General features: G+C 63.3%; 50 protein-coding genes and 1 pseudogene (2 of these 51 running past the window's edge). 25 read left to right on the top strand and 26 right to left on the bottom strand.

The window, feature by feature from the left end:
- On the bottom strand, positions 1-836 hold the start of the coding sequence (locus tag FJ546_RS25010; protein ID WP_140891753.1) for an acetoacetate--CoA ligase. The gene continues 1,123 nt to the left of window position 1, outside the view; 836 of the gene's 1,959 nt are visible here — the first part of the coding sequence; its start codon is at positions 834-836; the stop codon falls past the left edge of the window.
- 196 nt (positions 837-1,032) lie between these two features.
- On the opposite strand from FJ546_RS25010, the gene FJ546_RS25015 reads away from it, so the two are divergent.
- Positions 1,033-2,886, top strand: a complete 1,854-nt coding sequence (locus tag FJ546_RS25015; RefSeq protein WP_140891754.1) for an AsmA family protein — start codon at positions 1,033-1,035, stop codon at positions 2,884-2,886.
- A gap of 199 nt (positions 2,887-3,085) precedes the next feature.
- Here FJ546_RS25015 and FJ546_RS25020 read toward each other — a convergent pair whose 3' ends face one another.
- The 5 genes from FJ546_RS25020 to FJ546_RS25040 all read right to left on the bottom strand — a co-directional run bounded on the left by FJ546_RS25020 (position 3,086) and on the right by FJ546_RS25040 (position 8,480).
- Positions 3,086-3,904 (bottom strand): ABC transporter permease subunit, encoded by an 819-nt coding sequence (locus tag FJ546_RS25020; protein WP_032928764.1) that lies wholly within the window; start codon positions 3,902-3,904, stop codon positions 3,086-3,088.
- A complete protein-coding gene (locus tag FJ546_RS25025) occupies positions 3,901-4,869 on the bottom strand; it encodes an ABC transporter permease subunit (RefSeq protein WP_140891755.1) in 969 nt (322 codons plus the stop codon). The genes FJ546_RS25020 and FJ546_RS25025 overlap by 4 nt, the downstream gene beginning before the upstream one ends.
- A gap of 9 nt (positions 4,870-4,878) precedes the next feature.
- A complete protein-coding gene (locus FJ546_RS25030) occupies positions 4,879-6,021 on the bottom strand; it encodes an ABC transporter ATP-binding protein (RefSeq protein ID WP_140891756.1) in 1,143 nt (380 codons plus the stop codon).
- Between the two features lie 82 nt (positions 6,022-6,103).
- Complete coding sequence (locus FJ546_RS25035) at positions 6,104-7,201, bottom strand: polyamine ABC transporter substrate-binding protein (protein WP_140891757.1); 1,098 nt, start codon at positions 7,199-7,201, stop codon at positions 6,104-6,106.
- Positions 7,202-7,526: 325 nt separating this feature from the next.
- A complete protein-coding gene (locus tag FJ546_RS25040) occupies positions 7,527-8,480 on the bottom strand; it encodes a DMT family transporter (RefSeq protein WP_140891758.1) in 954 nt (317 codons plus the stop codon).
- Between FJ546_RS25040 and FJ546_RS31345 the strand changes: the two genes are divergently transcribed.
- Complete coding sequence (locus tag FJ546_RS31345) at positions 8,444-8,845, top strand: hypothetical protein (protein WP_181168081.1); 402 nt, start codon at positions 8,444-8,446, stop codon at positions 8,843-8,845. The two genes, FJ546_RS25040 and FJ546_RS31345, sit on opposite strands and share 37 nt — an antisense overlap.
- A 19-nt stretch (positions 8,846-8,864) precedes the next feature.
- Here the strand turns inward: FJ546_RS31345 and FJ546_RS25045 are convergent, their stop codons facing one another.
- The gene (locus FJ546_RS25045; RefSeq protein WP_140891759.1) at positions 8,865-10,313 is read right to left on the bottom strand and encodes an XRE family transcriptional regulator; all 1,449 of its coding nucleotides are present in this window, start codon (positions 10,311-10,313) and stop codon (positions 8,865-8,867) included.
- Between the two features lie 239 nt (positions 10,314-10,552).
- Here FJ546_RS25045 and aceA point away from each other — a divergent pair, with 239 nt between their 5' ends.
- The 3 genes from aceA (at position 10,553) to FJ546_RS25060 (ending at position 12,826) form a co-directional block, all read left to right on the top strand.
- The gene (aceA, locus tag FJ546_RS25050) at positions 10,553-11,842 is read left to right on the top strand and encodes an isocitrate lyase (RefSeq protein WP_140891760.1); all 1,290 of its coding nucleotides are present in this window, start codon (positions 10,553-10,555) and stop codon (positions 11,840-11,842) included.
- Positions 11,843-11,898: 56 nt separating this feature from the next.
- Positions 11,899-12,141 carry a hypothetical protein gene (locus FJ546_RS25055; RefSeq protein WP_006202762.1) on the top strand — a complete coding sequence of 81 codons (243 nt, stop codon included), beginning with the start codon at positions 11,899-11,901 and terminating at the stop codon, positions 12,139-12,141.
- Positions 12,142-12,382: 241 nt separating this feature from the next.
- Complete coding sequence (locus FJ546_RS25060; RefSeq protein WP_140891761.1) at positions 12,383-12,826, top strand: response regulator; 444 nt, start codon at positions 12,383-12,385, stop codon at positions 12,824-12,826.
- A gap of 89 nt (positions 12,827-12,915) precedes the next feature.
- Here the strand turns inward: FJ546_RS25060 and FJ546_RS25065 are convergent, their stop codons facing one another.
- On the bottom strand, positions 12,916-13,632 hold the full coding sequence (locus FJ546_RS25065) for an HAD family hydrolase (RefSeq protein ID WP_140891762.1): 717 nt from the start codon (positions 13,630-13,632) through the stop codon (positions 12,916-12,918).
- Positions 13,633-13,775: 143 nt separating this feature from the next.
- Here FJ546_RS25065 and FJ546_RS25070 point away from each other — a divergent pair, with 143 nt between their 5' ends.
- From FJ546_RS25070 to FJ546_RS25080, 3 genes are all read left to right on the top strand, one after another.
- Positions 13,776-15,212: a glutamine synthetase family protein gene (locus FJ546_RS25070; RefSeq protein WP_181168077.1), complete on the top strand. Its 1,437-nt coding sequence runs from the start codon at positions 13,776-13,778 to the stop codon at positions 15,210-15,212.
- 116 nt (positions 15,213-15,328) lie between these two features.
- Positions 15,329-16,615, top strand: a complete 1,287-nt coding sequence (locus tag FJ546_RS25075) for an FAD-binding oxidoreductase (RefSeq protein ID WP_140891764.1) — start codon at positions 15,329-15,331, stop codon at positions 16,613-16,615.
- 406 nt (positions 16,616-17,021) lie between these two features.
- Complete coding sequence (locus FJ546_RS25080; RefSeq protein WP_246686948.1) at positions 17,022-17,843, top strand: SH3 domain-containing protein; 822 nt, start codon at positions 17,022-17,024, stop codon at positions 17,841-17,843.
- A gap of 102 nt (positions 17,844-17,945) precedes the next feature.
- On the opposite strand, the gene FJ546_RS25085 is transcribed toward FJ546_RS25080, so the two are convergent.
- The gene (locus FJ546_RS25085) at positions 17,946-18,692 is read right to left on the bottom strand and encodes an SDR family oxidoreductase (RefSeq protein WP_140891818.1); all 747 of its coding nucleotides are present in this window, start codon (positions 18,690-18,692) and stop codon (positions 17,946-17,948) included.
- Positions 18,693-19,001: 309 nt separating this feature from the next.
- Here FJ546_RS25085 and zwf point away from each other — a divergent pair, with 309 nt between their 5' ends.
- The 3 genes from zwf (at position 19,002) to edd (ending at position 23,063) form a co-directional block, all read left to right on the top strand.
- Positions 19,002-20,471: a glucose-6-phosphate dehydrogenase gene (gene zwf / locus FJ546_RS25090; protein ID WP_095198205.1), complete on the top strand. Its 1,470-nt coding sequence runs from the start codon at positions 19,002-19,004 to the stop codon at positions 20,469-20,471.
- Positions 20,453-21,169 (top strand): 6-phosphogluconolactonase, encoded by a 717-nt coding sequence (gene pgl, locus FJ546_RS25095; protein ID WP_140891766.1) that lies wholly within the window; start codon positions 20,453-20,455, stop codon positions 21,167-21,169. The genes zwf and pgl overlap by 19 nt, the downstream gene beginning before the upstream one ends.
- 70 nt (positions 21,170-21,239) lie before the next feature.
- Positions 21,240-23,063 (top strand): phosphogluconate dehydratase, encoded by a 1,824-nt coding sequence (edd, locus tag FJ546_RS25100; protein ID WP_140891767.1) that lies wholly within the window; start codon positions 21,240-21,242, stop codon positions 23,061-23,063.
- 66 nt (positions 23,064-23,129) lie between these two features.
- On the opposite strand, the gene FJ546_RS25105 is transcribed toward edd, so the two are convergent.
- The 4 genes from FJ546_RS25105 to FJ546_RS25120 all read right to left on the bottom strand — a co-directional run bounded on the left by FJ546_RS25105 (position 23,130) and on the right by FJ546_RS25120 (position 29,611).
- A complete protein-coding gene (locus tag FJ546_RS25105) occupies positions 23,130-24,794 on the bottom strand; it encodes a VWA domain-containing protein (protein WP_140891768.1) in 1,665 nt (554 codons plus the stop codon).
- 168 nt (positions 24,795-24,962) lie between these two features.
- Positions 24,963-25,961: a GlxA family transcriptional regulator gene (locus tag FJ546_RS25110; protein WP_140891769.1), complete on the bottom strand. Its 999-nt coding sequence runs from the start codon at positions 25,959-25,961 to the stop codon at positions 24,963-24,965.
- 28 nt (positions 25,962-25,989) lie between these two features.
- On the bottom strand, positions 25,990-26,889 hold the full coding sequence (gene folD, locus FJ546_RS25115; RefSeq protein ID WP_140891770.1) for a bifunctional methylenetetrahydrofolate dehydrogenase/methenyltetrahydrofolate cyclohydrolase FolD: 900 nt from the start codon (positions 26,887-26,889) through the stop codon (positions 25,990-25,992).
- 181 nt (positions 26,890-27,070) lie between these two features.
- Entirely contained in the window at positions 27,071-29,611 is a 2,541-nt protein-coding gene (locus FJ546_RS25120; RefSeq protein WP_140891771.1) for a GumC family protein, read from the bottom strand.
- 199 nt (positions 29,612-29,810) lie between these two features.
- Between FJ546_RS25120 and FJ546_RS25125 the strand changes: the two genes are divergently transcribed.
- Positions 29,811-31,106 (top strand): lipopolysaccharide biosynthesis protein, encoded by a 1,296-nt coding sequence (locus FJ546_RS25125; RefSeq protein WP_140891772.1) that lies wholly within the window; start codon positions 29,811-29,813, stop codon positions 31,104-31,106.
- 12 nt (positions 31,107-31,118) lie between these two features.
- Here FJ546_RS25125 and FJ546_RS25130 read toward each other — a convergent pair whose 3' ends face one another.
- From FJ546_RS25130 to FJ546_RS25140, 3 genes are read right to left on the bottom strand one after another with little or no spacing between them, the layout of a single operon-like run.
- On the bottom strand, positions 31,119-32,042 hold the full coding sequence (locus tag FJ546_RS25130; protein ID WP_140891773.1) for a DUF6492 family protein: 924 nt from the start codon (positions 32,040-32,042) through the stop codon (positions 31,119-31,121).
- Positions 32,039-32,833: a WecB/TagA/CpsF family glycosyltransferase gene (locus tag FJ546_RS25135; RefSeq protein ID WP_140891774.1), complete on the bottom strand. Its 795-nt coding sequence runs from the start codon at positions 32,831-32,833 to the stop codon at positions 32,039-32,041. Before FJ546_RS25135 ends, FJ546_RS25130 begins: the two co-directional genes overlap by 4 nt.
- Positions 32,830-34,002, bottom strand: a complete 1,173-nt coding sequence (locus FJ546_RS25140; RefSeq protein WP_140891775.1) for a glycosyltransferase family 4 protein — start codon at positions 34,000-34,002, stop codon at positions 32,830-32,832. Before FJ546_RS25140 ends, FJ546_RS25135 begins: the two co-directional genes overlap by 4 nt.
- Positions 34,003-34,173: 171 nt before the next feature.
- Between FJ546_RS25140 and FJ546_RS25145 the strand changes: the two genes are divergently transcribed.
- From FJ546_RS25145 to proC, 3 genes are all read left to right on the top strand, one after another.
- On the top strand, positions 34,174-35,172 hold the full coding sequence (locus tag FJ546_RS25145) for a glycosyltransferase (RefSeq protein ID WP_140891776.1): 999 nt from the start codon (positions 34,174-34,176) through the stop codon (positions 35,170-35,172).
- The gene (locus FJ546_RS25150; RefSeq protein WP_140891777.1) at positions 35,141-36,466 is read left to right on the top strand and encodes an O-antigen ligase; all 1,326 of its coding nucleotides are present in this window, start codon (positions 35,141-35,143) and stop codon (positions 36,464-36,466) included. Before FJ546_RS25145 ends, FJ546_RS25150 begins: the two co-directional genes overlap by 32 nt.
- Positions 36,467-36,527: 61 nt before the next feature.
- Positions 36,528-37,343: a pyrroline-5-carboxylate reductase gene (gene proC / locus FJ546_RS25155; RefSeq protein WP_140891778.1), complete on the top strand. Its 816-nt coding sequence runs from the start codon at positions 36,528-36,530 to the stop codon at positions 37,341-37,343.
- 90 nt (positions 37,344-37,433) lie between these two features.
- Here proC and FJ546_RS25160 read toward each other — a convergent pair whose 3' ends face one another.
- Positions 37,434-38,747 carry an NAD(P)H-dependent oxidoreductase gene (locus FJ546_RS25160; RefSeq protein WP_140891779.1) on the bottom strand — a complete coding sequence of 438 codons (1,314 nt, stop codon included), beginning with the start codon at positions 38,745-38,747 and terminating at the stop codon, positions 37,434-37,436.
- A 345-nt stretch (positions 38,748-39,092) separates the two neighbouring features.
- On the opposite strand from FJ546_RS25160, the gene FJ546_RS25165 reads away from it, so the two are divergent.
- The 3 genes from FJ546_RS25165 (at position 39,093) to FJ546_RS25175 (ending at position 41,340) form a co-directional block, all read left to right on the top strand.
- Positions 39,093-40,499 carry a PTS transporter subunit IIC gene (locus FJ546_RS25165; RefSeq protein WP_140891780.1) on the top strand — a complete coding sequence of 469 codons (1,407 nt, stop codon included), beginning with the start codon at positions 39,093-39,095 and terminating at the stop codon, positions 40,497-40,499.
- Positions 40,500-40,569: 70 nt separating this feature from the next.
- Positions 40,570-41,034, top strand: coding sequence for a PTS sugar transporter subunit IIA (locus FJ546_RS25170; protein WP_140891781.1), 465 nt, complete (start codon positions 40,570-40,572; stop codon positions 41,032-41,034).
- Between the two features lie 18 nt (positions 41,035-41,052).
- On the top strand, positions 41,053-41,340 hold the full coding sequence (locus tag FJ546_RS25175; protein WP_056566028.1) for a PTS sugar transporter subunit IIB: 288 nt from the start codon (positions 41,053-41,055) through the stop codon (positions 41,338-41,340).
- Between the two features lie 35 nt (positions 41,341-41,375).
- Here FJ546_RS25175 and FJ546_RS25180 read toward each other — a convergent pair whose 3' ends face one another.
- Positions 41,376-42,761, bottom strand: a complete 1,386-nt coding sequence (locus FJ546_RS25180; protein WP_140891782.1) for a multicopper oxidase family protein — start codon at positions 42,759-42,761, stop codon at positions 41,376-41,378.
- Between the two features lie 86 nt (positions 42,762-42,847).
- Here FJ546_RS25180 and FJ546_RS25185 point away from each other — a divergent pair.
- Positions 42,848-42,973, top strand: a pseudogene (locus FJ546_RS25185) (hypothetical protein); the annotation flags it as partial.
- 173 nt (positions 42,974-43,146) lie between these two features.
- On the opposite strand, the gene FJ546_RS25190 reads toward FJ546_RS25185, so the two are convergent.
- A complete protein-coding gene (locus FJ546_RS25190) occupies positions 43,147-43,965 on the bottom strand; it encodes an alpha/beta hydrolase (RefSeq protein ID WP_140891783.1) in 819 nt (272 codons plus the stop codon).
- A 189-nt stretch (positions 43,966-44,154) separates the two neighbouring features.
- Between FJ546_RS25190 and FJ546_RS25195 the strand changes: the two genes are divergently transcribed.
- Genes FJ546_RS25195 through FJ546_RS25215 form a run of 5 tightly spaced genes read left to right on the top strand, consistent with a single transcriptional unit; the run spans position 44,155 to position 48,776 of the window.
- Positions 44,155-45,408, top strand: a complete 1,254-nt coding sequence (locus FJ546_RS25195; protein ID WP_140891784.1) for an ABC transporter substrate-binding protein — start codon at positions 44,155-44,157, stop codon at positions 45,406-45,408.
- A 3-nt stretch (positions 45,409-45,411) separates the two neighbouring features.
- A complete protein-coding gene (locus tag FJ546_RS25200) occupies positions 45,412-46,149 on the top strand; it encodes an ATP-binding cassette domain-containing protein (protein ID WP_140891785.1) in 738 nt (245 codons plus the stop codon).
- Positions 46,146-46,859, top strand: coding sequence for an ABC transporter ATP-binding protein (locus FJ546_RS25205; RefSeq protein WP_140891786.1), 714 nt, complete (start codon positions 46,146-46,148; stop codon positions 46,857-46,859). Before FJ546_RS25200 ends, FJ546_RS25205 begins: the two co-directional genes overlap by 4 nt.
- Positions 46,860-46,869: 10 nt before the next feature.
- Entirely contained in the window at positions 46,870-47,745 is an 876-nt protein-coding gene (locus tag FJ546_RS25210) for a branched-chain amino acid ABC transporter permease (protein ID WP_140891787.1), read from the top strand.
- A complete protein-coding gene (locus tag FJ546_RS25215) occupies positions 47,742-48,776 on the top strand; it encodes a branched-chain amino acid ABC transporter permease (protein ID WP_140891788.1) in 1,035 nt (344 codons plus the stop codon). The genes FJ546_RS25210 and FJ546_RS25215 overlap by 4 nt, the downstream gene beginning before the upstream one ends.
- A gap of 24 nt (positions 48,777-48,800) precedes the next feature.
- On the opposite strand, the gene FJ546_RS25220 is transcribed toward FJ546_RS25215, so the two are convergent.
- The 5 genes from FJ546_RS25220 to FJ546_RS25240 all read right to left on the bottom strand — a co-directional run bounded on the left by FJ546_RS25220 (position 48,801) and on the right by FJ546_RS25240 (position 55,057).
- The gene (locus FJ546_RS25220; protein ID WP_140891789.1) at positions 48,801-50,117 is read right to left on the bottom strand and encodes an ArgE/DapE family deacylase; all 1,317 of its coding nucleotides are present in this window, start codon (positions 50,115-50,117) and stop codon (positions 48,801-48,803) included.
- Positions 50,118-50,170: 53 nt separating this feature from the next.
- Positions 50,171-51,094 carry a MurR/RpiR family transcriptional regulator gene (locus tag FJ546_RS25225; RefSeq protein ID WP_140891790.1) on the bottom strand — a complete coding sequence of 308 codons (924 nt, stop codon included), beginning with the start codon at positions 51,092-51,094 and terminating at the stop codon, positions 50,171-50,173.
- 173 nt (positions 51,095-51,267) lie between these two features.
- The gene (locus FJ546_RS25230; protein WP_140891791.1) at positions 51,268-52,899 is read right to left on the bottom strand and encodes a DUF882 domain-containing protein; all 1,632 of its coding nucleotides are present in this window, start codon (positions 52,897-52,899) and stop codon (positions 51,268-51,270) included.
- A 187-nt stretch (positions 52,900-53,086) separates the two neighbouring features.
- Positions 53,087-54,223 carry a hypothetical protein gene (locus tag FJ546_RS25235; protein WP_140891792.1) on the bottom strand — a complete coding sequence of 379 codons (1,137 nt, stop codon included), beginning with the start codon at positions 54,221-54,223 and terminating at the stop codon, positions 53,087-53,089.
- Positions 54,224-54,391: 168 nt separating this feature from the next.
- Positions 54,392-55,057 carry an isoprenylcysteine carboxylmethyltransferase family protein gene (locus tag FJ546_RS25240; protein WP_140891793.1) on the bottom strand — a complete coding sequence of 222 codons (666 nt, stop codon included), beginning with the start codon at positions 55,055-55,057 and terminating at the stop codon, positions 54,392-54,394.
- Between the two features lie 223 nt (positions 55,058-55,280).
- Between FJ546_RS25240 and FJ546_RS25245 the strand changes: the two genes are divergently transcribed.
- Positions 55,281-56,105, top strand: coding sequence for a sterol desaturase family protein (locus tag FJ546_RS25245; protein ID WP_140891794.1), 825 nt, complete (start codon positions 55,281-55,283; stop codon positions 56,103-56,105).
- 44 nt (positions 56,106-56,149) lie between these two features.
- Here FJ546_RS25245 and FJ546_RS25250 read toward each other — a convergent pair whose 3' ends face one another.
- Together FJ546_RS25250 and FJ546_RS25255 are read right to left on the bottom strand one after the other, a co-directional pair.
- Complete coding sequence (locus FJ546_RS25250) at positions 56,150-56,674, bottom strand: prepilin peptidase (protein WP_140891795.1); 525 nt, start codon at positions 56,672-56,674, stop codon at positions 56,150-56,152.
- A 1-nt stretch (position 56,675) separates the two neighbouring features.
- Positions 56,676-56,937 carry the final stretch of a tetratricopeptide repeat protein gene (locus FJ546_RS25255; RefSeq protein ID WP_181168079.1) on the bottom strand. 296 nt of this gene lie beyond the right edge of the window, so 262 of the gene's 558 nt are visible here — the last part of the coding sequence; the start codon falls outside the window, past its right edge; the stop codon is at positions 56,676-56,678.

Below are 56,937 nucleotides of genomic sequence, written 5' to 3' on the forward strand. Positions count from 1 at the left end.
ATGCCGGTGGTTCCTGATGAAAACAGGATGTAGAGCGGATGCGAAAACGGCAGGGGCTCGAAGCTGACTGGTTTGGCGGCGAAGGGCGACAGCGCCTCTTCCATCGCCACCGCCTTGTCGATGGTTGCCGCCACATCGGCCGAAGTACCGAGATAATCGACAAGCAGCACCTTGCGGACACTGCCGAGCTTGGCGGCAACCGCGGCGACCTTGTCGGCGACCTCGATCGCCTTGCCATTGTACCAATAACCGTCGGGCGCGATGAAGATGACAGGCTCGATCTGGCCGAACCGGTCGAGCACGCCCTGTTCGCCGAAATCGGGAGAGCAGGATGACCACACCGCGCCGATGGAGGCGGCGGCCAGCATGGCGGCGACGGTCTCGGGCATGTTGGGCATCATCGCCGCGATGCGGTCGCCCTTCTTGACCTTGAGCGACAGGAAAAGCTGCTGCAGGCGCGAGACCAGGCCATGCAGTTGGTTCCAGGACAGCCGCCGCTCGACCTTGTCCTCGCCGCGAAAGACGATCGCCTCGCCCACGCCGGTCTTCTTCAACAGGTTCTCGGCGAAATTCAGCGTCGCGTCGGGAAAGAAGCAGGCACCGGGCATCTTGTCGCCGTCGGCCAGCAGGCGCCCGCCCTTTTCGCCGACAATGCCGGAAAAGTCCCAGACTAGGCTCCAAAAGGTCTCGCGATCCTCGACCGACCAGCGGTGAAGGTCGGCATAGGAGGCGAATGTGGCGCCGGCTTTCGCCTCCGCGACCTTCTGGAAAGCTGTCAATGGCGAAGCGTCGATCCGGTCTTGCGTCGGGGTCCAGAGCGGTACTTCGGCAGCCATGATCGGTCCTCCCACGGTCGTCATCGCTTATGCATATTGCAGCGCAGCAGAGCAAGATTTTGTTGGGCCGAAGCGCTCAGGTGTGCGCAAATGCCATCGCCGGGCCATAAAGACTTGAAATGCCTCAGCCCTAAGTCGTAGTGACGGCTGGGTTTTACGTCAGGCGACTAATCGGAACGGAAGCATATAGGGCGAGATGCCATCATCCTTGATCCGCCGCGGAGTATGGGCGATCGGCGCTGCCGTGATCGTCATCGCTCTGGTGGTCGCAGCCCTGCCGCTGATCGCCTCGACGCGCATCGTGCGCGATCGCATCGCTTGGGAAATGAGCGCCTGGAGCGGCTTCCGGGTCGCCATCGAAGGCTCGCCGCGCATCGAGGTCTGGCCGAAATTCCGGGCGATCCTGACCGACGTCACGCTTTCGAAATGGACGGACACCGACGCGCCGCCGGTCGTGGAAGCCGAACGCGTCGAAATCGACCTATCGGCCATGGCGGCGTTGCAGGGCGATGTGGCGTTTTCCACGGCGCGGCTGGTGCGGCCGACGATCCGGGTCCAGCGCACGGCGGACGGCCTGTTCCTGCCCACCGCGCCGACCGGTGGGCGTATCGCGCGCTCCATCGACACGGCACGCGGCGTGGTCAGTGCCGATCCAGCCAAGCCCGACCTCGACAAGCTGCCGACAGATGCCTTCGGCACGGTTGAATTCAGGGACGGCCGCATGGTGGCTTCCGTCAACGGTAAAGACGTGGAGATCCTGAGCAGCCTCAGCGGTCAGGCGACCTGGGCGGCGATGAACAGCAATGCGACGCTGTCGGCAACCGGAATCTGGCGCGGCGAAAGCGTCGCCCTCGACGCTGCCTCACAGAAGCCGCTGGTGCTGTTTGCCGGCGGTGTGGCGCCGCTCACCCTGTCTTTCAAGGCAGCACCCGCCACCTTCTCCTTCGACGGCACAGCCAGCATGTCCGACAACGCCTATTTCGATGGCCAGGTGAAGTTCGCGGCACCCTCATTGCGCCGTGTGCTGGAATGGTCGCAGGCCGGTATCGCGCCAAGTGCCGCGATCGGCTCGGTCAGCATTTCAAGCAAGGTCACGGCGTCGGCCGGACGCGTCAAGTTCGAGAACACCGCGCTGACGCTGGACAACAATCCGGGCATGGGCGCGCTCGACCTGTCGTTTGGCGACGCCCAACCCGTGATCTCGGGCACGCTCGCCTTCGACACGCTCGACCTCAGATCGTTTCTGTCCGCCTTCACCCCGCTGGGACCGGCGAGCGGGGCCGGCCCAGGTGACGTTGAGGCAAGTTTCGCCGACCGGGCCAATCTCGATCTGAGGCTATCAGCGGCGCATGCCACGGCCGGAACGATCCAGCTTGCCGATGTCGCCGCAACCGCCCAGGTCAAGGACGGTCTTTCCGTCTTCGATATCTCCGACGCCTCGGCCTTTGGCGGCAATATCCAGACCAGCCTCCGATTCGACCGCAAGCCCGAGGGCACACAGGTCGAGATCCGGCTGCTTGCGTCCGATGTCGATGGCGGCGCGTTCGGCACGGCGGCGGGCATGACCCGACTGGTGCCGGTCGGCACGGGCACCGTTTCGGTCATCCTCAAGGGACCGGGCAGGACCTGGGATTCGATCTTTGAAAACGCCGACGGTTCGGTCTCGGCGACCTTCGGCCCCGGCGCGCTCAGCAAATTCAACCTGCCGGCCTTTCTCAAGCATACCGAGCAGGGCGGCTTCTTCGCGCTCGACGACGTCTCGGACGGCACGCTGCCGATCGACGGCGCCGAAGTGAAGGCGACCATTTCGCGAGGCGTGGCGAGGCTGGACAAGGCCGAGGCCAATTCGGCGAAATACAAGATCTGGCTTTCCGGCATCGCCTCCTATGCGGGGCGCGGACTGGCACTGTCCGGCGGCGTCATCCAGCCGGACCAGACGGCGGCGCAGAAGACCGGCCAGCAAGGCCCCAACCAGTCGTCCTTCTTCGTCGGCGGAACCTGGAGCACGCCGTTCATTTCGCCGATAAGCCGCGGCGTTTCGGGCGAATAGAAGCGCGCTTACGTTTCGCTGAACATCAAACCGGCTTCACCCTCGGGTCAGGCCCGAGGGCATGCTTTTTCGGGGTCATGCCTCCTTTCAGTTGAGCATGATCCTGCCCGAAAACCGGCTTCCACTTTTCGGGATCATGCCTCCTTTCAGTTGAGCATGATCCTGCCCGAAAACCGGCTTCCACTTTTCGGGATCATGCTCAGCCGCGTTGCGCCGCCTGTTCGTCGAGTTGGCGCTGCACCTCACGACGCTTGTTGGCGATCGAAGCGATGATGACGCCGACCGCGACGACGGCGATCAGGATGGTGCAGGCGGCATTGATCTCCGGCGTCACGCCGAGACGGACTTGGCTGTAGATCTTCATCGGCAGCGTTGTGGCGCCCGGTCCCGAGGTGAAGCTGGCGATGACCAGATCGTCGAGCGACAGTGTGAAGGCCAGCATCCAGCCGGATACGATCGCTGGCAGGATCACCGGCAGCGTGATCTGGAAGAAGGTCTTGGCCGGCGTTGCGCCAAGATCCATCGCCGCCTCCTCCAACGACCGGTCGAAGGAAACCAGGCGCGATTGCACGACGACCGCCACGAAGCACATCGTCAGCGTGATGTGGGCGAGCGTCACCGTGAAGAAACCGCGGTCGAGACCGACGGCAACGAAGAGCAGCAGCAGCGACAGGCCGGTGATGACTTCCGGCATGACGAGCGGTGCGAAGACCATGCCGGAAAACAGCACCCTGCCCCTGAACCGCGTGTAGCGCGTCAGGGTGAGCGCCGCCAGCGTGCCGAGCACGGTCGCCACGGTGGCCGAAATGACGCCGACACGCGCCGTCACCCAGGTGGCGTCCATCAGGCCCTGATTGTGGAACAGCGAGACATACCATTTGGTCGAAAAGCCGCCCCAGACGGTGACGAGCTTGGATTCGTTGAAGGAGAAGACGATGAGCAGCACGATCGGCAGGTACAGGAAGGCAAAGCCCAGCACGATCGAGGTGACGTTGAAGCGGCTCCAGGTGGTGTTCATTTGCCCTGCTCCTGGGCACGCGCCTGTGCCTGCTGGAAAAGCATGATCGGCACGGTGAGCAGCAGAAGCAGGATGACGGCAACAGCCGACGAGACCGGCCAATCGCGGTTGGCGAAGAACTCGTTCCACAGCGTCTTGCCGATCATCAGCGTCTGCGATCCGCCGAGCAGGTCGGGAATGACGAACTCGCCGACGGCCGGGATGAACACCAGCAGGCAGCCGGCTATGACGCCCGGCAGCGACAGCGGGAAGGTGATCTTCCAGAAAGCCGCGGTCGGCGGGCAGCCCAGATCCTTGGCCGCCTCGATCAGCGAGTAATCCATCTTTTCCAGCGACGAATAAAGCGGCAGCACCATGAAGGGCAGGTAGGAATAGACGATGCCGATGAAGATCGCCGTATAGGTGTTGAGGATGACCAGCGGCTGGCTGATGATGTGCAGCGACAAGAGCAGCTGGTTGAGCAGGCCCTCGGGCTTCAGAATGCCGATCCAGGCATAGACCCGGATCAGGAACGACGTCCAGAACGGCAGGATGACCAGCATCAGCAAGGTTGGGCGGATCGTGGCCGGCGCGCGCGCCATTCCATAGGCTATCGGGTAGCCCACCAGCAGCGTCAGCACGGTCGAAATGGCGGCGATGATCAGGCTGGTGATGTAGGCCTTGAAATAGAGGGCGTCCTGCGTCAGCCAGACATAGTTGTCGAAGTTGAGGTCGCGGAACCCGGCGAAGAAGCCGGAGACGCCGTCGCTGAAGTCAAGCACCGGCGTGTAGGGCGGCATGGCGATCGCCGTCTGCGACAATGAAATCTTGAAGACGATGACGAAAGGGATGAGGAAGAAGAACAGCAGCCAGAGGTAGGGGACGATGATGACGAGCCGGTTGATGAAACCGGCACCCAGCCGCGTCAGGAACGGCTTGGCGGCGGCCGGTGGCGCGGCGGCATCGGTGACGGCGATGTTGGACATATCAGCCCCCTACCGCGCCAGCACGACGCCGGCATCGGACCGGAAGGATACCCAGGCGCGGTCGTTCCAGGTCAGCGGATCCTCGGTCACGCGCGCCGCGTTCAAGGCGCTTGCCCGCACCATCTGCCCATCGTCGAGCCTGATGTGGTAGACGGTCATGTCGCCGAGATAGGCAACGTCATAGACCTCGCCTTCCAGCGCGTTGACCGCATCGGCTGGCTTCTTCGACGAGACCTTGATCTTCTCCGGCCTGATGGCGAAGACGATATCGGCATTGGCTGCGGCCGCGGCACCGCCATTCTCGACGACGATCTGGGCACCGCTCGGTCCGGTGATGCGGGTGGTGTTGGCCGACCGCTCGGCGACCTTGCCCTCGAACATGTTCACATTGCCGACGAAATGGGCGACGAAGCGGGAGGCAGGGGCTTCGTAGACTTCCGCCGGCGTCGCCACCTGCATGACCTCGCCCTTGTCCATGATGGCGATGCGATCGGCCATGGTCATCGCTTCTTCCTGGTCGTGGGTGACGACCACGAAGGTGAGACCGAGCTCCTGCTGCAAATCCATCAGTTCGAACTGGGTTTCCTCGCGCAGCTTCTTGTCGAGCGCGCCGAGCGGCTCGTCGAGCAGCAGCACTTTCGGCCGCTTGGCGACCGAGCGGGCGAGCGCGACGCGTTGGCGCTGGCCACCGGAGAGCTGGTGCGGCTTGCGCTTGGCGAACTGCTCGAGCTTGACCAGCTTCAGCATCTCGGCGACGCGCTTTTCGATATCGGGCTTGGGCATGCCTTCCTGCTTGAGGCCGAAGGCGATGTTGTTCTCCACCGTCATATGCGGGAACAGCGCATAAGACTGGAACATCATGTTGACCGGCCGGCGATAGGGCGGGATGCCGCGCAGATCCTGGCCGTCGAGCAGGATGCGGCCGGCCGTCGGTTCCTCGAAACCGGCAAGCATCCGCAGCAGCGTCGACTTTCCGCAACCCGAAGCGCCGAGCAGGGCGAAGAACTCGCGCTCGAAAATGGTCAGCGACAGATTGTTGACGGCGATGAAGTCACCGAACTTCTTGGTGACGTTGTCGAACTGGATGTATGGCTTGGCGTTCGGGTCGTTCCATGGCGCGAAATCCCTGCGGATGCTGCCAAGCGATTTCATATTCCCACTCCGTTCTGCTTCTTGCTTCGTGCCCCAAAAAAACGCGACCCCGGCAGTTGTCCGCCGGGGTCGCTTCAGATGATTATTGGCCGGTGACGATCTTGGTCCAGGTGCGCGTGATGACGCGCTGGGCCTTGGGATCGTACGGCTGGACCGTATAGAGCTTCTGCACGGTCGCTTCGTCCGGATAGATTGACGGATCTTCCAGGATCGCCTTGTCGACGAACTGCTGCGAAGCCTTGTTGCCGTTGGCGTAGAGCACGAAGTTTGAAGACTTGGCGATGACTTCCGGCTTCATCATGTAGTTGATGAATTCATGCGCCTCGGCGACATGCGGCGCATCAGCGGGGATTGCCATCTGGTCGAACCATATCTGGGCGCCTTCCTTCGGCACGGAATAGCCGATCTCGACACCCTGCTTGGCCTCCTGGGCGCGGTTGCGGGCCTGGAAGACGTCCCCTGAGAAGCCGATAGCCAGGCAGATGTCGCCGTTGGCCAAGGCGTTGATATATTCGGACGAGTGGAATTTCCTGATGAAGGGCCGGACCTTCATCAGGGCTTCCTCGGCCTTGGCAATGTCGTCGGGCGAGGTGCTGTTGGGGTCGAGGCCGACATATTTCAGCGCCGCCGGAATGATGTCGGCCGGCGAATCCAGCACATAGACGCCGCAATCCTTCAGCTTGGCGAGACTTTCGGGATTGAAGAACACATCCCAGCTGTCGATCTTGTCGGTGCCGAGCGCGGCCTGCACCTTCTTGACGTTATAGCCGATGCCGACGGTCCCCCACATGTAGTTGACCGAATATTCGTTGCCGGGATCGTACTTGGCGGTGCGCTCCGAAATGACGTCCCACATGTTGGAGATGTTCGGCAGCTTGGACTTGTCGAGCTTCTGGAAGACGCTGGCCTGGATCTGGCGGGCAAGGAAATTGCCGCTGGGCACCACGACGTCGTAGCCGCTACCGCCGGCCAGCAGCTTGGTTTCAAGGATCTCATTGGAATCGAATGTGTCGTAGACGACCTTGATGCCGGTCTGCTTGGTGAAGTCCTCGATGACGGAGCTGTCGATATAATCCGACCAGTTGAAGACGTTGACGACACGGTCCTCGGCATGGCCCCCGACTGTGAAAAGCGTCAGAAATACCGAGGTCGCCGAAAGCCAGAGCGCTTTGCGGATCATGCTATTCTCCTTTGGTGAGTGTTCCTTCGCCGGCTCTTCGCGAACCCGCGCGGCCGGGCATTTGTTTCAGACTATTGAGCTTTCCAGGGGACAACAAGCGCCGATTGGCGCGCCGGCCGCGGCCGAGCAATCGCCCGAGGCTGGAAGGAATCGCGGTGCCGTCAGAAGCTTTCGCCGCCGCGCGGACAGAAATACAGAAATATGGAGCGGTCTCGATCGGGCCGCCGGGGAGACTTGGCAAGATACGCCTGTCTTGTTGTTGCCGTGGACCCAGCCTGCCCGGGCGGCAGCAACATTGTCAATGGCAAAGCTTCAGCGGCCCGCATCAATTCGGCGACGGCACGCCGGTGACCCCTGCCCGACGCGGCCGTGCCTGGCGCTTGAACTCGAGCCCGATATGGACGAGCAGCGCGGTGACCACCACGGCGCCGCCGATGATGGTGCGCCCGGACGGCACCTCGGAATGGATGAGCCAGACCCATATCGGCCCAAGGATCGGCTCGAAGGTGCCGAGCAGTGCCGCGATGGCCGCCGGGATCAATCGCGCACCGGTGGCGAAGAAGGCAAGACCAATGCCGAGATTGACCACGCCGAAGGCGAAGAGAAAGCCCATGTCGACGGCTGACACCGCGAAGGTAGACGTCTGCGAGGCGGCAAAGCCCGCGGCCAGAACCGTGCCGAGACAGGTCGCCGGCGTCATGCGCACGCTGGCGAACCGCCTTGTGATGACGGTGGCAACCGAGAACATCAAAGCGATCAGCAGCGCCAGCCCGTCACCTATGGGCGAGACGGCACCATCAAGCGATTCAGACACCATGATGGCAACGCCGGCAATGACGGCGGCAATCGCCACCCAGGTCACGGCACTGACACTTTCGCGGAACAAGGCCCAGGCCAACAGCGCCGCCAGAAGCGGCACGCCGGCTTGCATCAAGAGGATGTTGGCGACGGTGGTGTAGGCGAGCGCCACGACGAAGGCGGTCGATGCGATGGCGAAACAGAACCCGACGGCAAGGCCAGGCAGTCCCATGTCGCGAAACGATTTCAGCATGCCGCGCCAGCCGTCACGCCAGGTCATGAACAAAAGCAGGAACGCGGCGGCCCAGACGGAGCGCCAGAAGATAACCGTCCAGCTGTCGCCGACAGTGATGAAGCGGGCGATGGTGCCGCCGAAACTCCACATCAGCGCCGACAGGAAGACCAGAAGCATGCCGACACGTTCCTCGCGCGGCGAGGAAGTCGATGCAACAAGGCCCGGCGATGATGCTGCGTCTGTCATGGGCGCGACTGTCGAGCTTTTGTGGACGGTACGATGCGCAAGGGACGACAAAAAACTGCTCTGTTCGCGTAACGCAAAGAATTACGCCGCGGGTGATCCAGCGCGGCGTTCCGTTTGGCGCACTGGCGACGGCATGTCGTCGCGTCTGCGGTGTTGGTGCCCGAACAAGGCCTCAGGAAGTGGTCTTGTTGCCTCGAATGAAACGCCAAAGCCCTGCCAGTGGGATCAACAAGATCAAGCCGAATTTCTTCAGCGCAATGAGCCCTGCCTTCGCCGCCAACTTTCCTGCAATGAAGCCGCCAATGCCGACCGCAGCAACTGTGTGGCTTGTTGCGCTAGACAGAGAAAGGAACCGTTTTGTCTGACCGGCAAGCCGCCACAACTTCATTGGAAGTCGAAGGCGCTCAGGCCCGTCACCATCTCGTCGAGGCCAAGCGGACGCGTCACCGGCGGTTCGGCGCGTGCCAGACAGCCGACGCGCTCGCAAAGCCGGCAGGCGGGTCCGACCGGCGTCGCCGCGACGGCGCCTTGTCCAGCCCTTGCGCCGACCGCGGCGCCGGGCAGTGCCGCGCCATAGACGATGTCGTCGCGAAAGCCGATGTCGCAACCGAGCAGCAGCGCCGTGCGGCGCGGGCGCTCCGCGAACGCGCCCTGCGGCCCCTCAAGCGTGCGGGCGATGCACAGGAACTCGGCGCCGTCAGGCATTTCCACCGCTTCGACGAAAACCTGGCCCGGCTGGGTGAAGGCGGCATGGACGGGCAGCTTAGGGCAACCGCCGCCGAAGCGGCTGTGCGGAAAGCCCTGGCTGCCGGCCCTGCGAAAGCGGTTTCCCGCATTGTCGACCTCCAGCATGAAGAACGGCACGCCGAGTGCGCCCTGCCGCTGCAGCATGGTCAGCCGGTTCGCCGCCTGCTCGAAGGAGACGCCGAAGCGCGAGCGCAGGACGTCGATGTCGTAGCGGGCGCGGACGGCGGCGGCATGAAAGGCCTGGTAGGGCATCATCAACGCATGCGCGACATAGCGGCCGAGCTCGAAACGGGCGAGGCGGCGGGCCTCGTCCGTGGTCAGCTTGAGCGCCTGGATCTCACCGGCGACCGCGACCGTCATGCGGATCAGGCAGGCCTCCATCGCCACCTCGCGCAGTTGGTCGAACGGTGACAGGCGCTCGGACAGGAACAGGCGCTGCGAATGGCGGTCATAGCGGCGGCGCCAGTTCGGCATGGTGGCGACCGGCAGCACCTTGACCACGATGCCGTATTCGCGCTTCAACCATGCCTTCAACGCACCGAACAGATCGTCACCGGGATCGAGCACCGCGGTGAACGCCTCGGCCTCTTCCTCAAGTGCCGTGAAATGGTTTGGCCGCCGCTCGAAGGTCTCATGCACCTCGTCGATCGGCAGGCGAGCGCCGGACAGCGCGGTCGCCCGCCCCTCGCGCGCCAGGAGTTCGTTGAGGTCTGACAGCCGATCGGCCTGCTCGCGATAGGCGCGAAACAGCTTTATCACCGCCGCGGACGCATTGGGCGCCGCCTCGGCAAGTTCGATCAACTCCTGGTCTCCCGGCAATTCGCCGACCAGCAGCGGATCGGTGAACACCTCCTTCAAGGCCGCGACAGATCCCCTCGCCTCGCCCTGCAGCTCATGCGGGTCGACCTTGTAGACGGATGCCAGCTTGAGGATCAGCTGCACCGTCAGCGGCCGCTGGTTGCGCTCGATCAGGTTGAGGTAGGACGGCGAAATGCCGAGCCCCTCGGCCATCGCCGTCTGGGTCAGGCCCTTGGCGTTGCGGATGCGGCGGATGCGCGGCCCGGCGAAAATCTTCTGCTCAGCCATCGACTGCCCTTGACAGGAATTTACACGACGTTCGCGGCAATCCCATTGCCGGTGATTTTTTACAATTATGACAGATTTACAGTACCCCTCTGTCAAACACAACACAGGTTTTCCCTAATTCTCGGCGACATAGCCTGATTTTTCTGGCTGATTTCGCGCCGCAATGTAAATTCAGTCACATCCCGATGCGCCAGAAGATTGGCGCACGGACAAAGGCCAGCAATCCTTCGGAGTGACCCATGACTGATTTTTACAATCTCGTCCCCTCGGCGCCGGAAGGTCGCTTCGACGGTATCGAACGTCCCTATTCGCCGGAGGACGTAAAGCGGCTGCGCGGCTCGGTGCAGATCCGCCAGAGTCTCGCCGAAATGGGTGCCAACCGGCTGTGGAAACTCATCCACGAGGAGGATTTCGTCAACGCGCTCGGCGCCATGTCCGGCAACCAGGCGATGCAGCAGGTGCGCGCCGGACTGAAGGCGATCTATTTGTCGGGCTGGCAGGTCGCCGCCGACGCCAACACCGCCTCGGCGATGTATCCCGACCAGTCGCTCTATCCGGCCAATGCCGCGCCGGAGCTGGTCAAGCGCATCAACCGGACGCTGCAGCGTGCCGACCAGATCGAGACCTCCGAGGGCAACGGGCTTTCGGTCGAGACCTGGTTCGCGCCTGTTGTCGCCGACGCCGAAGCCGGCTTCGGCGGGCCGCTCAACGCTTTCGAGATCATGAAGGCGTTCATCGAGGCGGGCGCCGCCGGCGTCCATTACGAGGACCAGCTGGCGTCGGAAAAGAAGTGCGGCCATCTCGGCGGCAAGGTGCTGATCCCGACCGCCGCGCATATCCGCAACCTCAACGCCGCGCGCCTGGCCGCGGATGTGATGGGCACGCCGACGCTGGTCGTGGCACGCACCGACGCCGAAGCCGCGAAGCTTCTGACATCCGACATCGATGAGCGCGACCAGCCCTTCGTCGACTACGATGCCGGGCGCACGGTGGAAGGCTTCTACCAGGTCAGGAACGGGATCGAGCCCTGCATCGCGCGGGCCGTCGCCTATGCGCCTCACGCGGACCTGATCTGGTGCGAGACCTCGAAGCCGGACCTCGCACAGGCCAAGAAATTCGCCGAGGGCGTGCGCAAGCACCATCCGGGCAAGCTGCTCGCCTACAATTGCTCGCCCTCGTTCAACTGGAAGAAGAATCTCGACGACGCGACGATCGCCAAATTCCAGAGGGAACTCGGAGCCATGGGCTACAAGTTCCAATTCATCACGCTCGCCGGCTTCCACCAGCTCAACTACGGCATGTTCGAACTGGCGCGTGGCTACAAGGAACGGCAGATGGCGGCCTATTCCGAGTTGCAGGAAGCCGAATTCGCGGCGGAAGCCAATGGCTATACCGCGACCAAGCATCAGCGCGAGGTCGGCACCGGCTATTTCGACGCCGTGTCGATGGCAATCACCGGCGGCAAATCGTCGACCACCGCCATGCATGAATCGACCGAGCACGCACAGTTCAGGCCGGCCGCCGAGTAGCGGATCAGAAACACCGGGGAAACGCCCAACAGGGCTTCAAACACAGGAGAAGACCAATGGCATCAATAAGCCGCGTCAAGGAACGGGCAGAAGAACAATCGACCACGATGAGCGTCGACCAGCAGGCAACGATCCGCATGCTGGCCAACGATCTGCACAGGCTCAACCAGTCGGTGATGAAGGCAGTCGAGGCCGGCGTCTCGGTGGAGCTGGTGCGCTCGGCGAGGCACCATGGCGGCGACGGCAACTGGGGCGACCTGCTGATCCCGGTGATCGTCACACAGCAGAGCCATGGCTAACCGGAAATCGTTGCAACCGGCCCTTCACCTGCGCAGTGTATGCGCAGGTGAATTATATTTTTATGCAACCGATCCGTGGACAGGGCAGTACAGTACTGTTGCTTGACTCCACTATCGCAGGAGGCGTTTTCGGAAGCCTTTTATTTCAACTTGACATGGGGTGCGATCTCACGCCAATTGTCGGCCAGATTCAACTCTGCATTGAAATGGGGGCGAGCTTCTTGGCCGACTTGGGTGCCCAGTGAGTAACGAGGGCGAGATCGCAAAATATCCGAATCTGGTGACCCAGGATTCAAGCACCGAGACGACACGCGGTCCCTCGCAAGTGCTTGTTGTCGGGAAATCACCGATCAATCGTGTGGTGGTGTCGAAGATCGTCGAGCGATCCGGGCTCAAGCCAATCTCGGAATCGCCCGACATGGCGGCGAAGACCTTGCGAACACTGGTGCCTGGGGTGATCGTGCTGGATGGCGGCGCGGACAACAAGGACTGCGACACCCTAATGTCGGGCATCGAGACGTTGCGACGGGTTTCGGGAAAATCGTTTCCTCCCGTGATCCTGCTTTCAACCAAGACCGGTACGCCGGAGAGTCTGGGCCTGTCGAACGTGATTGACGTCGTGGTCGCCAAGCCGATCACGCCCGAACGACTGCAACCGGTGATCGATCGCCTGATAAGCCGCTAAGGGCGTCACCTGACGTGCTTCAGGTCGTTGTTCCATGCATGTCGTTCGCCCAAAACCGAGGTCACTTTTGGGCGACGTGCAAAGCGCGATCAACTCCCTCTGGTGATGGTTTGGACCAGTTCAGGCAATTGCCCGAGGTCCGATATCTGGCGAAACCGCGGCTCGGCGAGCGGCGCCTCGACATGCTCGAGCACCCAGGTGAGTTCGTGCGGCACATGAACGCCCCAGCCGCCGGCCTCGATGGCCGGCACCACGTCCGACTTCAGCGAATTGCCGACCATCATGCTCTTTGCCGGACCGTCACCGTGGCGGTTGAAAAGGCGGGAGTAGGTCGCGGCATTCTTGTCGCTGACGATCTCGACCGCGTCGAACAGGTCGCCGAGGCCGGACCCGGCCAGCTTGCGCTCTTGGTCGAAGAGGTCGCCCTTGGTGATCAGCACGAGGCGGTAGGCGCCGGCAAGCTTCTCCACCGTCTCGCGCACATGCGGCAAGACCTCGATCGGGTGGCTCAGCATCTCGCGGCCAGCCTCGAGGATCTGCGCTATGACCGAAGCCGGCACACGCCCGTCGGTGACCTCGATCGCCGTTTCGATCATCGACAGGGTGAACCCCTTGATGCCGAAGCCGTAGACGGCAAGGTTGCGCCGCTCGGCCTCGAGCAATCGCGCCGAAATCTGGTTCTCCCCGCCATGATCGGCAAGCATGGCGGCGAAACGCTTCTCCGTCATGCGGAAGAACTGTTCGTTCTGCCAAAGCGTGTCGTCGGCGTCGAAGCCAATGGTCGTCAGTTCGCTATTGTTTCGCATCGATGCCTTCCAGGTCGGGAGCCGTACGAACCTAAGCCGGCCGACGTGATTTTCAACCGGAACGAGGAATGCCGGCAGCACCTCCCCTTCCCTTAAACAGCGGGGCACGGCTATACTCCGAAATCCGCAACCCAATCTGGTGAATGATGCCGCCTGCAAAAAAGGAAGTCCGTCCGTCGAGCCGCGGAGGACGAGCGCGTACGCCTGCCTTCGTGAAAAACCTGCGTGGTGTGAAGAACTGGAAGGAAGTCAGCGAGTGGCTGGAATGGCGCGGCATCGAGGACATCGAATGCATCACGCCTGATCAGGCGGGCGTGGCCCGCGGCAAGATGATGCCGTCGAAGAAATTCACCTCCAACACCTCGCTGGCGCTGCCTTCGGCCGTTTTCATGACGACGATTTCCGGCGGCTATCCCGAAGACGGCAACGGCTTCCACTATCCCGAGGACGACGGCGACCTCAAGCTGATGCCGGACCTATCGACGCTGACAGTGGTGCCCTGGGAAGAAGACCCGACGGCCGCTGTCATCTGCGACCTCGTCCACCAGGATGGCCGCTCGGTCGAATTCACGCCGCGCAATGTGCTGAAGCGCGTGCTTGCCGCCTATGACAAGCTTGGACTGAGGCCGGTGGTGGCGCCCGAGATCGAGTTCTACCTGGTGCGCAAGAATCCGGACCCTGACTATCCGCTCACCCCGCCCGTCGGTCGCTCGGGCCGTGCGATCGGCGGCGGCGCCGGCTATTCGATCGCCGGCGTCAACGAGTTCGACGAACTGATCGACGACATCTACCACTTCTCCGAAAGCCAGGGCCTGGAAATCGACACGCTCATCCATGAAGAGGGCGCCGGCCAGCTCGAGATCAATCTGCGCCATGGCGACCCGATCGAGCTCGCCGACCAGGTGTTCATGTTCAAGCGCACCATCCGTGAAGCCGCGCTCAAGCACGAGATCTACGCCACCTTCATGGCCAAGCCGATCCAGGGCCAGCCGGGTTCGGCCATGCATATCCACCAGTCGATCATCGACAAGAAGACCGGCAAGAACATTTTTTCGGCCGAGGACGGCTCGGAGACCGAGGCGTTCTTTCATTTCATCGGCGGCATGCAGAAACACGTGCCGAACGCGCTGGTGATGTTCGCGCCCTATGTCAATTCCTACCGGCGGCTGACGCAGGCGGCCTCGGCTCCGGTCAACAACAAATGGGGCTATGACAACCGCACCACGGCGTTCCGCGTGCCGCGTTCGGATCCGGCGGCGCGGCGTGTCGAAAACCGCATCCCGTCCTCCGATGCCAATCCCTACCTGGCGCTGGCGGCTTCGCTTGCCTGCGGGCTGATCGGCATCACCAGGAAGGTCAAGGCCGAGCCGCCGGTGTTGACGACCGCCAATGCGGACGAGATCGACCTGCCGCGCAGCCTGCTCGAAGCCGTCGACCTGTTCGAGGGCGACGAGGAACTCGGCGCGCTGCTGGGCAAATCCTTCGCCGCCACCTATGCGGCGATCAAGCGGGCGGAATTCGAGACCTTCATGGAAGTGATCAGCCCGTGGGAGCGGGAGTATCTTCTGCTCAACGTATGAGCGGCGACGCTTGAATGGTGAATAGTGAATGGTGAGTAGCTTCATACTGGATGGATGAGCGCAGACGGTTGCGGTCCCTCACAGCCATTCATTATTCACCATTCTTTGGCGTTCCCATGTCCTATCAATCTCCCATTTCTCCCGGCCGCTCCTGGTATGAGGACACGGCCGGGCCTCGGCCTGAGTATCCGGCGCTCGACGGCGACCGAAAATGCGATGTCGTCGTTGTCGGTGGCGGGTTCACCGGCCTGTCAGCGGCGGTTCACTTGGCGAAGGCTGGAGCAGACGTGGTGCTCATCGAATCGTATCGCTTCGGTGACGGCGCATCGGGCCGCAATGGTGGCCAGCTCGGCACCGGCCAGCGCGCCTGGGCAGAAGATCTGGAGGCCGAATGCGGCCTGTCCCGTGCCAAGGCACTGTTCGATCTCGCCGAGGAGGCGAAGGCGCATCTCATCGAATTCGCCGCCACCAATCAGATCGATATCGACTACATGCCGGGCCAGCTCTCGGTGGCGCACAAGCCGCGCTATGTCGACGACTACAAGGCGCATGCCGAGATCATGGCCAGTCGTTTCTCCTATCCGTACATCTCCTTCATGGATGCGAAGGAGACGGCGCAGCGACTCGGCTCGACCGCCTATTTCGGCGGCACGCGCGACACCGGCACCGGCCATATCCATCCGATGAAGCTGGTGATCGGCACGGCGCGGGTGGCTGCGCAGACCGGCGCGCAGCTGTTCGAAGGGACGCCATCGACCGGCATTGTTTCCGCTGGCGGCAAGGTCAGGGTTTCCACGCCAAGAGGTACCGTGACGGCGCAGAAATGCCTGATCGCGGTCAACGCCTATGGCGGCACGCTCGAACCGGTGAGTGCCGCGCACATCATGCCGATCGGCTCCTTCATCGGTGCGACCGTGCCTTTGGGGGCGGATTCGAAGGTGCTGCCCGGCGGCGAGTCCGTCGATGATTCGCGCTTCGTGGTGCGCTATTTCCGCAAATCGAGGGACGGCCGGTTGCTGTTCGGCGGACGCGAGGTCTATGGCGTCAACGACCCGAAGGACATCCACATCCACATTCGCCGCCAGATCGTAGAGCTCTATCCGGCGCTGAAAGATATCGAGATCACCCATGGCTGGGGCGGCTATGTCGGCATCACAGTGCCGAGGAAACCATTCGTGCGCGAAGTGATGCCCAATGTGATCTCGGCCGGCGGCTATTCCGGCCATGGTGTCATGCTGTCGAACTTCTTCGGCAAGCTCTACGCCGAGACCGTCGCCGGCAATCGCGACCGGCTGAAACTGATCGAGGATCTGAAAATTCCGCCATTTCCCGGCGGCCGCCGTTTCCGCACGCCGCTGCTTTTCCTGGCGCTCAACTGGTTCGCGCTGCGCGACCGGATCTAGGGGCATATTGGCCAAAAGTGCCCCCCGGTTAGGGAAACCATATAGGCCTGAAGTGAACCGCATGGATCCGTCTCGAAGCGACGCACCTCGTGCTCGGTCCAATCGCCATCACGATCTGATGTAATATTGTAATATTCATTGCCCGCGCGACACATTGCGGAAATGGCGGCAAAGGCGCAGAATCCTTTATAATGGCGTACTGATGCCACAATCGGGGGCGAAAGGTTCGCGCTTCTGGGCGACTATTCGGGGATTGCTGCGGGCTTGCCCGTGTTGATTTTTGGGACCGATGCCGATCAGATGCCGGACTTCCGGCAATGATTGAAAGAACATCGGCCCGCTTATGGAGGTGGCGAGAGTGAGAGAGCCCTTCAGTTTCGGTGCTCCGGAACGTCGGCGCTTTGCCATGCAGTTTGGATACGACATGCGGCCGTCCTTCTGGCAGGGAGTCCGTTCGAACTCGCATCTGGTGATTGCCGCGGTGGGCACCGCCGCGCTGCTCGGCGTGGCCGCGGTGGCGCTCTGGCTGGCATTGCCGACGAGCGAGCGGCAGGCAGCCGCCAGCCAGGAACAGAGCATTCCGGCCATTCCGGTGAAAACGACGAAGGTCGTCCCGGCCGGAACCACGGTGGCCGCGGCGACCGTGCCGCAGCCCGCCCGCAAGTCCGACCAGGTCTCGCCGACGATGGCGGCGGCGAAAGCAAACATACAAGCGCTGGCGGCCAATGATCCCCGCTGGACGGGAGCGCAGCCGAAGGCCGCTTCGGCGGCACCCGATCAGGCGGCTGCCCCCAGCCAAGCGGCCAATCAGGCTAAGCCGACGCCAGTCAAGCCGGCTGTCGCGGCGGCATTCGCGCCATCGGCGACCGATACCGATGCCGCCAGCGAACTTGCCAAGGTTGCCGCGCCCGCACCAGCGGCAAGCAGCAATCCGGATGGAGCCAAGACCGCCGCGATCCCCGAAGTGCAGCCACAGGCGCCCGAACAGCAGCCGACGGCGAGTGATGATGGCAGCAAGGCCAAGCCACGCAAGGTGGCGGCGGCCGGCAACGGGCGCATCCTGAGACCGGTGACCATGCGCAGCGGCCCGAAGAAGAACGCAGCCGCCATCGTCACTGTGCCGGCAAGAACCTCGGTGCAGGTGATGAACTGCAAGCAATGGTGTCAGATCGTCTACAACGGCAAGACAGGCTGGGTCTACAAGAGTTACATCAAGACCGGCGGCTGATATACCGGCGCATTTACGGCTGAGGCCGGACGTTGCCGGTACAAGTCAAACTCGAAGTCGCAGGTACTGTCGAACCGACCGGCGCCACAAGGACGATGCGTTTCAGATGCAGCGGCCGCCATCGACCTCCAGCGCCACGCCGGTGATGAAGGCGGCTTCATCCGATGCCAGCCAGAGTGCGGCATTGGCGATATCGAGTGGGGTCGAAAGCCGGCCGAGCGGGATCGAGGCGCGGAAAGTCTCGCGAATCCCGGGCGTGTCGGCGCCCATGAATTTCTCCAGCATGCCGGTTTCGCCGGCGACCGGGCAGAGGCAATTGACACGAATGTTCTTCGGCGCGAGTTCCACCGCCATCGATTTGGTGGCGGTGATCGCCCAACCTTTCGAGGCATTGTACCAGGTGAGGCCGGGCCGTGGCCTGAGGCCAGCGGTGGAGGCCGTGGTCAGGATGACGCCGCCACCTTGCCGCTCCATGATCGGCACCACGGCAAGAGCCGCGTGATAGATCGCCTTCATGTTGACAGCGGTGATCAGGTCGAAGGTTTCTTCGTCGACCTTCAGCATGTCGCCGTTGCGGTGGGTGTAACCGGCATTGTTGACCATGATGTCGATGCGGCCGAAGGCGCTTTTGGCGGCATAGATCATCTCGTCGAATTCGGAGCGCAACGAGACATCTGTCTGCGTCCAGATCGCCGCCTCGCCGATCTCGCCGGCGACGCGCTCCGCCCCCTTGGCGTTGAGGTCGGCGACAACGACCCTGGCGCCTTCCTGCGCGAAGCGCTTGGCCATGCCTTCGCCGAAGCCGGATGCCGCGCCGGTGATGATGGCGACCTTGTTTTCCAGACGCATGCTTTTCCCACTCATAGATGTCTTCCTGGAACCAATAAGGCGGCTGACCGGCGCGGCCCATGCCGCGACAGACAAGGCGCCATTTCCCCCTTAGCTTTCGTCACATTCACGTTCTATGCTGCAACTGCGAAAGCTTCCGGAGTCTTCGTTCACCGACAAGCCTCCGGCAAGCGCCAGTGTCAAGCGCACATGTGGACCCAATCAATATCCAGCGATTGGTCCTCGATGTGACACCATGGCACTGGAAAATTTAAATCGATTAGAATATATCAGCCGCGTACTCGCGACCGGCGTCAAAGCGGACAGACCATGACCAGCCAGATCATTCCCGTCGACCCTTTCGACTTCATCATTTTCGGCGGCACCGGCGACCTGTCGGAACGCAAGCTTCTGCCGTCGCTCTATTATCGCCAGCGCGACCATCAATTCTCCGAGCCGACACGCATCATCGGCACATCGCGCTCGAAAATGAGCGACGAGGAATTCCGCGCCTTCGCCAGCCAGGCGATCTCCGACCACGTCAAGCCGGCCGATATCGACGCCAAGGAGCTGAAGACCTTCCTGGCGCGGCTTTCCTACGTCTCCGCCGATGCCACAAGTGGCGCCGGCTTTGACAAGCTCAAGAAGGCGATCGGCGAGAGCGAGAGCATCCGCGCCTTCTATCTGGCCGTTGCGCCGGCGCTGTTCGGCGATATCTCGCACAAGCTCAAAGAGCACAAGCTGATCACGCCGAATTCGCGCATCGTGCTGGAGAAGCCGATCGGCCGCGATCTTGCCTCGGCGCGGGCGCTCAACGATCTGGTCGGCGACGACTTCCACGAAAGCCAGATCTTCCGCATCGACCATTATCTCGGCAAGGAGACGGTGCAGAACCTGATGGCGCTGCGCTTTGCCAACGCGCTCTACGAGCCGCTGTGGAACTCCGCCCATATCGACCACGTGCAGATCACCGTGGCCGAGACCGTCGGCCTGGAAGACCGCGTCACCTATTACGACAAGGCCGGCGCGCTGCGCGATATGGTGCAGAACCACATGCTGCAGTTGCTCTGCCTCGTCGCCATGGAGGCGCCGTCATCGATGGACGCCGACGCCGTGCGCGACGAGAAGCTCAAGGTGCTGCGGGCGCTGAAGCGCATCAACGGCAACGAGGCGCCGAAGCACACGGTGCGCGGCCAGTACCGCGCCGGTGCATCGGCCGGCGGGCCGGTGAAGGGCTATGTCGAGGAGCTCGGCAAGGACAGCAACACCGAAACCTTCGTCGCCATCAAAGCCGAGATCGGCACATGGCGCTGGGCTGGCGTTCCGTTCTACCTCAGGACCGGCAAGCGGCTGGCGACCCGGGTTTCGGAAATCGTCATCGAGTTCAAGCCGATCCCGCATTCGATCTTCGGCGACAGCGCCGGGCCGATCTTCGCCAACCAGCTGGTCATCCGCCTGCAGCCGGACGAAGGCGTCAAGCAGTTCATCATGATCAAGGATCCGGGCCCGGGCGGCATGCGGCTGCGCCAAATCTCGCTCGACATGAGCTTCGCGCAGTCCTTCGACGGCCGCGCGCCCGATGCCTATGAAAGGCTGATCATGGACGTGATCCGCGGCAACCAGACGCTGTTCATGCGCCGCGACGAGGTCGAGGCCGCGTGGAAATGGATCGACCCGATCCAGAATGCCTGGGAAGGCGCCAAGCAGGAAGCACAAGGCTATACGGCAGGCACATGGGGGCCGTCGGCCTCGATAGCGCTGATCGAACGTGACGGGCGGACATGGCACGAGAGCAATTGAACGGCGCCAGCTACAACTGGAACGCTTTCCCCGACCGGCCGCACCTGGCCGCGGCGCTGGCCGGCCGCGTCGCCGATCGGCTGACCAGGGCGATCGGCGAGCGCGGCACTGCAGTGCTGGCCGTCTCCGGCGGCACGACGCCGGCAAAATTCTTTGCCGCCCTTTCGGCGATGCCGATCGCCTGGGACAAGGTGATCGTGACGCTGGTCGACGAGCGTTTCGTACCGGCCTCCTCGCCGCGCTCCAATGCCGGGCTGGTGGCCGCCAATCTCTTGCAGAACGCCGCCAAGGCGGCGCGCTTCGTGCCGCTCTACCATGAGGCATCCGGCATCGAGGATGCAGCGGCATCCGACGATGCCGCACTGCGCTCCCTGCCCTGGCCGCTCGATGTCGTGGTGCTCGGCATGGGACCGGACGGCCACACCGCCTCGTTCTTTCCCGATGCCGACGATCTGGCCAAGCTGCTCGACCCAGCCTCGGACAGGATCATCCTGCCGGTTCACGCGGCCAGTGCGGGCGAGCCGCGGCTGACCCTGACGCTGGCGCGCATCATCGATGCCGGCTTCATCGCGCTGCACATAGAGGGCGAGGACAAGCGCACCGCCTTCGACGGCTCGCTCGCGCCCGGGCCGCGGAAGCCGATCCGAGCCGTGCTCGACGCCGCGCCCAGGCCCGTAGAGGTTTTCTGGGCGCCCTGATTTTGGATTTAGTGGTCCCGGCAATGGCGGGAGGATGTTTCCGGGACCTCGCCTGAAAGGACCGACCGCCATGACCGCAAGAAGCGACATCGAAGCCATCACCGAGCGCATCCGCCAACGTTCGAAGGCGGGCCGCGAACGCTATCTCGGCCGTATCGCCGAAGCGTCGAACCAGACCGCCAACCGGTCGGTGCTGTCCTGCGGCAACCTCGCCCACGGCTTTGCGGTGTGCAGCCCCTCGGAAAAGCTGGCGCTCGGCGCCGACAAGGTGCCCAATCTCGGCATCATCACCTCCTACAACGACATGCTGTCGGCGCATCAGCCCTTCGAGACCTTCCCTGCCCTGATCAAGGAGGCCGCGCGCGAGGCCGGCGGCATCGCCCAGGTGGCCGGCGGCGTGCCGGCGATGTGCGATGGCGTCACGCAGGGCCAGCCCGGCATGGAATTGTCGCTGTTTTCGCGCGACGTGATCGCCATGTCGGCGGCGGTCGGCCTGTCGCACAACATGTTCGACGCCGCTGTCTTTCTCGGCGTCTGCGACAAGATCGTACCGGGACTGGTGATCGCGGCGCTGACCTTCGGCCATCTGCCGGCGGTGTTCATCCCGGCCGGACCGATGACGACCGGGCTGCCCAACGACGAGAAGGCCAAGGTGCGCCAGCTCTATGCCGAGGGCAAGGCGGGACGCGCCGAACTGCTGGAAGCCGAATCCAAATCCTACCATGGGCCGGGCACGTGCACCTTCTACGGCACGGCGAATTCCAACCAGATGCTGATGGAGATCATGGGCCTGCACACGCCCGGCGCCTCCTTCGTCAATCCCGGTACGCCGTTGCGTGATGCGCTGACCCGCGAGGCGACGAAGCGGGCACTGGCCATCACCGCGCTCGGCAATGCCTATACGCCGGTCGGGCGGATGATCGACGAGCGGTCGATCGTCAACGGCGTCGTCGGCCTGCATGCCACCGGCGGCTCGACCAATCATACCATCCATCTGATCGCCATGGCGGCGGCGGCCGGCATCGCACTGACCTGGCAGGATATTTCCGACCTGTCGGAAGCCGTGCCGCTTCTGGCCCGCGTCTATCCGAACGGGCTTGCCGACGTGAACCATTTCCATGCCGCCGGCGGGCTCGGCTTCCTGATCCGCGAACTGCTCGACGAAGGCGTGCTGCACGAGGATGTGCAGACGGTGTGGGGCGAAGGCCTGCGACCCTATGCGGTCGAGGCAAAGCTCGGCGCCGATGGCTCGGTGGTGCGCGAGGCCTCGCCGCGTGCCAGCGGTGACGAAAAGGTGCTGGCGCCGTTCAGCAAGGCGTTCCAGCCGACGGGCGGCCTGAAGGTGCTGGCGGGCAATCTCGGCCATGCCGTCATCAAGACCTCCGCCGTCAAGCCGGAACGGCGCATCATCGAGGCGCCGGCCAAGGTGTTCGACAGCCAGCAGGGCCTGAACGATGCGTTCAAGGCCGGCACGCTCACCGGCGATTTCATCGCCGTTATCCGCTTCCAGGGGCCGAAGGCCAACGGCATGCCGGAACTGCACAAGCTGACCACAGTGCTCGGCATCCTGCAGGATCGCGGCCAGCGCGTGGCGCTGGTCACCGACGGGCGCATGTCCGGCGCTTCCGGCAAGGTGCCGGCGGCGATCCATGTGACGCCGGAAGCCGTCGAGGACGGGCCGATCGCCCGGATCCAAGACGGCGACATCATTCGCCTCGACGCCGATGCCGGTACGCTGGAAGTGCTGGTGCCGGGGACCGAGTTCGCGTTGCGCCGCACCGCTGAAGCCGATCTCATCGGCAATGAGTTCGGCTTCGGCCGCGAGTTGTTCGCCGGCTTCCGGCAGCTGGTGGGCCGCGCCGACCATGGCGCCAGCGCTTTCGGAACGGCGTGACGTGATCCGTCTCATCCATGAAAAAGGGCGGCTCGTGGCCGCCCTTTTTACATTATCCATGCGATCCTATTGCACCGTCAACTCAGCCCGCTCGCCGGCCTTGACCGTCACAGAGCCTTCCTTCGAGCTGTTGTCCGATTTCTCCGAGACGACGGCGTAGTCACCCACCGGTATCGCCGCCTGATACTTCTGGTCGTATGCGTAGCCAAGCGACTTGCGGTTGCCGTTGATGTCCTTCTTGGTTTCGAAAATCTCAATCTTCGAGGCTCCGGGCGCGGTGATCGCCAGCACGCCGGCATTCATGGCGACCTTCACATCCTGAAATTCGCCGACCTTGACGTTGAACGGCTGCTCGACGACGGCAAGATCGACCGTCGCAATCAACACATAGTCATCAGGCGGCAGATCGAACTTGCTGTCGGGACCATACGCATAGGTCACCTCGTCCCGGGTTCCGTCGATCTTCTTTTTCGCCTTCACGACCTTGAAGCCGATGCCCGAACCGTCGGCCTTGTCGCCGCCGGCTGTATAATAGGCGTTGGCAACGACATGTCCGACGCCGGCGATGATGTCCTTTTCGACTGTCTTGCCGGCAGCGAGCGGTATCGTCTCGGAAGCCACGCCCTGGCCGATCGTGACCGTCACTTTCTCCTCACCGGCCGGCAACACGGTCTTGGTGGTCCCATAGTAGGTCGCGGGATTATCGGCACCTGGGTAGTCGATCACGACGGCCGCGCCATCGACAACATCCGCCCCCGCGCTTGGTCGCGGATGAATGATGAGCGTGCCGGCATTCAAGGTGAAGAGCGGCTTGGCGACCTGGCCTGCCTCGATCTTGACCTTCTGCTCCACCTTGGCCTCGCCGTCGCGCGCGACAATGACGTAATCGCCCGGTTCCAGATTGGCTTTGTAGGCGCCATATTCGGTGGTGACGTTGTCGCCACGCGTGCCGTCGGACCTTGCCTTGTAGACTTCCCAGGCATTGCCGTCGGTGACCGGATCACCGCCCTCGGCAAGCACCGCCGTCGGCATGAAATTGAATTCCGGCTTGGCAGGCTCGGGGGCAGGCGCCGGTGCGGGAGCCGGTTCAGGCGCGGGTGCCGGCGCCGGTGCGGCGACGGTTTCGACCAGGGCCTCCTGCAGCGCCTTCTCATCGGAGGCCTGGATGTACTTGCCGCCGGTGTTTTCAGCCAGGCAGGCGATCTGCTTACCCTCGTCGGCTGTCAATCCGAAGCCGACGACATCGGCGGTGAAATCGACGCCGGATGCCTTGAGTTCCTTGCCCAGTGCACAGGGGTCGCCGCCGCAGGTTTCCAACCCATCGGTAATCAGGACGACGGTTGCCTTGTCCTCGGTGTATTTCAGCGCTTCCGCCGCCTGCTTGACGGCCGCCGTCAACGGCGTCTTGCCAAGGAATTTCAAACTGTCGGCGGCATCCGTGATGGCGCTTGCCGAGCCTGCCTGAGGCGGCACGATCAGCTGGATGTCGTCGCAGCTGCCTTTTTCGCGATGGCCATAGGCCATGAAGCCGATCTCATCGTCGGCGGGAACGGATTGAAGCACGGTCCTCAGCGATTCCCTGGCGATTTCGAGCTTGGGCTTGCCGTCGATCTGTGCCCACATCGAGCCGGAAGCGTCGAGAATGATGATGACCTTGTTGGCGGCGAAGCCGACCGTCGTCATGAAAAACAGCAGGATCGCCGCAGCGATGCTCCGCGCAAATACCGCCATCGAAATCTCCTGAGTTAGCCCCCTAATCCGCACAGGGAAGCTATTTGAGGCTGCTTCAGGACACAAGCCCGGCGCGGCCGTCTCGCTCAGGCCCTGGGCGGAGACAAAGCGTTCGTGCGGCAGGATCGCCCCGGCAGCAGGCGTCTTGGAGCCAGATCGAAGCCCGGCTCAGTAGGTGGTGCGGCGCTCTTCGGAGGGCGGCCGGCCGAACTGCAGCCGGTAGCTCTGGGCGAAATAGGAATGCGAGGTGAAGCCGGTCGCGATCGCCACGTCGAGGATCGGCATGTTGGTCTGGCGCAGCAATTCGCGTGCCCGCTCCAGCCGCAGCCGCATATAGTAGCGGCCGGGCGTCACGTTGAGGTGGCGCAGGAAGAGACGCTCGACCTGGCGCACCGAAAGGCCGGCCGATTTGGCGAGTTGCACCGCCGACAGCGGCTCATCGAGGTGGTCGGCCATCAGTTCGACGATGCGCCTCAGCTTCTCCGACTTGCCGGTCAGATCGCGCTCCGGCCCGACGCGCTGGCGGTCGCCGGCCGAGCGGATGCGCTCGTGCTGGAACTGGTTGGCGACGCCATTGGCAAGGTTGGAGCCGAAGTCGCCGCGCACGATCTCCAGCATCAGGTCGATCGAGGTGGTGCCGCCGGCGCAGGTGTAGCGCTTGCGATCGATCTCGAAGACATTGCCGGTGCAGTTGATGTCGGGGAAGCGCTCCATGAAGCCGGCGCGGTTTTCCCAATGGATGGTGCAGCGGTAACCGTCGAGCTGGCCGGCCTCGGCCAGCAGATAGGACCCGACCGACAGCGCGCCGAGCGCGTTGCCGCGCCGTCCCCAGCTGCGCAACGCCGCCAGGACCTTGCTCTTGCCGGGAAATTCCGTCGTCAGGCCGACCGAAACGAAGAGGATGTCGACCGGCGGCAGGTCGGCCACGGCATAGTCGATCTTGAGCGGCAGGCCGTTGGACGCCATCACCGGATCGCCATCGGCCGACACCGTGGTCCAGCCATAGAAATCGCGACCGAGCAGACGGTTCGCCGACCGGAACGTATCGATCGCCGCGGCCAGTGAGAACATGGAAAACTTGTCGACCAGCAGGAAGGCGAACTGCCGGCCACCTTGAACGGGATCACTCGGGACCGGCCGTTCCGGGGAAATGGTGGGGTTCGGCAAAACTGGCGCTTTCAGGGTCAACCCGGGCTCAGAAGGAGGGCCGCTTCAATCCGGCCGCAAGGTAGGCAGAAGCTAACGTATTGGCCATCAGCATGGCAATGGTCATCGGTCCGACACCGCCGGGCACCGGCGTGATGGCGCCGGCTTGCCTGGCCGCCTCGGCGTAGGCGACATCGCCGACGAGGCGCGACTTGCCCTCGCCCTTCTCGGGCGCGGGAATGCGGTTGATGCCGACATCGATGACGGTGGCGCCCGGCTTCACCCAATCCCCCTTGATCATTTCCGGCCGGCCGACGGCGGCGACCAGGATGTCTGCGGTGCGGGCGAGCGCCGGCAGATCCTTGGTGCGGCTGTGGGCGATGGTGACGGTGCAGTTGGCGGCAAGCAGCAGATTGGCCATCGGCTTGCCGACGATGTTGGAGCGGCCGACGACGACGGCGTTGAGGCCGGACAGGTCCTTGCCGCGCACGCGCTCGATCAGAAGCATGGAACCGGCCGGCGTGCAGGGAACGAAGGCCGTGTCGAGTTCGCCCGTGCCGAGCTTGCCGACATTGATGAAATGAAAACCGTCGACATCCTTCTGAGGCGCAATCGCCTGGATGATCTTGCCGGCGTCGATGTGGGCGGGCAGCGGCAGTTGCACCAGGATGCCGTTGATGGCCGGATCGGCGTTGAGGTCGGCGATGATCTTGAGCAACGCCTCTTGGGAAGTCTCGGCCGGCAGCGTGTGCTGGAGCGAATGAAAGCCGCATTCCTTGGCGGTGCGCGATTTGGAAGCGACATAGACCTGACTCGCCGGATCCTCGCCGACGATGACCACGGCCAGGCCAGGCTTGGCGTTGCCCTTGGCGACCAGCTCGGCGGTCAACGCCTTGACCGTCCGCACCACATCCTCGGCAACGCTCTTTCCGTCAATCACTTCGGCCATGAACCATCCTCAACCCTGTTTCGCGCAACGCCGCTTTCGAGATGCAATGTCCGGCGACGGCAACATGCAGCGCGGCATTGTCACGAAAATTCCGGCACGCAATCCCGTCAAAGCGCCGTCCCATGCCGTTTACGCGAAAACCGGGATGGTTTTGTTCGGCCTCGGCAACCTATCTTGTGGCTCAGAAGTAGCGGCGGCGGGCGCGGCTTTCGGTGAGTTCGCGGACCGCCTCGCGGAATTCGCGCAGGCTGGCACGAATTTCCTCGATCGGCGCCTGTTCGGCGCTTTCCTCAACCGGCGAAGGCTCCTCCGATGGCTGGGGTGGATAGGCCGGCGGCGTGGGCTGCGGCGGATACGGCATGTGCCCGGCATAGGGCGCCATGGCCTGGGTATAGGGGTGAGCTGCAGGTGACGGCGCCGGCCAGGACTGCATCGAGCCGGCCTGTGAGGGATAGGGCGGCGGAGCCGGATAGATCGGCAGTGGCGGCTTCAGGGGCGACCGCGACGGCGGCCCCATCGGCTGGGAATAGGTGGCATCGAAGCCTGGCGGGAAAGGCGGCCGCGAATAGTCCGACGACCGCGGCATGAAGGCGGAATCCGGGTTCGGGAAGCCTGAGGGCATGGCAGCATCCGCCGGCCGCGCATTGTCGCCAAAGGCGGCGAATTCGCTGTCATCGTCCAGTTCGGCGGATGGCTTGCGGGAGAGAGCATTGCGCAATTTCGCCATGAGCGCGGCGACACGCCCGGGCCGTTCGGCGGGAGCGGCTTCGGCCTGTGCCAAGGGCGGTGGCGGTGCTGGCGGCGGGGGTGGCACCGGCGGCACGGGCGCTGCCGGCATTGGCGGCGCGGGCGGCGGCGCCGACCGGAATGCCTGGTCTTCGACAGGCGCCTTGCGGTCGCGGCGCGAGCGCGATGTGGCGGTCTCGCGCAGGCTTTCATAGGCGCCGCGCATGGCACCGAGGCCAATTCCAGAGGCAAACCCCAGGAGCAGACCGGCAAGGGCCATCACGGCCCGCGACGGACCTTTGGCCTCGAGCGGTGCGAAGGCCTTGGAGATCACATTCATGTTGGCGGTGTTGATGTCCTTCTGCTCGCCCGTCTCCTTGGCGCGCAGCAGAAATTGTTCGTAGACGGAGCGCTTGGCGGCAGCCTCGCGCTCCAGTTCGCGCATCGACACCAAATCGCTGTTGACGTCGCCGCTGCGCACCTTGAGCTGGGCAAGGCGGGAGGAGAGATCCTGTTCCAGCTGGACGGCGCGTTTCAGATCGACCTGCAGCGAGGAAGCGATGCGGCGCAACTCGCCGGCGATGCGGTCGCGCGCACCGGCGATCTGTGCGTTCAGCGCCTGGAGTTCAGGATGACGCGGGCCCAGCCGGATGGCGGCACGGTCCGCCTCCTGCTTGAGCGTTGCATATTGCGAACGCAGATCGCTCATCGTGTTGGAATTGATCTCTTCCGGTAAGGTGCCGGCGAGAACCGAATTGACGTCGATCGAGCGCGCCGAAGCCGCCCTTGCATTGAGTTCCAGCGTGCGGGCGCGGGCGACCGAGAGCTGCTCGTTGAGCTTCAGCATCTCATCGTCGCTGATCAGATGACCCTGTGCGTCGACGAGGTCATGCGACGCTCTGAACTCCTCGACCTTGCGTTCGGCTGCCTCGACGCCCTTGCGCAGTTCATCGAGCCTTGCCGTCAGTTCGTCGGTCGCACGGCCGGCCGTAGCGGACTGGATCTGACCGAAGGTCTGCAGAAACACATCCGTCATCGTGTTGGCGATGAGCGCCGATTTCTCGCCGTTCTGCGTGATCGCGCTGACGGTGATGACGAAGGTCTTGCCGCCACGCTCGACAGACAGGCTTTCGGCCAGATTGCCAACGGCGAGCGCACGCCGGCGGACCTCGTCCGCGCCGCCCGGGCCGTCCTGGTGTGGAAGAATCGCACGAATGAGAGACCTGATGCCGAGGCCGCCGGCACCCTGGCCATTGAACTCCGGATCGTTGGCCAGATTGAGCTTGTCGACGACCTTGTTCAAGACCGTGCCCGAGGTTAGCACCCGGACCTGGTTTTCAACGATGGCGAGCGTGGCGTCGGAAGCGACCACATTCTGGGTAAGGTCCCGGTCGGTGAGCTTGAGGTCGCGCGGGTCAACGATCAGTTCAGCGGTGGCTTCATATTTCTTCGGCGTCGACAGCGCGATCGCGATGCCGAGCCCGGCACCGATCAGGGTGGTGGTGATGATCAGCAGTTTCGACCTGGCAATGCCGCGCGCGACCTGCATCGGATCGATCAGCGGCTTCCACTGTTGATCGTCCCTGCGATCGTCAAAGGATGTATTGGCTTCGCCTGCCTGGCGGGATCCGGACGTGTCATGCGCGCGAGTGCTGCCGGAAGGCTCTTCAGCAGATTGTCTTGAATATGGCATGGCCGGCGGCAGATCGTCGGCGTCCTCTTGCGAGCGCCAGGCGTCGTCCCGAGCCGCCGCTTCCGGCTGCTCATCCGGCCGGAGGCGCCCTGTTCCGCCGGCGGCAGACGGCGCTGGGTTCGTTCGCGCCTCACGCCGCGAACGGGCAAGGCGATGGCGCGTGGCAGCATCCTCGCGCCATACCGAATCTGCGCGATCGCCTATCGAGACCAGGGATGCGTCATCCTCACCGCGCATGGCCTGGCCGAGCGCCAGCAATGAACGCTCGCGCCTCCAGTCTTCACGGTTTTCCCTGTCGACCATTATCTTGGAGCTTCACTCTTTGGCCACCGGGCAGCGGCGGTCGGCTACTCGTTAAGCCACGCTAAACAAGCATAGGAAACAAAAAGTTAATTTCGGCATGCCGGCATGTAAGCTTTTCATAACCTCAAGTGTCGGAATTTCAGTGCTTTCGGGCCTTAGAACGGCACGTTAAGCTTTCCCGCCTATGGCTTCCCGGCACATGACCGAAGCTCGCGGCATACCGCAAAGGCGTAGTTTCGCCCGGATCGGCACTTTCGTGGCCGAGCGACGGGGGCTGGTGCGCGACTATTTTTCCGCGATCAGCGGCGCCGGCGGGCGGCTGGTGTTTTCGCTGGCCTATTTCATCGCCCTCGCCAACACTTTGTCGATCTCCGAATTCGGCATGTTCGCCACCGCCTCGGCCGCCGGCGTGATGCTGTCGCGGATCCTGGCCTTCGGTTTCATCTCGGCGCTCTACCGCACCGCCACCATCCGCCCCAATCTGATCGGCACCTTCACCGCCGGCTTCCTGCTGCTCGGCGTCGTTTCGCTGCCGCTCCTGGCGTTGGCCTCGTTCGGGGTCTACCTGATCTTCTTTGCCGGCACCGTGCCGCTGTCGGTGTTTTCGGCGATCGTGTTTGCCGAAGCGCTGTTGTGGCGGCCGGTCGAGGTGGCGCTGATCGTCAACAACGGGCTGGGCAAATTCGGGCGCGCCGCGATCCTGGCGATCCTGGCGACGGCACTGCGGGCGCTTGGCGCGGTGCTGTTCATGGTCTCGGCGCAGCACAGCATCTGGATGTGGTCGTGGTTCTATATCGGCGCCAACGCCGCCTCGCTGCTTCTGGCTTTCGGCTGGTTCTATCCGCGCCAAAGACTGCGGCTGCGCATCGAGCTTTATCTCAGGCGGCTTGCCGATTCCATTTACGTCGCCGGCGCGGAAGTGTTGTTCTACCTGCAATCGGAATTCGACAAGCTGCTGGTGCTGGCGATCGGCGGCCCGCATCTGGCCGGCATCTATGCCATCATCATGCGGCTGGTCGACCTGACCGCAATCCCGATCCGCACCTTCTCGATGATGCTGGTGCAACGCATGATGCGCGCGCCGGACCTGTTGTCGCGGCTGGCCGTCAAGAGCGGCATCGAGGGCGGCGTGTTCGTCGTTTCGACGCTGGCGCTGCTGGCGCTCGGCATCGTGCTGCACTTCTTCCCCAACGCCCTCGGCAGGAACGTCTCCGAGGCCGCGCCGCTGGTGGCGCTGGCAATCTGCGTTCCGGGATTGCGCAATCTGGTCGAATACCAGGCGGAGCTGTTGTTCGCGCGCGGCCAGACGGCGGTGCGGGCGCTCAATCTCGGTTTGCTCGCCGCCCTGAAGGCACTGCTTTTGACCTATGTGCTGACCACCATCGCCGACACGTCGACGCTGGTGCTGTCGCTCAACAGCGTCTTCCTGATGCTCTATCTCGCTTCGATGCTGCTGACTTATTCGGCGCTGCGCAGGCCGGCGAAGGCGATCTGAATTCAGGTGAGGCTAGCCCAACCCGATCAGGCGGCGGATGCGACCGATATCGGTGCCGATGAAGGATTGCATGCCGATCGCCACCTGCTCCGGCGCCATGCCGGCAACGAAGCGGCGAAACTCGTCGTCCGATAACGCCTCTCCTGTCCAGTGGACGCGGCAGAATTCCTCCGAACCGTGGAAGTGGCCGGCGCCGTCCAGCAGATCGTCGACATAGCGGCCATAGATCATGCATTCGGAGAATCTGCGCGCCGAGCCGACCACCTCGACCCAGGCGCGGCCATGGACCTTCTCGATCTGGCCGCACATGGCAAGCACGGTGTCGCGGCGCCAGGCGATCAGCGTCGAGATATAATCGTGGGCCGACATCCGCGACGGGTCGATGCCGAGCGCGGAACCCGCATTGCGCGACCAGATGCGATGCTCGTCGTGACCGTCGTCGGCAAGCACGCCGTCGCGGCGGAACAGCCGCGCCTTGCCCCCGCGCCAGAAGGCGGTGCAGTCGAAGGCCTTCAGAAAAGCGACGTCGGAATCGCAGAAGACCAGAACGTCTTCCCTGGCATGCGCCGCTATGGCGATGCGGCGCAGCTGCTGCACGTGCCAGCCGCGCAGCGGTTGCGTCTTCAGGCTGAACCAGACACGCCGACGGAACAGGCTGAGCGGATCGTCGAAAGCGCGCAGCCAGCGCGGCAGCAGGTCGCGCTCGTCGACAACAGTGCGCCGGCCAGTCTCCAACTGACGGAAAAGCGCGACGTCGCGGTGTTCGACCAGGATGTAATGGTGCGCGGCGCCGGAAACATGCCGGTCAAGCGTCTCGCACAACAGGCGGCAGCGCTCGAAATCCGGCGCGTAGCTTGCCGTCACCACCGCCGCCGTCGGCGTCTTCGGCAACAGGCCAAGGCCGACGAGAGCGTCTGGAACGAACCTTTTGTTCAACGGAGCTCTCCGGCCGTTTCGGCGCCATGCGACCATCTCTGCCTGACGACCCGCCACAGGAACACCGGATTGCCGACGACGTAGCGGCGCCAGAGCCGGCCCGGCTCGACCGCCAGCCGGAACAGCCATTCCAGGCGCAGGCGGCGCATCCACAGCGGCGCGCGGGGCACCGAGCCACTCAGGAAATCCAGCAGAGCGCCGACCGCGACCGGCATCGTGCAGTGGCGTTCGTCGATGTGGCGGGCGATCCACAGTTCCTGGCGGGGCACGCCCATGGCGACCAGCAGCATATCGGGCCGCAGCGCCGCGATCCGGCCAATGATCTCCGGCTCCTGCGCGGCGGAGAAATAGCCGTCATGAATGACCACGAAAGTGTGCTGCACGGCAAGGGCCGCCAGCTTGACCGACGCCGCCTCGGCGTTGACACGCGTCGCGCCGAGCAGCCCGACAGTCAGCGGCCGCGTCGAGGCCTGCAAGAAGGCCGGCACGAAATCGGTGCCGTTGAGATTGTCCGGAAAGGGCGCGCCGTAGAGAAGCTTCGCGGCGAGATCGACGCCGATGCCGTCCGGCAGGATGAGGAAATCGTCGAGCGCCTCGGCGAAGACCGGGTCTGAATAGGCGATGTTGGCATTGTGGGCGTTGAGGAAACTGACCTTGGTGAAGCGCCGCTCGGCGATCAGGCGGGTGAGCAGGGCGATGGCATCGTCCCAACGGATGGCGAGCACGGAGATGCCGAGGATCGTCTTCAAGCTGTCGAGCCCGAATGCGGCGCGGGCGGTATGCATATTCATGCGAACACCTCCTGCCTGACGGCCCCGAGTTTCTCCAAGCCGAGCCGGATGGCGACATCCAGCGCCTTGACCTGCTGGTGATGGAACGCGCCGCCATCGACGTCCCGGACGTCGGCGGCCGCAGCCTCCAGGGCCCTGGCGAAGCCGGCCGGATCGTCGGTGACGATGCAATTGTCGGGGCGATGGTCGATGCCGCGCAATGAGCGGCTGGTGGCGACCGAGGGCAGCCCGAGTTCGAACGTCTCGATGGTCTTCAGCTGCACGCCGCTGCCCGCGGTGCTGATCAGCGGGATGACGGCCGCGCCGCACACGAACGCCCTGGCATCCGGGACACGGCCGACAAACTCGACACCCGGATGCGCCGAGGTGGCGCCTGAAGGCATGTGGCCGGCGATGCGGATGCGGAAACCGGGCCGAAGATGCGGCACCACTTTACTCAGGAACCAGTCCAGGCCGATGCGGTTCGGCTGCCAGGTCCAGGTGCCGATCAACGCAGCGTCGCAGTCGATCCGGCGCGGGCCGTTGCGGGTTGGCGCCTTGGCGCCGGTCACCAGCGGCAGCACCGCCGATCGGTCGGCGGCGGCGACGCCGAGTGCCGCCCGGTCTTCCTCGGCCAGCGTGAAGACAAAGCGCGCGCGGCGGCAGAGACGCTCTTCCACGACCTTGAGCAGCCTTGCCTCGCGGCGGAACAGCAGGCGCTGGAAGGGGCCGCCGGCAGCCGCCGCGTTCTCCCGCGCCGAGAGATGCTCGACATTGTGGGCGACGAAGATCGAAGGCTTGTCTTCGAAGAGCTTTTCGAAGGCGCCGGCGAACTGGACGGAATTCAGCACATAGCCATCGAACGGCCCGGCCCGATCGAGAGCGGCCTGCACTTCGTGATCGGACACCGCACGCAGCTTGACCGAGGCGAAGGTGAGGCCCGACAGCATCGCCTTGCCGACCCAGGCGAACTTTTGCAGCGCTGAGGCGCTTTCCGTGCGCACGTCGATCGCACCCAGCACCACGGTGTTTTCCGGATCGGCCGCGGCCTTCCCGGGCCAGGTGAAACCGATGACCGTGACGCGCGCGCCGGCGCGCCGCAACGCTGCGATGATCGCAGCATTGGCGATCTCGTAGCCCGAGGCGAGAGCGCCGTCGGGCACGATCGATGTGACGAACAGCAGATGCATCTCACCTATCCTGTGGTGTAGCCGGTAGCAAAGCGCGGTGAACCCTTGATTAAGCGAGCACAACCAACGGCCGAAAGCCCCTGCCCGACGGGCCTCTCCATGCAAGGTGATTAACGAAACCTTATCACCGTGGTGCTACCAGAACGCGACTCACCATGTGGCTGGACACGGATGATCCCTTTGCCATCAGATGGTTCGGTATCGATCGCTGGACGGTCTCCCCGGCTTAACGTGGAGGCTGTCGAAGCGGTCGTCACCCTGCCGACCTTCAAGCGGCCCGAACAGGTGCTGGAAACGCTGGCTTCGCTGCGCGCACAGCGGACCGGCAGGCGCTTTGCCGTCATCGTCATGGAGAACGAAGCCGAGGCGCGGGAAGGCGCCAAGGCGGTGCTGCCGCTGTTCGAGCGCGGCGAGATGCCGGGCATGGTCATCATCGCGCATGAGCGCGGCAATTGCAGCGCCTACAATGCCGGCTGGCAGACGGCGATCCTGCACTTTCCGAACTTCAGGCATCTGCTGGTCATCGACGATGACGAGATCGCCGATCCGCACTGGCTGGAACGCATGTGCACGGCGGCCGAGACGCTCGGCGCCTATATTGTCGGCGGCCCGCAGGTGCCTGTCTTCGCAGACGCTGCCCATGCGAGATGGGCCGAGCATCCGGTGTTCGCGCCGCCCTACCGAGAGACGGGACGCGTGCCGGCGCTCTATTCGTCCGGCAATCTTCTGGTCGGGCGCAACGTGCTGATCGCCATGGGGCCGCCCTTCCTCGATCTCAGATTCAACTTCATGGGGGGCGGCGATTCCGATTTTCTCAGCCGGGCGGCGCAGAAGGGCTTTGTGCTCGGCTGGTGTGCCGAGGCCAAAGTTCGCGAGACCGTCCCAGCGCGGCGCGTCGAGGCCGACTGGGTCCGGGCCCGCAGCCTGCGCAACGGCGTGATCTCGACGCTGGTCGAGAAGAAGAAGCGCGCCGGCACGCCGCTGGCCGGCGCCAAGGTGTTGGCGAAAAGCCTGGCGCTGCTGGCCGCTTCGCCGTTTCGCGGCCTGATCCGGCTGGCACGGACAGGATCGCCGGCGATCGCCATCTACCCCGTCCATGTGGCGCTCGGCCGCGTGCTGGCCGAATTCGGATATGCCAATGAGCAGTATCGCCAACCCGAGAAAAACTGAGCGCGGCCTGCTCAGCGACGCGTTCACGCGCGACGGCGTGGCGACGGCCATCGCCGCACTGCTGTTCACCGTCATCATGGTGTCCTTCCGCCCGTTCCAGCCGGCAGGCGCAGAACTCACCGGCGACGGCGGCGACATCGTCAACCAGCTCGGCTTCGGCTCGCTCGGCGCCGTTTCGATCTTCTCGCTGATGGCCTTTGCCGATCCGCGCATCGTGCGCTCGCTGTTCAGCCCGTCCTGGGTGCTGATGCTGGGTTTCTTCTTCCTGTCGGTGGTGCTGGCGACCGACCCACCCTCGGCGATGCGCGCCGCGTCCTTCACCATGATCGGCATCCTGACCATGGCAACGATCCTGGCGCTGCCGCGTGACGCCGAGTCCTTCTCGAAAGTCATCATCTTCACCGCCGTGGTGGTGATGGGCCTTTCCTATGTCGGCCTGATCGTCTTTCCGCACGAAGCGCTGCACACGGGCGATTCCCAGGAGCCCGAACATGCGGGCCTGTGGCGCGGCGTGTTCACCCACAAGAACATCGCCGGCCCTATCATGGCCTGCTTCAGTTTCGCCGGCCTCTACCTCTACCGGCGCGGGCAACGCTGGTGGGGCGCGGGAATCTTCTGCGCGGCGATGATCTTCATGCTGCACACCGGCTCCAAGACCACCGCCGGCCTGGTGCCGTTCTCGATCCTGATCGTCGTTCTGCCGAGCCTGATTGGCATGCGGCTCGGCACGCCGATCCTGTTTACGCTGGCGATCATCGCCACCGCGGTCGGCACGCTGGGCATCGTTTTCCTGCCGCCGGTGAAGCATCTGGCGGCGATCTATTTTCCCGACATGACCTATACCGGCCGCACGACGCTGTGGGAGTTCGCCGGCTCGATGCTGGCGAAGAAACCATGGACCGGCTACGGCTATGAGAGTTTCTGGGGCACGCCGCTGCTGCTCAACCAGGACCAACCCTTCGACCGGCCGTGGGACATCCGGACCATCGTGCACGGCCATGACGGCTATCTCGACATCGCCGTGTTGATGGGCATCCCCGCCCTTTGCGTGGCTGCCTACACGTTCCTCATCGCGCCACTGCGCGACTACATGCACATTCCGCTGCGCAAGGAAAATATCTATCTCGGCGACTTCTTCATGATGGTGGTGCTGTTCACCGCGCTCAACGCCTTCCTCGAAAGCTTCTTCTTCCATCGCGGCGACCCGGTCTGGCTGTTCTTCGTGCTCGGCGTGCTTGGCCTGAGGCAAGTGTCGCTGCGGCCGATCCCGGTGCGTGGCTCCCGACCGGCCTGACAGGGGCTTCCCTAGGGAACCGTGAGCGTCTATGTCAAAGCCTTCCTTCGGAGGGCTTTCGATGACGATCAGGCTTGTTCTCGCCGGCTGCGGCAATATGGGTTACGCCATGCTTTCGGGCTGGCTGAAATCCGGCAAGCTCGCACCCTCGGCGGTTTTCGTGGTCGAGCCCAATGCGGAGTTGCGCCAGCGCGCTGCGACGCTTGGCTGCGCCACATCAGCGGATGCCAATGAGATTCAAGCCGATGCGGTGCCCGATCTCGTCGTCATCGCGGTAAAACCCCAGGTGATCCGCGACGTCACCGCCGCCTACAAGCATTTTGGCGACGGGCGGACCACATTCGTCAGCATCGCCGCCGGCACGCCGGTCGCCACCTTCGAGGACATCCTCGGCGGCCGCGCGCCTGTCGTGCGCTGCATGCCCAATACGCCGGCTTCCATCGGCAAGGGCATGATGGTGGTGTTTTCCAACCCGCTCGTCTCCGATGATACCAAGCGCTTTGTCGCCGACCTGCTGTCGGCCAGCGGCGAAGTGGCCACCATCGACGACGAGGGCCTGATGGATGCGGTGACCGCCGTGTCGGGATCGGGGCCGGCCTATATTTTCCACTTCATCGAAGCGCTGACCGTGGCCGCCGAGAAGGCGGGGCTGCCTAGTGCAACCGCCAGGCTGCTCGCCATGCAGACGGTCTATGGGGCCGCCTCGCTTGCCGCCGAAAGCCAGGAGGAACCGGGCGTGCTGCGCCAGCAGGTGACCAGCCCCAATGGCACGACGGCAGCGGCGCTTGGCGTGCTGATGGGCGAGGATCGGCTGACCAATTTGCTGACACAGGCAGTCGAGGCGGCTCGGCTGCGGTCGATCGAGCTGGGGAAATAGGGCAGCCCCTAAGCGAGGACCGTATTGGCCGACCTCAGCGATATTTGCCAATACAATTTAGTGCATTTGTCATGACAGCACCACAACCGCCTATTTTCCGTACAGGATCTCGTCCTGCAGCCGGCGCAAGGCGAACAGCCTCGTCGTCGGGTCGGGCGCGGCGTTGTCGGCGGTCAGCAGTTCGCCCTTCCTGACCGGTTTCAGCACCTTGCCGCCCTCGAGCAGGCCGACCGGCACGGCGCGTTGGGCTCGGGCTTCGCCGACGGTCATGGTCCAGGAACGGTAGCAGGTCTCGCCGATGGCATCGAAGGTCTCGCCGGCTGCCAAGTCCCGCTTGGCGACCGCGCAGACCTCGGCGACCGGCCTTGGCAGCGGCACCATGTCGGGCTTGCCGAAAAGCACGATACGGGCGGCGGTCAGCGGCACTTCCAGTGATGTCAGATGATAGGGTCGGAACAGGCTGTAATAGGGACCGCGGCCGATATGCAGATCGTCCATGCGCTCGATGATGCGCGGATGCGTCGCCTCGACGATGACGAAGACACCGGGCGCCACACCCTTGCCGATGGTGTAGTCGACGACGCCTTTTTTCAACAACAGCCCGCCATCCTCGCGTGGTATCAGCACCTTGACGAGATTGTCGCGGTCGGCCTTCGGGCCATGCATGCCGGGCACATCGGGCACTAGGCCGGTGGCGTTGGCGATGGCGCACATCTCGACCATGGTTTTCGAACCGTCGACGAACTCGACCAGCATGCGCGGGTTCATGTTGCGGCGGATCGCTTCCTCGCGATAGTCGTCGGGCATGGCGTCGTGGTTGAGCGGGTTGTTCTTGCCCTTGCCGGCCGAGACGATGGTCAGGCCGAGGGCGGACGCGAACTCGATCAGTTCCATGCAGCTCGAAGGTTCGTCGCCGGCGCCGACCGAATAGACGACGCCAAGCCGGTCGGCCTGCTGCTTCAGATAGCAGCCGATGGTGACGTCGGCCTCGACATTCATCATCACCAGATGCTTGCCATGCTCCATCGCCATCAGGTCGAAATCGGCGGCGACGCCGGGTTTTCCCGTGGCGTCGATGACGACGTCGATCAGCGGATTGGTGACCAGCATCTCGTTGGAGGTGACGGCGATCTTTCCTGCCTCGATGGCCGCGGTGACTTTCGATGCCGCGTCTGCCTCGACTGCCATCGCCTCGTCGCCATAGGCGATGCGGATGGCGTCACGCGCGGTGTGCGGGCGCCGCGTGGAGACGGCGCAGACCGAAATCCCCGGCATCAGCATGCCTTGCGTGACGAGGTCGGTGCCCATCTCGCCCGAACCGATAACACCGATGCGCACTGGACGACCGTCGGCGGCGCGGCTGGCGAGATCGCGGGCAAGCCCGGTCAAGGCGACATTGGTCATGCGTGAGATGTCCACAGCTTCTTGATTTGCGGCCGGATTAGCAGGGACCGGTCGCGTGTGCCAACGAAACCACTCGCGAGCGGCGATTCCTAGCGAAAATGACCCGGAAAAGGCGCCTGCGCCCCGGTCGATTGGCCCAAACGGTTGCCAATTGACATTGTTGTGAACAGCCCTAATAAAACATTCGTTTGCTGACAAAGGCAAATGTTCATTGGACGGACGCTCGGAGGGGCATTCGTCCTCACCGCAAATCTGCGAGACCTTTGCGCCGTGGCGGCGGCAAAGGTGTTGGATGAGATCAAGGAGCATTGCGAGGCGTAGGCTCGGGGCTCCAGGGGAGGAAGAATGGATACTGTTCTCGCTGGCCTCAAGGGGGCCATCGACACGCTCGGCGCGACAATCCTGCTGCCGATCGTCATTTTCGTCATAGCCGTGGTTTTGGGCGCCAAGGTCAACAAGGCCTTTCGTGCCGCCGTCACCATCGGCGTCGCCTTCATCGGTATCAATCTCGTGCTTGGGCTGATGTTCACGTCGATCGGCGACGTCGCCAAGGCCATCGTCACCAACACCGGCATCCATCGCGACATCATCGATGTCGGCTGGCCCTCGGCGGCGGCGATCGCCTTCGGCTCGTCGGTCGGCCTGTGGGTCATTCCGGTCGGCATCCTGGTCAATATCGTGCTGCTGCTGACGCGCATGACGCGCACGCTCAATGTCGACGTCTGGAATTTCTGGCATTTCGCCTTTGTCGGCTCGCTCGTCGTCGCAGCCACGAACAATCTGGCCTACGGCATTGCTATCGCAGCCCTGGTCGCGGCACTGTCGCTGCTCTTCGCCGATTGGTCGGCGCGCGCGGTGCAGCAGTTCTACGGCGTGCCCGGCATTTCGGTGCCGCATCTCGCCTCGGCGCAGATCCTGCCGATCGCCATCATCCTGAACTGGATCATGGACCGCATTCCCGGCATCAACCGCATCAACATCAATACCGAAACCATCGAGCGCCGCTTCGGCGTGTTCGGTGAGCCTGTCGTGCTCGGCCTGATCATCGGCCTCGTGCTCGGCGCCATCGCCTTCTACAATGCCGGCGATCTCGGCACGGTGCTGGCCAAGGTGCTGGGCACCGGCATGACACTGGCGGCTGTCATGCTGCTCCTGCCGCGCATGGTGAAGATCCTGATGGAAGGCCTGCTTCCGGTTTCCGACGCGGCGCAGGAGTTCGTGCGCAAGCGAACCGGCGACCGCGAGTTGCTCGTCGGCCTCGATTCCGCGATCCTGATCGGCCATCCGGCCGCGATTTCGTCGTCGCTGATCCTGGTGCCGATCGCCATCATCCTGTCGGTGGTCCTGCCGGGCAACCGCGTCATCCTGTTCGCCGACCTGGCGGTCATTCCCTTCATCGTCGCCATGACCGCGCCGCTGGTCAAAGGCAATGTGTTCCGCATGGTGGTGATCGGCACGGTGACGCTGGCGATCGGCTTCTATGTCGCCAATGCGCTGGCGCCGCTGTTCACCAGTGCCGCCGTCGCATCGGGCTTCAAGCTGCCGGCGGATGCGCTGCAGATCACCTCTGTGGTCGACGGCTTCCTGTGGGTTCCCTATGTGATCATCGAGGCGATCCAGGGACTTGGCCTTCTCGGCATCATCGTGATCGCCTTGGTCATCGCCGCGCTGTTCGTCCTCTATCGCCGCAATCCGCTCGGCTGGGAGCGGGCGGCGGGCGCCGAGGACGAGCCGGCCGAAGGCACCACTTAGGCGCCATCGCCTTCAATTCGAAACGACCGTGCGCCCTCCTCGGGCGCACGATCCTATAACGGAGCAGGATATGTCCGACGGACTCATGCAGCTTCTGGATCCCGAGGCAATCGTGCTTGGATCCGACGCCTCGACCAATGAGGAGATCATCCGCATCCTGGCCGGCCGGCTGGAAAGCCTCGGCTATGTCAAAAGCTCCTATGCCGACGCGGTCGTGCGCCGCGAAATGGCCATTCCGACCGGGCTGCCGCTGGAGCGTGCCGACAATGTCGCGGTGCCGCATACCGATCCCGAACATGTGCTGAAGCCCGGCATCGCCATGGGTACGCTCAAGAATCCGGTGGCCTTCGCCAACATGGAAGACCCCGACGAGAAGCTGCCGGTCGGCTTCGTCTTCCTGCTTGCCATCAATGACAAGGACAAGCAGATTGAAGCGCTGCAGTCCGTCATGGCCACCATCCAGAATCCCGATGCATTGGACGGCTTGAGGTCGGCCAGGACGCTTGACGACGTGCGCGCCGTGCTCGGCCGATAACCCAAGGAGAAGCAAGAGATGTCCAGACAGAAAACAATTCTCTTTGCCTGCGGCACGGGCATCGCTACCTCGACCGCGGTCAATGTCGCCGTCACCGAGGCAATGAAGAAGCGCGGCCTCACCTTCAACGCCCAGCAGGCGAAGGCGACCGAAGTGCCGGGGCTGGCCGACAGCGTCGACTTCATCGTCGCCACCACGCCGATCTCGGCTTCGGTGACCAAGCCGGTCATCAAGGGCCTCGCCTTCCTCACCGGCATCGGCAAGGACAAGGTGCTCGACGAGATCGAGGCGCAGCTGCGCAAGTAGGCCACGGACGGAACGACTTGGCCGTCGGGGTCGCTTCAGACCACCCTGACGTAGCTCGTCATGCCCGATTTCTGGTGCTCGATGATGTGGCAATGCAGCAGCCAGTCGCCGGGATTGTCGGCGACGAAGCCAAGGCTCACCTTCTCATTGGGCTGGACGAGATAGGTGTCCGAAATCAACGGCTGCACAGGCCGCGTCGAGGATGACAAAACCTTGAAGCTCATGCCGTGCAAATGCATCGGATGCGATTGCGGCGTCAGGTTCTCCATATCGATGACATAGCTCCTGCCGAGCTTCAATTCGGCCAGCGGCGCGGTCGGATCGCCCGGCCACGGCACCTTGTTGATCGCCCAGAAACTGTAGCCGAGCGAACCGCAGATGCTGTCGCTCGGAACGTTTTCCGCCGTGGCGCTGAGCGACAGGGAGATATGCTGGGCCGAGCCGAGATCCACTTCCGCCACCGGATTCACTTCCAGCGGCGCAACGTCGCGAACGTCGCGCTTGAGCGAGTTGCCTGTCGCGCGCAGCGTCGCCAGCACCTTGGGCTTTGTGCCCCTGACGTCCCGCAGGCTGACGATCGCGCCCTCATCGTCGGGCATGCGGATGGCGAGGTCCATGCGCTGTCCCGGGCCAAGCAGCAAGGCATCGGGCGCAAAGCGGTCCGGCACCGGATTGCCGTCCAGCGCCATCACCATCGCCTCGGCGCCGTCGACGCGAAAGGCATGGATGCGGGTGACATCGGTGATGGCGACGCGCAGCCGCACCAGCCCGCCGGCGGGCGCGTCATACTGCGGCTGATCGAGCCAGTTGGCGGTACGCACCGTGCCGTAGGTGCCTGTTCTCGCCGCATCGCGCGGCCGGAACTGATCGATGAACTGACCGTCGTCGCCAAGGCGCCAGTCGCGCAGGTTGAGGACAAACTCGGCGTCGAATTTCGGATCGTTCGGGTTTTCAACCACGATCATGCCAGTCAGGCCGTGCCCCATCTGCTCCAGCGTGTTGCAATGCGGGTGATACCAGAAGGTGCCGGCGTCGGGCGGCGTGAAGGCATAGTCGAAATGATCGCCGGTGTAGACGTAAGGCTGCACCAGGAAGGGCACGCCATCCATCTTGTTCGGCAGGCGAATGCCGTGCCAGTGGATGGTCGTCGGATCGTCGATGGCGTTGACGAGGCGCGCGGCGAAGGGTTCGCCTTTCTTCATCCTGAGCACCGGCGGCATTCCGGCGTTGCCGTAAGTCAGCACATTGTTGGTCGGGCCGATATCCATCAGCCTGGCCTGGATCTTGGCCGTCTGCAGCACCACCGGTTCCGGGCTCGCGGCGGCGAGGCTGCCAAGCCTGCCGATGGCCGAAAGCCCCACTCCGGTTGCGCCAGCGAAGGTGGCCGTTTTCAAGAGCCCGCGGCGTGTCCATCGGGTCATTCAGCGCTCCAACTTCAAAGCCTGGGTTTATCGTTGCCTTGGATCACAGGCGAGCCACCAGTGCAAATGCCGATATTGGCACACCGCGTCTCGCCGACGGGCAACTCTGGATCAACCCGGATTGCGGCCTGAAGACCCGCGGCTGGGACGAGGTCCGCCCCGCGCTGGTCAACATGGTGGAGGCGGCAAGGCAGCTCAGAGCCGCGGCCTGATCCCACCGGAGCCGCGATGTCCGGTGGCGGCTCCGGTCCTTCTCAATCCCAGGCCGGTCCGCCGCTGTTCTGGTATTCGATGGCGCGGGCCTCGAAGACGTTCTTCTCCTTTTTCAAATCCGTGGCTTCGGACATCCACCGCTAGCGGCTTGCCGATGGCGTAGGCCGCGAAACTATCCCTTGTCGACGCTTGCCAGGAAGCGGGCGAAGATAGGGTCGAAGCGGTCGGGCGAATCCCAGAACGGCGCGTGACCCGATCTGTCGAGCAGATGCGACTTGCCTTCCCATAGGTTGGAAAACTTCACGGCCGAGACGAAGTCGGTGTTGACGAAGGGTTCGTCGATGCCGTTCAGAACGGCGATCGGCGGCGTCTTGCCGGCGACGATCTCGCGCTGGTTGCGGCCGGTGCCGGCCGCGAATTTTTCGAACATCAGGCGTCGCGCCCGCCCGTCGGTGCGCGCCACCGTGTCGAGGAGAAACGGCTCGAACGGCTCGCCGCAGGTGCTGCGCGCATAGGCCTCGACATCGGCGGCGCTGAAGGTTTCCTGCCCGGCAAGGTGCATATGCGGGCTCGGCTTGAAGCCGTTGCCGACCTCCTCGGGCGCCACTGGCGGGGTGCCTGTAATCATCAGGCCGAGCAGGCCTGGAAAGCGATCGATCATCTCCAAGCCGATATGGCCGCCAAGCGACCAGCCGAAGACGATGGCCTTGTCGATGCCGAGCAGCCCAAGCACCTCGGTCATGGCATCGGCATAGCCCTCCATGCTGTAGGAGCGGTCCGGATCGATCGCATCGCCTGATGCCCCATGCCCCGGCAGATCGGCAGCGATGATGTGGTAGCGCTCACCCAATGGGCTCTCGAGCTGATTGCGGAAAACGGCATTCGAGGACGAATTGCCGTGGATAAGCAGCACGGCGGTGCCTTTGCCGCCAGTCTCGCGAAGGGCGATCCTGCCGTGGCTGGTTTCAAGGGTCTTCTGCGAGATCGTCATGGTCCGCTCCGTCCGGATTGCCTTGTTCTAGTGCAGATGCGCAGCAAAGCGCCACGGTTTCCATACCTTTGCGGGAATCGCCTTCCCGATCAGGTTGCGTTGAAAAATCCTTTTCAAATAAGAACAATTATGCGTAGATTGTCAATTATCCAACTCCCGATGAACGGGAGGAAAACAGGGAACAGCACGATGAAATCCAGATCCGCCGCCACCAGAATCCGCCATATGCTGATGAGCACCGCGCTGATCGGCGCGTTTGCCGTATCCGCCGCTCCCGCCTTCGCCGATGTCGTCAAGATCGGCCTGCTGGCGCCGATCACCGGGCCTGCCGCGGCCGACGGCCAGGAATTCCAGCGTGGCGTGCAGATGGCTATCGATGAGGCAAACGCTGCCGGCGGCGTCGCCGGCAACACGTTCGAACTGGTGGTCGGCGACGTCAAGGATCAGTCCGCCGGCAACGTCACCAGCGCGGTCGAGCGCCTGCTTGGCGATCCCGGCGTGCAGTTCATGCTCACCGGCTATGCCAGCCTGACGAATTTCGAGATCGACAACATGGCGGAGGCAGAGATGCCCTACATGCTGGCAGCCACCTCGCAGCAGACCAGGGATATCATCGCGCCGCACCCGGACAAGTACATGTGCTGCTGGTCGCTGACGCCGTCCTTCGACGCCTACAACACCGACGTCACCCTGTTCGTCGAGAAGCTCGCGGCCGACGGCAAGATCACCTTGCCAACCAAGAAGGTCGCCATCATCTCCTCCGACAATGCCTATTCCAAGACCATCTCCGAAGGCATGAAGAAGACCTTCAAGGAGAAGGGCTGGACCATCACCGTCGACGAGATCGTTCCGTTCGGCGAAGTGACCGACTGGCGCTCGATCCTGGCCAAGGTGCGCGAGAATGTTCCCGATGTCGTCATCAACACCGACTACCTGCCGGGCAATTCGGCGTCCTTCCTGAACCAGTTCCTCGAGCAGCCGACCAAGAGCCTGGTCTTCCTGCAATACGCGCCGAGCGTTCCGGAATTCGTCGAATTGACCGGCAAGAAATCGAACGGCGTCATCTACAATCTTCTGGGCGGCGCGCTGACCACGCCGAAGAACCCGCGCGCCGGCGAGGTGGCCGCCAAGTTCAAGGCGAAGTACGGCGTCGAGAGCGGCACCTATGGCGTCGGCCTATACGAAATGACCAATGTCTATTTCGACGCCGTCAAGAAGGTCGGCGGCGCATCCGACCACGCGGCGATCATGAAGGCGCTGTCGGAGACCGACAAGCAGGTGGCCGAGGGCCGGCTGAAGTTCGATCCCGCCACGCACCTTGCCACGCAGGGCGACGACTATATCCCGATCACCTTCTTCCAGATCTGGGACGGCCAGCGCACGCTGATCTCGCCGGAGAAATACGCCACCGGCGCCTTCAAGCTCCAGCCCTGGATGCAGTGAGGCATGGCCCTGCTTGAACTGGATGACGTCTCGAAGGCCTTCGGTTCGCTGAAGGCCGTCGATGGCGTGTCGTTCAAGGTCGAGGCCGGCGAGATTTTCGGCATCGCCGGCCCGAACGGCAGCGGCAAGAGCACGCTGTTCAACGTCATCACCGGCATCCCGTTCGGACCGGACCGGGGCAGCATCCGCTTGGACGGCACCGCGATCAACGGAAAGTCAGGGCATGCCATCGCGCGCCTCGGCCTTGCCCGCACCTTCCAGCGCGAAACCAGCTTCGACGGGCTGACCGTGTTCGAGAACGCCTTGATCGGCTGCAGCTATGGCAAGCCGGAGAAGGCGGCCGCGGCCGCCCGCCATGCCGCCGCCGAGGCGCTGGAATTCGTCGGCCTGGGCTCGGCATCCTTCGGCCGGCTGGCCGGCGAACTGTCCGTCTTCGAGCGCAAATGCCTGATGCTTGCCACCGCGGTCGCCATGCAGCCGCGCATGCTGCTGCTCGACGAACCGGCATCAAGCCTGACCAAGCCCGAGATCGAGACATCGATCGGGCTGATCCGGCGCACCGCCGAACGCGGCATCACTATCCTCTTGATCGAACATGTGCTGACCTTCCTGATGAGCCTGTCGCAGCATCTCCTGGTGCTCAACAATGGCCGTGTGCTCGCCGCCGGCAAACCAGCTGATGTGATCGCCGACCAGCGCGTCATCGAGGCCTATCTCGGGACCAGGAGGGCGGTGGCGTGAATCCCATCCTCACCGTCGAAAGCGTCACCGCCGGTTACGGCCGCGTCACCGTGCTGCATGACATTTCGCTGGAGGCCGGCCGTTTCGGCAATGTCGGCCTGTTCGGGCCCAATGGCCACGGCAAGACGACGCTGCTGCGGGCAATCTCCGGGCTGCTGCAACCAAAGAGCGGCCGTATCCTGTTCGATGGGCAGGACATTGCCGGCCGTAGCGCCCGCGCCATCGTCGGCACCGGGCTGATCCATGTGCCGCAAGGCAACCGGCTGTTTCCCGATCTCTCCATCGCCGATTGCATGGCGCTCGGCGCCTATTCGCCACGTGCCCGCCCGCATGAGGCGGAGAACCGCGAGAAGGTGATCAAGCTGTTCCCGAAGCTGGCGGAACGCTGGCGCCAGCGGGTGCGCACCCTGTCGGGGGGCGAGCGCCAGATGGTGTCGATCGGCACGGCGCTGATGAGCCATCCCCGCCTATTGATCCTCGACGAGCCGACGCTGGGGCTGGCACCCAAGATCAAGGATGAGCTGTGCGCCTCCGTCATGGACATTTCGCGCGGCGGCGTGCCGCTCATCGTCGTCGAGCAGGACATCGAATTCCTGCTGGAACTGACGCAGCAACTCTACCTCGTCAACCACGGCGCGGTGGCGACCGAGATCAAGCCGGGCGAAAGCCTCGACCACGGCGAGATCATGTCGATGTATTTTGGCCATTAGGATTTCGAACATGAGCGCATTGGCGGAAATCCTGTTCGGCGGCCTGTTCCAGGGCTCGCTCTACGCCATGATGGCGGTCGGGCTCGCTTTGGTCTGGACGACGATCGGCGTGTTCAACTTCAGCCATGGCGTGTTCATGATGCTGGGTGCTTACATCGCCTGGCAGCTGGTCGAACTCGGCCTGCCGGCAGCAGTTGCCTTTCCGGTCGCCGTCGTCGTCATGGCAGGCGTTGGTTGGATCCTGCAGGCGAGCGTCGTGCGGCCGCTGATCGGCCGGCCCAACATCGTGCTGGTCGTCGTGATCACCACGCTTGCCGCAGGATCGCTGATCGAGAACGGCGCCTTGACCATCTGGGGGCCGCGTTCGAAGCAGATCCCGGCACTGATCGACGGCAACGCGACCATAGGCGGCGTCGGCGTCTCGTTGCACCAGATCGCCATCATTGTCATCACGCCGCTGATCCTGGCGGCACTGTGGATGTTCCTCAACAGAACCCGGCTTGGGCTGGCGCTGCGCGCCGTGGCGCAGAACGAGGATGCCAGCCATCTGGTTGGGCTCAACGTCACCGCACTTTATGGCCTTGCCTTCGCCATCGCCGCTTCGCTGGCGGGGCTGGCCGGCATCTTCATGGGGGGCTATCGCTTCATGTCGCCTGTCATGGGCAGCGACCCGCTGCTCAAGGCGCTGATCGTGGTCGTCTTCGGTGGCATATCGAGCATTTCGGGGCCGATCTTCGCCGCCTATCTGATCGGCTTCTTCGAGGCCGGCTGCAGCTATTATTTCGGCCTCTACTGGACGCCGGCGCTGCTGTTCGGCGTGCTGATCCTGACCCTGATGGTGCGCCCCGAGGGCATTTTCGCCAGCCGCCCACGAGGCCTCGCATGACCGACACGACCTCGACGATGGCACCAATCCGTACGGTGGCGACAATTCCGATCGCGCCCGGCCGCACACCGTGGAAATATGAGGCCGTCGGCTTCGTCATCGGCTTCGCCTTGCTGGCGCTGCTGCCGCTGATCTTCGGCGACACCTATGCCCGCCACATCCTGATCATGGCCTTCATCTATGCCATCGTCGCCTCGAACTGGGATCTCAGCCTCGGCTATGGCGGCGTCTTCAATTTCGGCCATCTCGCGCTGTTCGGCATTGGCGTCTATGCCTACAGCCTGCTGACCAAGCTTGCCGGACTCGACCCCTGGATCGCGCTGTTTGCCAGCGGCGTCACCGCCACGCTGGCGGCGATCCTGGTGACCATCCCGATCCTTCGGCTGAAGGGCATCTATATCATCCTGGTGACATTCGGCTTCGCGCAGCTGGTGATGCAGGTGATCCTCAGCCAGTCGGACATCACCGGCGGCACGCAAGGGATCGTGCGCATCCCCGGCCTCTACTGGTTCGACCACAATATGGTCCGCGACGCCAAGTTCGCCTATTTCTACATCGCGCTGGCATTGCTGATGACGAGCACGCTTTTCCTGCGCGTGTTCGTGCGCTCGCGCGCCGGCGCCAGCATCGTGGCGCTGCGCGACAATGAGGAATACGCCACCAGCCGCGGCGTCTCGATCGTGCGCCAGCGCATGCTGACGCTGGCGGCAAGCGCGTTCTTCCCCGGCGTTGCCGGCGCCTTCTACGCCGCCTACCAGCGCAACGCGTCGATCGACGTCTTCGGCATGAGCTTGGCCACCATCATCCTGTCGATGGTGCTGCTGGGCGGTACCAGCACCATCTACGGCGCCATCGTCGCTTCCTTCGTGCTGACGATCTTCGCCGAATGGATGGCCGATTTCGGCGCATGGCGGCCGATAATCACAGCGGTGCTGATCATCGGCGTGATGCTGGCCTATCCCAGCGGGCTGGCCGGCATGATCAAGGCCGCATGGGGCGCCGTCGCCGGACGGATCAGACGCCCGGCCTGACCTCTTTCGACACGTTGCCTCTCTTCAGCGGACGCCGCACCAGTCGATCACCGAAGCCGCAATCACCTTGGCGGTCTCGACCACCGATTCGACCTCGACATATTCGTTGGCGCCATGAAAACCGTCACCCGACGGGCCGAAGATGACGCCGTCGACGCCCGCGCCGGCATAGTGCGCGGCATCGCAGACGGCGACGAAGCCGCGCGCTTGCGGCGCCTTGCCGATCGCGGCCTTGCGCTTCATCAGCGACGTCACCAGCGGGTGGTCGACAGACGTGTTCATCGGCGGGAAATGCAGCCCGCCGAGCTCCCACTGAATGGTCGGCGGGTTATCGCGCAGCCAGGCGTCGGTCTGCGCGAAATAATGGACGAACGCCTCGAAGTCGCGGCGATAGTCGGCCGAGTTCTCATCAGGCAGGAATTTCATGTCGAGGTCGAGCACGGCGACGTCGGGGATGATGGCCGGATTGGTCATCACCGTCGGCAGGCCGTGCTCGCCAAGGCCAGTGCCGCCATGCATGACGCCGATGTTGATGGTGTTCATGCCAAGCGGCAGCAGTGGGTGGGATTTCGCCCGTGTGCGGTCCAGCTCATACTGGCGGACGGCGGCAATGAAGCGGGCGGCAATCTCGATCGCGTTGACGCCGGGCTTGAGCCGGTCGTTGTCGTGGCGCTGCGGATAGATCTCGTTGTAGCGCAGCGCCGAATGCGCGTTGCGGCCACGGATCGTCACCCGCGCCCATTCAAGCCCGCCTTCGACCGGCAGGACATCGCCCCAAGTCGGCTCGGCGACGAGCGCCGCCTTCGCAAGCTTGCCCTTCTTCACCGCGTCGATGGCACCGAACCCACCGGCTTCCTCGTCGACGACGGAGTGAATGGCCAGCCGTCCCTGCAGCGTGATGCCGGCCTTTTTGATCGCATGCGCGGCGGCGATGCAAGCCGCGACACCGCCCTTCATGTCGACCGCGCCCCGGCCATAGAGCCGGCCATTGGTGATCTCGCCGCCGAACGGATCGACGGACCAGTCCTTCATCTCGCCGACCGGGACGACATCGATATGTCCGCACAGGATCAGGCTGCGGTCCTCGTTTCCGGCCCATTCGCCGACAAGATTGGGCCGCCCGGGCAAAGCGTCCCATTGTTCGGTGCGGAAGCCGTCCTGCTTGAGGATCGGCTCGAGCAGCGCCTGGACATCCGCCTCGCGGTTGATCGCCGGATTGGGCTCGAATTTGGGATTGACCGAGGGGATGCGGACCATGTCGCGGGTCAGCCCGATCAGCCATTCGCGGTCGGCCTCGATTCCGGCCTGGACGGTGTCGATGATGGATTGAGTCTCGGGCATTTCCTGGTCCCTTGGTTAGGCGGCTACAGCGGCAGGCGCGAAGCGCATTGGCGTCAATTCTTCCCGGTTCTGGATTTGTGACCCGGCTTGGGCGGTCCGGCATCCTCGGGGACGGCCTGTTCGGCGGCGTCGAGCGTGACGGCATTGGCGCTGCGGATCTTCTCGATGTCCTCGATGCGCTTGCGAACGCCTGCACCATGGCCCTCCAGCGCATGGGCAAAGACCGTTTCCATCTGGGCGACGGCGGTGGCCAGCGTGTCGAAGGGCGAATTGGCATCGATCGCCGCGACCATGGTCAGGTCGGCGATCTCCGATATCGGCGACAGCCACACGTCGGTGAACAACAGGATGGAGACGCCGCGTTCATGCGCCTGTTGGGCAAAGCGCACGACGTCCGACTGGTAGCGCCGGTAGTCGAAGACGACGAGAAGATCGCGCTTGCCAAGGTCGATCAGCAGGTCGAAGTCGGCGGGGCTGAGCGAACCGATATCGCGCACGCCGGAGCGGAATTGCAGGAGGTAGCCGGCGAGCATCGAGGCGATGTGCCGGCTGAAACGGCCACCCAGCAGCACGACCTGGCCCCTGGTTTCGAGCAGCAAGTTGACGGCGCGTGTGTAGGCTTGCAGGGGCACCGCCGTGCGCGTGCGCTCCAGACTGTCGGAGACCGAATGGAAATAGGCGAGTGCGGTGCCTTCGCTGGAGCCGCCGGGACGCTTGGCCTCCATCATCAAAAGCGGCGAATGCAACCTGGATTCGACCTCGGTGAGCAGGCGCGCCTGGAAATCGGCGAAGCCGACATAGCCGAGCTTGGTCATCAGCCGCGTCACGCTCGGATCGCTGACCCCGGCGCGGCGCGCCAGCCGAGTTGCGGTGCCAAGCCCCGACATCGGATAGTCGGCAAGCAGAACCTGAACGATCTTTTCTTCCGCCGAGGTGAACGCCAAGGTGGTGTTGGCCAGTTCTTCGCGGATCGACATGGTCATCGCCTCTCACTGACAAGAAGATGATTATCTTACAATTTCACTGACGGTAGTCAAATTTGGAAAATATTTTACAGAGCCGCATGGGCGGCGGCGGCGTGGTTGCGCAATGGCGTCACGGCCATCCGCGCCGCGCAACACTATAGCGGATCGAATGGGAGCGTTCGCCCCTATTTGAAACTGGCGATGGGCAGGAATTTCACCGCGGAGCCGGTGAAGCGGCGGTGATCCGACGTCTGTCCCCGCGGCTGAAATCCGTCGAGATAGACCTGCTCCGGCGCCGTGCGGATGAAATTGGCTGCAATGACAGGCGCCGCTGCCGCGCCGGGTCCTCCGGGGATGCCGCGACCCGCCACGGGCACAATCACGGCGGTGGCCTCGGGATCGAGGCGTGGCTCGACACGATCGGCCTTGGGGCTGGTCCTGATACGATCCTCGGGCCTCGGTGCCGGGACGGCAACCTGCTGAGCGGCCGATCCATCAAGGGCGGTATCGGGATGGTGCATGGCCAGCAATGCAGCGACGGCATCGGCGGATTTGACCGCTTCCGGCTGACGCATGGCGCTTGCCTCATTCCGCGGCCGCCATGTCGGCAACGGGATGTTGAGCGCCACCATGTCCGGCGCGGCGCTCGCGGCAGCGGCATCCGTCTTGCCCAAGGGCATTTCGGCATTGGCCACCACCGGCTTGGGCGCGGAGGGTTCGGCCCGCGCCGTGGACGCGCTGGCCATCGCCAACGGTGCGTTTTGCGGGGTCGCAATGCTGGCCGTGGCGACGGCGCGCGGGGCGAGGGCCGGCAACGGCACCGCGCTGGGCGCCATGGCCATCACGATCGCTTCCGGCGACTTGCCCTTCTGTTCGGCGAGCGGTTCTTCGGCCGCACCGGCGGAAGCCATCTGGATGTCCGCGCGCTGGGCATCCTGCGGCGGCACGATGGCGATGCCCTGCCCCGCCGTTTTTGGTTCAACGGACTTGGCCGGTTTGCGTGGCGCGGGCGCTGCTTCGGCGATATTCTCGGACTCGTCGGCGCCGCGCACGCCCAGAAGCGTCGCCAGCAGGCCGCGCGACTTGCCCTGGCCGCCGTCGGCGCTTGCCAGCTCGATGTTGGGCGTGCCGGCGGCCTTGCGCGATTTGTAGGCGGCAAGCGCCTGGTCGTAGCCGGGCAACGGCCCGCCGTCGCTCGGCACATGCAGTGTGTTGCCGTTCGGGAAGACCCTGGCAAGTTCCTGGCGGCTGATGCCCGGCCAGTGCCGCACATTGCCGACATCCATGTGAATGAAAGGCGAGCCGGAGGTCGGATAATAACCGACGCCACCGCCCTGCATCCTGAGGCCGATGTCGCGCAGCTTCTTCAGCGGCACATCCGGCAGGAAGAAGTCCATGGCGCGGCCGACCATGTGCTGGCTTTCCCGCGCCACGCCCTTCGAGCGGCTGCGCAGCATGGCGTTGGTCGCCGGCGAACGATAGGCGCTGACGACATGGATATAGCCGCTCGAGCCGCTGGCACGATAAGCCTGCCAGACGAGGTCGAGCAGGCGCGGATCCATCCTGGTCGGCTCGTTGCGGCGCCAGTCGCGCAGCATGAAATTGATCTTCTTCAATCCCGCCTGATCGTAGCGCCCGTTGCGCTTGAAGACGATCTCCGCCTTCTCGCCGGTATGCAGATGCTGGATCTTCAAGGCGCGCGTCTCGGCGAACGCACCGGTGACGCACAGGCAAAGCAACGCGACGGCAATGGCCGGCAACCATGTCCAACGATGGGAGGCGCCGGGCGCGTTCTGTTCGCTTTCAGTCACGTTCATGCCATGCACATTGTTCTTGTTTCGGGCGATTTGACGACTTCGCCGTAAGTGGCCTTCTTTCGAACAGCCCTCACCAGGCACGCGGGCATCTGTCCTCGTCCTGTCGATGAACAGCATCTTGGTTAACGAATCGTGTTCGCGCCGGGACCGAACCCTCCCTGCCCCGGAATGACTTCAACCGACCGCCTCAGCGGAACAGATATTTCGAGACTTCCGGATTGCCGCGCCGCCACATGACATTGTCCAGGAAGTAGTGGTGCACGTTGATGAAGATCCAGGCGATGAAGAGGAAGAGCGACGAGCCGAGCACGGCCTTGTCGTAGGGAACCAGGTCGGTCAACGCCATCGGCACCAGCCAGAAACCGAGCGCTCCGAGAATTGCACCGACCAGGATGAAGGCCAGCACCCGCAGCCTGTACCGTGGTCCGAGAATGGCGAAGAGCTTCAACGGCGGCTTCTCGACGGCATTCGCACGGTCGCGCTCGACATTGGTCTGGTAGCGCCAGACCACCGCCAGATACTGCAACGAATGCATCGCCGGCACGACGAGCAGCCAGAGCGGGTTCAGCGTCACGAACAGGATCCACGCATAGAGGGACACGACGTAGGCGACGACGCCATTATAGGGCAGCGCGCCACCATGTTTGCGCCAGCGGTTGATGAACATCACGGCGGTTGCCGCCGAGGAGGCGGCGGCGATCGACATGGCGATGGTGATGAGCCATGGCGGCACCGCGAAGGTGTAATAGTCCAGACCCCAGAACTGCCTTTGGGTGATCACCACATTCGTCTGGAGCCAGGCGAACAGCCAGACGGCGTAGCCGTTGAACAGCAACACCTTCTTGTCCTGATCGCTGAAGAATTTGCGCTTCAGCACCGCATCCACCATCAGCATGCCGTAGCCCTGCTTGACGTAATGCCAGCCGACGAAAAAGCCCATCGCGTTTGTCGCATTGCCGAGCAGGCGGGCGTTGCCCGTCAGCGAGCCATAGGCAAAGAAGGCGAACATGCCCAGCGGGACGACGATGCCCGCGAAAATATAGCGGATCTGAAGGCTCCGGCCGTAACCCTCGCCGCGCACCTTGCGCGCGAAATTACGATAGAAGATCTGGTACGAATGACCGAAATGCGGCTGGTTTATGAGGTGCGAGAGCAAGAACATCGTCAGCGTCACGGTGGCTTCATAGCGCAACGGCAGAAAATACAGGACAGGCAGGATGAAAAGCGCGCTTCCGCCAAGCATGAAGAAGTCGATGAACGGGCCAAAAAGATATTTTTGCGGGGCGACTGAAGCCCGGGTATCCGCCGAAAGGTGAAGTGCCATGATGCCTTCTCCCCCTGTGGTGGTCTATTTAGCCATCGACCTGCTTGCCCGGCAAGGTGTCGGCACAGCCATCACAAGCGTGACATCAACGAGTGTTCTGGTGCGGAACATTTCACCGACTTGATCGCCGGGCTTGCCTCTCATTGTTCTGGAAGCGTGGCGGTCTTATCACTGGCTAGGTGCTGACACTTCCGAATGACGAAAACGCGGCAGAAGCATTGGGACGCGCCGAGCGTATTCTTCATATTCAGGGAATGTCTGTCGAAGGATGCCTTCCTCGTTCCGTGCACGTCGATACTGTACGAGAAATTGGACCGCGCCTAACGCCACCATCAACACCGACAAGTGCGAAAGGATCATCCCGAGAATGAATGTGGCCTCGCAGATGTAAAGCGGATGGCGAACAATGGAATATGGGCCAGAGGTAACCAGTTGCCGGGCCGTAGCCATGATGGAGAAGGAGCGGCCGAGCCAGTAGAGGCAAAACACGGAGCCCACCATGCCGATGAAAATCAAGCACAGCGCCACCATTTGCGCTGCCTCGCTTTCCAGTGCTGGAGTCACAAACATTGCAACGATGATCAGGAAAGTTCCGGCTACAGAAGTGACCCTTGGTTCGATTCCCTGCGCGGTTCCTTTTGGCGGGAGGCGACCGACCGTCAGGAAAACCTGCAGGGCGGATAGAACAGTCGCCAACACCTGATTGACCATGGCCAGCGAGTATACCGATGCGTTCTGATGAAAATAGACGAACAGAGGAATCGCGCTGAGAACCGCCAGGACCGTCATGATACAGACGATCGCGATCCGGCCGAGAAAATCTTCATTCAACATTCTGCCCCCTGCAAAGCAGCACTGAAGCATTCCTCGCGTGCGCCGACAAGCAAATGGTTTCCAGAGCGTTAACGGCCAAACTGGCCGCCACTCGAAATGTGTCATCAGGTCATCAAAGCCTCCCGGCCAGAAGGTCACGGCGCACCGGTTAACTGTTTGGAAACCATTGCCTTGTGTGAGGGGCCATGAAGTGGTTCACTCCTCTGGTAAATGACATCGGGAGATGGAGCCGATGGACCTCTTTGGTCTGAAAACGCTGCTCATTTGCGCCCTGATCTTCGTACCGCTGGAGCGCCTCCTCGCCCTGCGGACGCAACAGAAGATATTCCGCAAGGGTCTCGGCACCGATGTGATCTACGCACTGGTCAACGGCGCTTTCCTCAAGATCTGCATTTTCCTTATGGCGGCAGGGGCAATGGGCGTCTCGGCATCTTTGATACCTGAGAAGGTAGCGATGACAGTGAACGGTCAGGCGACATGGCTCCAAGTCACAGAGATCATCATCCTGGCCGATCTCGGTGTCTACGCCTCCCACCGGGCGTTTCATGCCATCCCGGCGCTCTGGAGATTTCACGCGATTCATCACGGCATTGAAGAGTTGGACTGGATGGTTGCCTTCCGGGCGCATCCGGTGGACCAGATCGTCACCAAGGCTGTCTCGCTTCTGCCTGTATTCTTTCTGGGATTTTCGTTGGAAGCCATTACGGTATACCTCATCATCGCTAGCGGACACGCATTGCTTCTGCACGCCAACGTCAGGGTGAACTTCGGGCCGCTCAGATGGGTGATCGCAAGCCCTCAGTTCCACCATTGGCATCATGCCGATCAACGCGACGCCTATGACAAGAACTTCGCCAGCCACTTGGCCCTCATTGATGCGTTGTTCGGCACGTTCCATATTCCAGGCTCCAAAATGCCCGAGAAATATGGAGTCGATGAACCGATCCCGACGGACTATATCGGCCAGCACAGCTATCCATTTGTGCGCCGCGAGCAACAAAGCCGAAATGCGGCGGATGCCGTCGCAAAGCCGGCAACCGAGACATAAGCCAGGTAACGTTAGCGCATCTGCAACCCAGCGCCCGTCGGTTGTCACATCGATAGTGAACCCGGCACCATAAAGCCGTATCCGACCTGCAAGGCGATCATGCAAATCGACGCCACGGAGATAGGTACGCCAAACGGGACGACACCTTTGCGGTCAAGGTGTTGCACGTAGACGCGGAAGGCGCCTTGCGGCAGCAAGAGAGGATTTTTCACGACCATCGCCGCGGCGAGAGCGAAAAGCAGCAGCAATATGGAAAACCCGACCAGATCATTTCCGCCGACCAGAAACGGCACGACTGCCATCAGCTTGACATCGCCCGCGCCGACCTTTCGCAGCACCCAAAACGGAAAGAGCCCGACGAACAGCACAAGCGCGGCGATGGCGCTCATCCCCATGTCCCACCACGATCCGGACTGAAGCGACAAAAGCAGCAGCGACCCCGCCCCCAGGCAGAGCAGCAGCAGCACGTCGCGATTGGCTATCTTCTGTGTCGTGAAGTCCAGCCACGCAATCCTTGCAAGCAACGGTATGGCAAGTGCTTTCAGCAGCAGCACTTCGACGAGCAACATGCTAGCGCTCGATGTTCCGCACGCTCGACGACAGCAGCTTCAGATTGTTGGCCACTGTCGGATCGTTGGGCGCCAGTTCATAGGCCTTGAGGAAACTGCTGCGTGCGTCCTGCAGCTTGCCACGCAGCAAATAGGAGTAGCCGACGTTGTTGTAATATTCGGGTGACGCGCCAACCAGCTTGAAGGCCCTGCTATAGGCCCGGTCGGATAGGTCGAAGCGGTGAATGCGGTCGCATGAAGCGGCCAGCCCCATCCAGGCGCCG

It is taken from the genome of Mesorhizobium sp. B2-4-19, from assembly GCF_006441315.1.
GTDB lineage: Bacteria > Pseudomonadota > Alphaproteobacteria > Rhizobiales > Rhizobiaceae > Mesorhizobium.

Bases quoted from the DNA above. Each gene is read 5' to 3' on its own strand.
- FJ546_RS25135 (WP_140891774.1), bottom strand. From the start codon at position 32,833: ATGAATATGCATACCGCCCGCGCCGCATTCGGGCTCGACAGCTTGAAG.
- FJ546_RS25175 (WP_056566028.1), top strand. From the start codon at position 41,053: ATGTCCAGACAGAAAACAATTCTCTTTGCCTGCGGCACGGGCATCGCT.
- FJ546_RS25230 (WP_140891791.1), bottom strand. From the start codon at position 52,899: ATGAACGTGACTGAAAGCGAACAGAACGCGCCCGGCGCCTCCCATCGT.
- FJ546_RS25125 (WP_140891772.1), top strand. From the start codon at position 29,811: ATGACCGAAGCTCGCGGCATACCGCAAAGGCGTAGTTTCGCCCGGATC.
- zwf (WP_095198205.1), top strand. From the start codon at position 19,002: ATGACCAGCCAGATCATTCCCGTCGACCCTTTCGACTTCATCATTTTC.
- FJ546_RS31345 (WP_181168081.1), top strand. From the start codon at position 8,444: ATGCAACAAGGCCCGGCGATGATGCTGCGTCTGTCATGGGCGCGACTG.
- FJ546_RS25200 (WP_140891785.1), top strand. From the start codon at position 45,412: ATGGCCCTGCTTGAACTGGATGACGTCTCGAAGGCCTTCGGTTCGCTG.
- FJ546_RS25120 (WP_140891771.1), bottom strand. From the start codon at position 29,611: ATGGTCGACAGGGAAAACCGTGAAGACTGGAGGCGCGAGCGTTCATTG.
- aceA (WP_140891760.1), top strand. From the start codon at position 10,553: ATGACTGATTTTTACAATCTCGTCCCCTCGGCGCCGGAAGGTCGCTTC.
- FJ546_RS25210 (WP_140891787.1), top strand. From the start codon at position 46,870: ATGAGCGCATTGGCGGAAATCCTGTTCGGCGGCCTGTTCCAGGGCTCG.
- FJ546_RS25245 (WP_140891794.1), top strand. From the start codon at position 55,281: ATGGAGCCGATGGACCTCTTTGGTCTGAAAACGCTGCTCATTTGCGCC.
- FJ546_RS25020 (WP_032928764.1), bottom strand. From the start codon at position 3,904: ATGAACACCACCTGGAGCCGCTTCAACGTCACCTCGATCGTGCTGGGC.
- FJ546_RS25140 (WP_140891775.1), bottom strand. From the start codon at position 34,002: ATGCATCTGCTGTTCGTCACATCGATCGTGCCCGACGGCGCTCTCGCC.
- FJ546_RS25070 (WP_181168077.1), top strand. From the start codon at position 13,776: ATGATGCCGCCTGCAAAAAAGGAAGTCCGTCCGTCGAGCCGCGGAGGA.
- FJ546_RS25025 (WP_140891755.1), bottom strand. From the start codon at position 4,869: ATGTCCAACATCGCCGTCACCGATGCCGCCGCGCCACCGGCCGCCGCC.
- pgl (WP_140891766.1), top strand. From the start codon at position 20,453: ATGGCACGAGAGCAATTGAACGGCGCCAGCTACAACTGGAACGCTTTC.
- FJ546_RS25195 (WP_140891784.1), top strand. From the start codon at position 44,155: ATGAAATCCAGATCCGCCGCCACCAGAATCCGCCATATGCTGATGAGC.
- FJ546_RS25145 (WP_140891776.1), top strand. From the start codon at position 34,174: ATGATCCCTTTGCCATCAGATGGTTCGGTATCGATCGCTGGACGGTCT.
- FJ546_RS25235 (WP_140891792.1), bottom strand. From the start codon at position 54,223: ATGGCACTTCACCTTTCGGCGGATACCCGGGCTTCAGTCGCCCCGCAA.
- FJ546_RS25240 (WP_140891793.1), bottom strand. From the start codon at position 55,057: ATGTTGAATGAAGATTTTCTCGGCCGGATCGCGATCGTCTGTATCATG.
- FJ546_RS25170 (WP_140891781.1), top strand. From the start codon at position 40,570: ATGTCCGACGGACTCATGCAGCTTCTGGATCCCGAGGCAATCGTGCTT.
- edd (WP_140891767.1), top strand. From the start codon at position 21,240: ATGACCGCAAGAAGCGACATCGAAGCCATCACCGAGCGCATCCGCCAA.
- FJ546_RS25215 (WP_140891788.1), top strand. From the start codon at position 47,742: ATGACCGACACGACCTCGACGATGGCACCAATCCGTACGGTGGCGACA.
- FJ546_RS25180 (WP_140891782.1), bottom strand. From the start codon at position 42,761: ATGACCCGATGGACACGCCGCGGGCTCTTGAAAACGGCCACCTTCGCT.
- FJ546_RS25150 (WP_140891777.1), top strand. From the start codon at position 35,141: ATGAGCAGTATCGCCAACCCGAGAAAAACTGAGCGCGGCCTGCTCAGC.
- FJ546_RS25160 (WP_140891779.1), bottom strand. From the start codon at position 38,747: ATGACCAATGTCGCCTTGACCGGGCTTGCCCGCGATCTCGCCAGCCGC.
- FJ546_RS25105 (WP_140891768.1), bottom strand. From the start codon at position 24,794: ATGGCGGTATTTGCGCGGAGCATCGCTGCGGCGATCCTGCTGTTTTTC.
- FJ546_RS25035 (WP_140891757.1), bottom strand. From the start codon at position 7,201: ATGATCCGCAAAGCGCTCTGGCTTTCGGCGACCTCGGTATTTCTGACG.
- FJ546_RS25225 (WP_140891790.1), bottom strand. From the start codon at position 51,094: ATGTCGATCCGCGAAGAACTGGCCAACACCACCTTGGCGTTCACCTCG.
- proC (WP_140891778.1), top strand. From the start codon at position 36,528: ATGACGATCAGGCTTGTTCTCGCCGGCTGCGGCAATATGGGTTACGCC.
- FJ546_RS25065 (WP_140891762.1), bottom strand. From the start codon at position 13,632: ATGCGAAACAATAGCGAACTGACGACCATTGGCTTCGACGCCGACGAC.
- FJ546_RS25190 (WP_140891783.1), bottom strand. From the start codon at position 43,965: ATGACGATCTCGCAGAAGACCCTTGAAACCAGCCACGGCAGGATCGCC.
- FJ546_RS25220 (WP_140891789.1), bottom strand. From the start codon at position 50,117: ATGCCCGAGACTCAATCCATCATCGACACCGTCCAGGCCGGAATCGAG.
- FJ546_RS25165 (WP_140891780.1), top strand. From the start codon at position 39,093: ATGGATACTGTTCTCGCTGGCCTCAAGGGGGCCATCGACACGCTCGGC.
- FJ546_RS25040 (WP_140891758.1), bottom strand. From the start codon at position 8,480: ATGACAGACGCAGCATCATCGCCGGGCCTTGTTGCATCGACTTCCTCG.
- FJ546_RS25015 (WP_140891754.1), top strand. From the start codon at position 1,033: ATGCCATCATCCTTGATCCGCCGCGGAGTATGGGCGATCGGCGCTGCC.
- folD (WP_140891770.1), bottom strand. From the start codon at position 26,889: ATGGCCGAAGTGATTGACGGAAAGAGCGTTGCCGAGGATGTGGTGCGG.
- FJ546_RS25085 (WP_140891818.1), bottom strand. From the start codon at position 18,692: ATGCGTCTGGAAAACAAGGTCGCCATCATCACCGGCGCGGCATCCGGC.
- FJ546_RS25045 (WP_140891759.1), bottom strand. From the start codon at position 10,313: ATGGCTGAGCAGAAGATTTTCGCCGGGCCGCGCATCCGCCGCATCCGC.
- FJ546_RS25030 (WP_140891756.1), bottom strand. From the start codon at position 6,021: ATGAAATCGCTTGGCAGCATCCGCAGGGATTTCGCGCCATGGAACGAC.
- FJ546_RS25080 (WP_246686948.1), top strand. From the start codon at position 17,022: ATGCAGTTTGGATACGACATGCGGCCGTCCTTCTGGCAGGGAGTCCGT.
- FJ546_RS25250 (WP_140891795.1), bottom strand. From the start codon at position 56,674: ATGTTGCTCGTCGAAGTGCTGCTGCTGAAAGCACTTGCCATACCGTTG.
- FJ546_RS25055 (WP_006202762.1), top strand. From the start codon at position 11,899: ATGGCATCAATAAGCCGCGTCAAGGAACGGGCAGAAGAACAATCGACC.
- FJ546_RS25075 (WP_140891764.1), top strand. From the start codon at position 15,329: ATGTCCTATCAATCTCCCATTTCTCCCGGCCGCTCCTGGTATGAGGAC.